We start from the raw sequence: 57671 nt of genomic DNA, 5'->3' as shown, positions 1-57671 counted from the left end.
CACGGGTTGCTCAAGGTGGCTGAACTTAATGTTTAGTGCCCGCCGATAGCGTTCCAGAATGGCGGCTTCCTGTGCCGGATGTGTCCATAACCCCTGATTACCCTGGGTGAGCGAGCAGACATTCCAACTGAGCGGAGCATCCAGATAGAGGCCGGAGGCTTGGCGGTCTTCCGGCAGATAAACCAACCCGGTTGCCAGACGATTGACGGTTTTCATCAATGTGATATCAATCCCTTCCAGCCTGACGTGGCCACCGCTGGCGGGTCGTAAACCATAGAGTGTTTCAGCGAGTTCTGTTCTGCCCGCACCAACCACCCCCGCTAATCCCAGGATTTCACCGGCATGCACCTCAAAAGAGATATGGGCAAAACCTTCACCACTCAGATCGGCAACTTCTATCACCGGTTGATTGGACTGAGCACGCGCTTGAGAGCGGCGGTTACCGGGCAGTTCCAGCCATAGCTTCTGGGTATCAGATAATTCGCTGTTTTTGGCCTGTGGCTTAATGGCCTGAATAATCGTATCGATGGAGAAATCAGTGGTAGCGCCACTTAGAGCGATGCCACCATCGCGCATGACACTGACCCAATCTGCCAGTTGACGAATTTCAGGTAATTTGTGGGAGATAAATACCACTCCGACACCTTGCTGCAATAACATTTTGATTTGGCTAAATAGACGATTGGTTTCCGCCGGTGTTAGTGACGCTGTTGGCTCATCAAGGATCAAAATACGTGAGTCACGCATCAAGCCGCGCATAATTTCTACTAGCTGTTGATCTGCTACATCCAGTGAACCGGCGCTGACTGACAGATCCAAATGGCAACCCAGGTTTTTGAGTAATTGCGCCATCTTCTTCTTATCTGCCTGATGTTTGGGCAAACGAAACAGAATATTTTCTTGTACCGACAGATTGGCAAATAACATCGGTTCTTGGGGGACCAAATAGATACCGAGTTGATGTGCTTTTGCTGGGGTGAGATTAAGGCAGGGTTGCCCATTGATCTCGATGGTACCGCTGTCTGGTGGCAGCACGCCGGCGATGATCTTCATCAACGTCGATTTCCCCGCGCCATTTCCTCCCAACAGGGCATGTACCTGTCCTGGTTGCAGAGTAAAGTCGATACTCTTCAATACCACTACGCCGGAAAACTGCTTGCTGATACCACGAACCTGGAGCAGCGGTGGCGGATTGGTGTGCGGCATCAGTGGCTCCTGTTTATGAACAAAAATATTTTAAATTTAAAAGTGTTCAAAAAAGATAGCTGCATAATCCCATTTATGGCGTAATCAAGATCACATTCCGTGAATAAAAAAATTTAAATTAAAATGTGTTCAAATGTATTGCCTAAGCTGTTAGCGTAGTTCTCAACTGAGATTTATACCCGTCATCTTTCAAGTTGTAGGTGTGTTGGCTGTGCTCAATCGCCCGAATTACTTACTTATGTAAGCTCATCGGGATTATGAACCTCATCAGAGGCTCACCCTACGGGCCAGCGCAAGCGCTGTTCAAAATGGTTTACAACCAATTTGTCTTTCGCTTGCCGCCTTCCTGCATTTTGAAATCTCTTGGGTATAGCATTTATCAGACCGTGGATTTTTGATCGATGATGAATCAATGAAGAATGAGAAAGCGGCAATAGGGATCACGGCTAATGATGAGAGAAAAATCAGTAACAAAAGAAAAACCCATGTCGTCTAACGATGAATACAAATATCCGGGTAATAGCATGAGTGAAGAGGAACTGCTCGCTCGCATTGCGTGGTTTTATTATCACGATGGCTTAACACAAGGGGATATTGGCGAACTGTTGGGGTTAACCCGACTGAAGGTCTCCAGATTGCTGGAAAAAGGCCGCCAGTCTGGGGTTATTCGGGTACAGATTAATTCGCGCTATGAGGGTTGTCTGGAACTGGAAAACACCTTGCAACAGCATTTCGGCCTCAAGCATATCCGCATTCTGCCTTCTCTGGCTGATCTCAGTATCAGTAGCCGGTTGGGGATTGGCGCTGCACATTTATTGATGGCATTGATACAACCACAACAACTACTGGCAGTCGGCTTTGGTGAAACCACCATGTGTGCCTTACAGCATTTAAGCGGTTTTATCGCTTCGCAGCAGGTCAGACTGGTGACGCTTTCCGGTGGGGTTGGCTCTTATATGACCGGTATTGGCCAGTTGGATGCCGCTTGTCAGGTCAGCATTATTCCTGCGCCGTTGCGTGCTTCCAGTGCCACAGTGGCGGAGACATTCCGTCAGGAAAACAGTGTGCGCGATGTGATGCTAGCCGCCCGAGCAGCTGATGTTGCCGTCGTGGGTATCGGTTCGGTCAATCAGCAAAAAGAGGCCACCATTTTACGCTCCGGCTATATCGGTGAAGGTGAACAACTGATGTTCAGTCGCAAGGGGGCGGTCGGCGATATCCTTGGCTACTTTATGCAAGCCGATGGCGCATTGGTGCCGGATATGCAGATTCACCAGGAGCTGATTGGCGTCTCACTGACAGATCTGACCAACATCCCGACAGTGATTGGTGTCGCCGGTGGCATTGAAAAATCAGAAGCGATTGTGGCTGCATTGCGCGGAAAATACGTGAATGCATTAGTGACGGATGAGCTAACAGCAAGATCAATCATCAAATTGATTTGATTGGCTATTTTACTTGCCAGCTTAGGCTTGCGCAGGGGTTCAAGAATTACGCCAATAGTTTTGATTATTCTTTTGAGAAAAAAGCAGTAGAGGACAGGTTTATTCATAAATTCATATAAAACAGAGGATAGCGTAATGAGTCAATTCTCTACGACCACATCGGCTGAATACCTGATGGCGCTGGATGCCGGCACCGGCAGTGTCCGGGCTGTCATATTTGATCTTAATGGTAATCAGATAGCGGCCGGACAGGCTGAGTGGCTACATTTGCCAGTACCTGATGTCCCAGGGTCGATGGAGTTTGATTTAGCGACTAACTGGAAGTTGGCCTGCCAGTGCATCCGCCAAGCATTGCATCAGGCTAAGCTACCGGCGAGTGCTATTCGCGCCGTGGCTGCCTGCTCAATGCGCGAAGGCATTGTGCTTTATGATCGCAGTGGCAAACCTATTTGGGCGTGTGCCAATGTGGATGCCCGTGCCAGCCGTGAAGTCAGTGAGCTTAAAGAGCTGCATAATGATGGGTTTGAATTCGAGGTTTATCAATGTTCAGGCCAAACTCTGGCACTAAGTGCTATGCCTCGGTTACTGTGGCTGGCGCATTACCGCCCGGATATCTATCGCAAGGCGGGTACATTAACCATGATAAGCGACTGGCTAGCCAATATGCTCAGTGGTGAGCTGGCGGTTGATCCTTCGAATGCAGGAACCACCGGCATGCTGGATTTAGTCACCCGTAACTGGCAACCGAGCTTGCTGGAGATGGCTGGACTACGTGCCGATATTTTATCGCCGGTCAAAGAAACTGGAACACTGCTAGGCCATGTCACAGCACAAGCCGCAGAAGAGAGTGGTCTGCTGGCGGGAACGCCAGTGGTGATGGGCGGTGGTGATGTACAATTAGGTTGTTTGGGGTTGGGGGTCGTTCAACCGGGTCAGACCGCAGTATTGGGCGGCACCTTCTGGCAGCAGGTGGTTAATTTGCCTAAGCCGATTACCGATCCGGATATGAATACGCGTATTAACCCTCATGTTATTCCCGGTATGGTACAGGCTGAATCCATCAGTTTCTTTACCGGCCTGACCATGCGCTGGTTCCGTGATGCATTTTGCGCCGAAGAGAAATTACTGGCTCAGCGGCTGGGTATCGATACCTACAGTTTATTGGAGGATATGGCCGCCCGCGTACCGGCAGGGGCATACGGCATCATGCCGATTTTCTCCGATGTAATGCGCTTCAAATCCTGGTATCACGCCGCACCTTCCTTTATTAACCTTTCACTTGATCCAGAAAAATGCAACAAAGCTACCCTGTTCCGTGCTCTGGAAGAGAATGCCGCGATAGTCTCGGCCTGTAACTTAGCGCAAATTGCTGAGTTCTCCGGCGTCAAAGCAGCCTCAGTGGTATTTGCAGGCGGAGGTTCAAAAGGGAAACTGTGGAGCCAGATTTTGGCCGATGTGACCGGGGTTCCTGTACGAGTACCCGTTGTCAAAGAAGCCACGGCTCTCGGTTGTGCTATCGCCGCGGGTGTGGGGGTCGGGCTGTATGACGCGCTAGATAAAACCGGTGAGCGGCTAGTGCGCTGGGAGCGAGAATACACCCCGAACACCGAGCATCAGGCACTGTATCAAGCCGCAAAAGTAAACTGGCAAGCAGTGTATACCGATCAGTTGTCGCTGGTGGACAGTGGGTTGACGACTTCCCTATGGAAAGCTCCTGGCCTCTAAAATTGGCTATCTTACTTGCCAGCTTGAGTTTCGGGGCAGTGCTCGCCGCCGTCACGTACTGCGTGTACGCTCCGTTGGCTGTGCGGCTTTCCGCACTCAATCTGCCTGCACCGATAACGCCAATTTCCTCTGATAATTATCTTACTTGCCAGCTTGAGCTTCGGGGCAGTGCTCGCCGCCGTCACGTACTGCGTGTACGCTCCGTTGGCTGCGCGGCTTTCCGCACTCAATCTGCCTGCGCCGATAACGCCAATTTCCTCTGATAATTATCTTACTTGCCAGCTTGAGTTTCGGGGCAGAATGATCATTACAATCATTCGTGGCTTTATAGAGTTAAGTAAGAAAGATATTGGCATGCTATACCCTAAATAATTCGAGTTGCAGGAAAGCGGCAACTGAGTAAATCCCCAGGAGCTTACTCAAGTAAGTGACTGGGGTGAGCGAGGGCAGCCAAAGCACATGAAGCTTGAAGTATGACGGATATAAAAGAATTGCCATGCAGCAAACACTTGGATAGCATTATTGCCCCCCTTCGTTGCCGATGATGGCGCATCCTATGATGAATACATCAAATAAGACAGAATCACCTGCCGGGCAACCTTCTGCTGCTGTTGCTACCGCCCAACAGCGAGCATTTAACCTGCCAGATACACTGCGGGACAAAAGTAACGTTCAGCGCATTTTAGTGATTAAATTACGCCATTTCGGCGATGTTTTACTCACAACGCCACTACTGAGTACCTTACAAGCCAACTACCCACAAGCAAAAATCGACGTGCTGCTGTATGGCGGAACGCAAGATATGCTGCGGGAGAACAAAACGGTCAATCATGCATTTATTGTTGACCGTGGCCTCAAGCATGCGGGTCTAAAGGCCCAAATCAGTGGCGAAAAAGCGCTGTTTAATGCATTGAAAGAACACCATTATGATCTGATTCTCAATTTATCCGATCAATGGCGAGCCGCAGCGTATTGTCGTTTATTAAAACCTGGCTTCAGTATTGGTTTTCATTATCCCAAACGCGATACCTGGCTATGGCGCTATTGTCATTCTACATTGGTTGATATCCCCAATGCGGCCAAAAGGCATACCGTACTCAATAATCTGGATATTCTCGCGCCACTACAACTAACTGATATTATTACTGATGTTACCATGTCTTATGGTGTGCACGATGTTGAACGGGTACAGAAATTGTGCCAACAACGCCATATCAATGACTATATATTGATCCAACCTTCTGCTCGCTGGAAGTTCAAAACATGGGCCAGTGAATCATTTAGCCAACTGGTAAATCATCTCACTGAGCAAGGTGAAACCATTCTACTTACCGGCGGCAAAGATCAGGCTGAATTGGATTATATTGCTGAGATCATTGCCGGATGCACACAACCCGAGAAGGTGGTTAATTTGTCTGGCCTGCTGGCGCTACCGGAACTGGCAGTATTTATCGATAACGCTAAGCTCTTTATTGGCGTAGATTCCGTGGCAATGCATATGGCCGCAGCCTTACAAACACCCGCAGTGGTTCTCTTTGGCCCCAGTAATCTTAACCAATGGCATCCGTGGCAGGCTCCACACACGCTGTTATGGGCCGGGCATTACCGCACGTTGCCACACCCTAATGAGATAGATACTGACACTACCGATCGGTATTTGAACGCTATTCCGGTGAGCGAAGTTATCAGTGCTGTTGATGCGTGGCGTGCTCAAAGCCGTTAACGGGGGCGCATCAGTAACCTTATTTTCCGCTAACCAGCTTAAGCTGAGAGAATTATGACAATCCCATCGACTTCTTCACCGGCCGCTTTCACGGTCAACCGCCGTAGTGAAATGCTGGGGGGTATTGCAGCATTGCTGCTAGGTATCTCTTTACCGACATCCAACCCACTGATCAATATCTCACTGGTTTTAATCCTGATCTGTTTGATAATTAATCGCAACACATTGCAATTCAAACCATTACTGACGAATCCGTTGGTTTACCTGCCTGCTGCGATGTTTGCATTGTTGGCATTGTCACTACTGTTTCATCACAACAGTTATGGCCCGGATATGGTGGGTAAAGATAAGAAATTTCTTTATGTATTACCGTTAGCCCTGTTTTTTATCAACCAACCACGGTTGATAAAATTGTTTGGAATCGGCTTCTTAGCGGCTAACGCGGTGGCATTAGCCGGAACACTGGCCGTTGGGGTGTTGCACATTCCCATTGGCAATGTAGATCCAACCAATCCGACTATCTTTAAACTGCAAATTACCCAAAACTTCTTTATGGCTTTGGCCGCCATGTTGTGGCTGGCGCTGGCCTTTAAAAATCAGGGCTGGAAACGCTGGGGGTATGGCTTGCTGGTGGCAGCGGCGAGCTACAGTATTCTGTTCTTGGTATTGGGGCGAACCGGTTATGTGGCATTAGTTGTTGGGCTAGGGATATGGCTATTCTTCTCTCTGGGGCGCCGCCAACGCTGGCTATTGGTAGTGTTAGGGGCGATAGCCTTTGCTGCACTACTACTGATACCCAATAAAGCGACCGACCGTATCGTGCAGGGTGTCGATGAGATAAAAGTCTGTATGGCCGCGTCTGCGGATGATGTAAATGATGCTTGTCGTAGTTCGATGGGGCAACGTTCGGCCTTTGCCATTGAAGCGGTGCGGCTAATTAAAGAGTCACCTATTCTGGGGCACGGTGCTGGCGGCTTCTATTATGAGAACCCAGAGATCAATTACAAAATCAATAATCCACACAACCAATATCTGTTGGAAACGATCCAATCAGGCTTTGTTGGCTTAATTATCTTTTTGGCATGGATTGTTTGTTGTTATCGCGTTATTTGGCAACAAATACCGGTTTTACGCAATGTACTACTGGCTGTATTGACCAGTTATATGGCGTGTAATTTCTTTAATTCATTCCTGCTGGACTCATCTGAAGGCCATCTATTTATGATCTTCGTAGCAATTTTGGCGGGCTATTCAGTGACAGAGACGCAGCATGTATCGGATAAGCAATTGACATAACAGTTACACATTTCTGCTAATTTGACGTGCTATAAAACGGCTCCTAATGGGGGCCGTTTTTGTTGATTCCGTCATGATGATGCATGCTTTGAAGCTAAAAAGTGAATTTTAACGGAAAGGCTGACATCTCTATTTGAAATAGGAGGTCTTTAATAAAATGTACATATTACACACTAAATATACGTATTTTATTTACGCTTTCTTATACATTGTAGGAATAATAAGAGGAAAAATTGGCTTTTCCTACGTGATTTCATCATTATAACCCTATAAATGGTAAGATATTTCGACATTAAATATCAATGTTCCTAATGAAATTATGGGAAAGATGAATATATTCGCTATCTAAAGCACTTTTTTACTGGTGATTGATTCTGTGTTTTTTGATTTTTTAAAATTAAAGCACTGGTTTTATGTGATTTATTGGCGTTATCAAGTGACGATTTTCACTTGACTAGATGTAAAAATCGAATATTTAATGTTCACAATAAATCTAAATGAAATCTAAATGAAATCTAAATGAAATCTAAATGAAATCTAAATGAAATCTAAATGAAATCTAAATGAAATCTAAATGAAATCTAAATGAAATCTAAATAATTATTGTAATAATGCGATTTTTATTGATTTTATCTCTAATAGTAACTACGCAATAATGATTTAAAAAACTATTACATCCGTTTTATAAAAATTAAAACGGAGTATATAAATGTGGCTGTCATCTGATTGTCTGCGTCTGATTGATGGCGGATATAGGGGAGTAAATGTGAGCTAATAGAGAATTTTAATAAGACATTGCCTATTTTAACAATGGAATGAATTATTTTTAACTTATTGAAATTTAAGGATATTTAAATTATATTTTTAATGGTTAATCTATAAGCTTAGTTCATAGAACGAGAGTCCGCAAGATGGCAGGGACTCTCGTTCATATGTCTATTATTAAATTAATGCGGGTACTGGAATCATCTTAAATGATCCGTCTAATAAAAACAGATTTATATGCTAATAGAATAGGTGGATTGCAGTGAATTAAACTGAAATGTCATTTTCTGAATATACAAAATGATGACTTTGAACACTGTTACAAAATTCTGATGTATGTGATAATTTTATCAAGAATTTACATATTGTAAGATTTGGTCTACTTTCTCGGCATTATGCAATAGTTTTAAAGGAAGCTATGATAACTATGTATTTATATTGATAAGTGGGTCTGGGTGAATCTGTTTGTAGGATAAGCAGAATTTACATTTAACTTAATTTATCCAATGTCATTGAGAGCATCATGGCCAATTCAACAACGAATAAATTATCTTTACCGGCCCTTACCTCTTTGGTGGTCGGTTCAATGATCGGGGCCGGTATATTTTCATTGCCGGCAACATTTGGACGAGCAACCGGTGGGTTTGGCGCACTTATCGCCTGGTGTATAGCGGGGGGTGGGATGCTAATGCTGGCTTTTGTTTTTCAAACATTAGCGCAGCGTAAACCTAATCTCGATTCTGGTGTATTCATTTACGCAAAAGAGGGCTTCGGGGATTATCTTGGTTTTGCTTCTGCATTAGGTTTCTGGGCCGGTACCTGTATTGGTAACGTCTCTTATTTTGTTCTTATCAAATCAACGTTAGGGGCATTCTTCCCTATATTTGGTGATGGTAATACTATTCCGGCGGTGTTAATTGCCTCCGTTATCTTGTGGGGATTCCATATCCTGATATTGCGCGGCGTTAAAGAAGCTGCAGCAATTAATACCATCGCCACCTTCGCAAAAATAATTCCAATCTTCATTTTCGTCATCGTACTGATTTTTGCCTTTAAAGGTGATGTTTTTGCGCTGAACTTCTGGGGTACGCCAGATGTGATTAAAGGTGCTGATTTATCCCATCTGAATGACTATGGCTATGTTGGTCATGCGGCGGCGGCAATCACCACGTCAGTTGAACCTGAGTCTCTATTCTCTCAGGTACGTAGCACCATGCTGGTCACAGTATTTGTATTCTTGGGTATCGAAGGTGCGAGTGTTTATTCACGTTATGCCAAAGAACGTAGCCATGTTGGTATCGCGACCGTTCTGGGCTTTATTGGTGTGCTGTGCCTGCTGGTATTGATCACCATGTTGTCTTACGGCGTGTTACTGCGCCCTGATTTGGCGGCATTACGCCAGCCATCAATGGCTGGGGTGTTAGAGGCGATAGTCGGCCGCTGGGGTGCAATATTTATCAGTGTGGGTCTGATTATCTCCGTGTTGGGTGCTTATTTATCATGGTCACTACTGGCAGCGGAAGTGCTGTTTTCGGCGGCTAAGAGTAACAGCATGCCAAAAATCTTCGCGACTGAAAACAGCAATGCTGTGCCTTCAGCAGCGGTTTGGCTGACCAACATCTTTATACAGATATTCTTAATTCTCACCTTGTTTACTGATTATGCTTTTCAACTGGCGCTGGAATTAACCAGTTCATTAACTCTGATCCCTTATCTGTTAGTAGGGGCTTATGGCCTGAAATTGGCATGGACCGGTGAGACTTACGAAACGAATAACCGTGGTCATAGAAAAGATTTGATTTTTGCCATCATTGCGACTTTCTACTCTGCTCTGATGATTTACGCCGGCGGCCTGAAATACGTGCTGTTGTCGGCCATTATTTACGGGCCGGGCACTATTTTGTATCTGATTGCCAAACGTGAACAGCATCAAAAAGCCTTTAATTCCTATGAAAGAATACTGTTTATTGTTCTGATTGTTGCTGCGGTGGCTGCGATTTATAGCATTGCTACCGGGATTATCACCATATAATTTATTGGAGTTCTTATGTCAGATAAAGCTAAGAAAACTCACGCTAAACCTAAGTTTGGTGTTCACTCTGAAGTCGGCAAGTTACATAAAGTAATGGTGTGCGCCCCAGGACGTGCCCATAACCGCCTGACGCCAAGTAATTGTGATGAATTATTATTTGATGATGTCCTGTGGGTAGAGAGAGCCAAGCGCGACCATTTTGATTTTATGACCAAAATGCGTGAACGCGGTGTTGATGTGGTTGAGATGCATAATCTGCTGGCTGAAACGGTCGCCATTCCAGCGGCGAAAAAGTGGATTTTGGATCAGCAAATTGTGCCGAATGAAGTGTCATTGGGCATTTTGCAAGAAACCCGCAGCTATCTGGAAAGCCTGGAGCCGCGCGTGCTGGCTGAAGTGCTGATTGGCGGCTTGTCCACCACCGAACTGCATAAAGACGGTAAATGTGACAAAGAAGAGTTGAAGCTGATCCGCGAAGCGGTTGGTATTACTGAATACTTGTTACCACCGTTGCCCAATACACTGTATACCCGCGATACCACTTGCTGGATCTATGGCGGTGTGACACTAAACCCACTGTATTGGCCGGCGCGTCATGAAGAAACCATCCTCACCACGGCTATCTATAAATTCCACCCGGACTTTGGTGACGCCAATGTGAAAGTGTGGTGGGGTGACCCGACGCAGCACCACGGCACTGCGACGCTGGAAGGCGGTGATGTGATGCCAATCGGTAATAAAACCGTGTTAATCGGCATGAGTGAGCGAACTTCGCATCAGGCAATCACGCAGTTGGCGCAATCGCTGTTTAAAAATAGCGAAGGGCAGGTGGAGCGCGTCATGATCGCGGCCATGCCTAAATTGCGTGCCGCTATGCATCTGGATACCGTGTTCACCTTCTGCGACCGTGATGTAGTGACGTTATATCCGGCGATTGTTAATCAGATCCAAACCTTCTCACTGCGCCCTGATAATGGCCCGACCGGCATTAAGTTAAGTCGTGATAAAGGCACCTTTGTTGAAGCAGTTGCTGGCGCGCTTAACCTGAAAAAACTGCGTGTGGTTGAGACCGAAGGTAATGATTACGATACAGAACGTCAACAATGGGACAGTGGTAATAACATGGTTGCTCTTTCACCAGGTGTGGTGCTGGCCTATGACCGTAATACCAAAACCAATACCCAGTTGCGTAAAGAAGGGGTCGAAGTGATTGAGATAGTCGGCAGTGAATTAGGCCGTGGGCGTGGGGGCGGTCACTGTATGACGTGTCCAATCATCCGGGATGCCGTCGACTACTAATCCCCTTCGGCCTTGAAGCCACAGGGGTGTTAGCTGCGCGCACTTACCCGAATCACTTACTTATGTAAGCTCATCGGGATTCGTTTGCTGGCTGCCTACCTGTGGCTCCAATGACTTTGGGGATGTCCTTCGGCCTTGAAGCCACAGGGGTATTAGCTGCGCGCACTTACCCGAATCACTTACTTATGTAAGCTCATCGGGATTCGTTTGCTGGCTGCCTACCTGTGGCTCCAATGACTTTGGGGATGTCCTTCGGCCTTGAAGCCACAGGGGTGTTAGCTGCGCGCACTTACCCGAATCACTTACTTATGTAAGCTCATCGGGATTCGCTCAATTGCCGCCTTCTTGCAACTCGAATTATATAGGGTATAGCGCAGTTGCTCTTAAAAAATAGCTGATAGTGAGTAGCAGAGTAGTGCTATTTCGCTATTGGCTATCTCTGTTTTAGCAGCCAGAGATTTGTATTTGGCAAGAAAGCACGACATTACGTTTTTAAAGCCGAGAAATGATGAACTAAGATGAAAAGGGTGATCAAGTGAAATACGTGTATTTAGTGTGCTTTTTGCTGATAGTGACCCTGATGACGCTTTTTGTATTTCAAAACAGCGGGCTAGTGAACTTATCTTTACTTTCCATTCAAATAACACTACCCATTTCGGTGCTAATTGTGCTGATCTATTTTCTAGGGATGTTTACCGGGGGATTATTAATCACACTAATAAGAGCGCTGGTGCGCCGTCTGTCACAAAAAAGTGAAGCCCAAAACAGATAAAGAAGTGTGAATAATTAATCTGCAATAATTATTAAAATCTGACTCAACGAGATCTTATAGTGAAGATAAAAACAGTAATCACTCTGCTATTAACGTTTCTTCTCGCTGCTTGCGACAGAACTCCCCCTGAAGTCGCAGAAAGTGTGCGCCCGGTAAAAATATTTACCGTTGAAGACAGTGGGCAAAATGGCACTCGCTATTTTCCAGCGCGATTACAAGCTGGCGATGAAACTCAGCTCTCCTTTAAGCGAAGTGGGCAATTGCAACAGTTGCTGGTGCGTGAAGGTGAGCAGGTGAAAAAAGGCCAAGTCATTGCCAGACTGAATGATACGGATTTGAACCTACGAGTCAGGGATCGTCAGTCTACCTTTAATCTGGCTCGCGATCAGTTTAACCGTTTCAATACCTTGCAAGGGCAAAGGGCGGTATCTCGTGCTGAGTTGGATGTACGTCGTGCTGAGATGGAATCGGCGCGTGCGGCCTTGGAAATTGCACAAAAAGAACTTAGTGATGCAACTATTACCGCACCTTTTGATGGCATTATTGCCAATGTGAATGTGCGTAACCATCAGGTCATGGCCCCAGGTCAGGCGGTTGCCACATTAAGTGCATTGGATACGTTAGATGTGGTGTTCAGTGTGCCGGAGCGCCTGTTTACTACGCTGGATATCAGCAATCGTAACTACAAACCAACGGTATTACTTAATCATATGCCGGGGCGCGAATTTATTGCTGAGTATAAAGAACACACCACCTCAACCACCTCTGCTTCACAGACTTTCCAGGTGACACTGACGATGAAGCGCCCGGCTGATATGCCATTGCTTTCAGGTATCAGTGGCCGGGTAAGAATCAACTCTGGCAATCTGTCTGGCACTGATCATCCGACGATTATCGTACCAGTGGAAGCCGTGTTTAACCCAGACACTGCCCAATTGAATGATGCAAGAGTCTGGGTTATCAAGAATGATGATGGTCAGATGCATGTTGAAGAGCGCAAAGTTCAGGTAGCTCAATTGACCGCCAACGGTATTCAAATCACCTCCGGTCTGGCTGATGGCGAGCAGATTGTCTCCGCAGGTACCGGTGAGCTTCGCCCAAATCAGGTTGTCCGGGCTTGGGTCCGTGAGCGGGGTCTCTGATGAAGCTGACTGACAATTTTATCAATAATAATACCCGTATCTGGCTAACGATTCTGTTGCTGGGTATTGGTGGCATTATTGCCTATCTCAATATAGGCAGGCTGGAAGACCCAGCCTTCACCATCAAAACGGCGGTAGTTGTCACCCGTTATGATGGTGCATCAGCACAGCAGGTAGAAGAGGAAGTCACACTCCCATTGGAGAATGCCATTCAGGAACTCTCTTATGTTGACGACGTCACTTCTATTTCCAGTGCCGGTTTATCACAAATAACTATCAATATTCGCGCACAATATGGCGCGAATGAGTTACCGCAAATCTGGGATGAACTGCGGCGTAAAATCAACGATAACAGTGTGCGTTTGCCACCGGGAGCCAGTGCGCCGATGGTCAATGACGACTTTGGCGATGTTTATGGCTTCTTCTTCTCACTCACGGGAGAGGGGTACAGTAACCAGGATTTACGTAATTTTGCCGAGCAACTGCGACGTGAACTGGTACTGGTACCCGGGGTAGGTAAAGTGGGTATTGTGGGTATTCTGCCTGAAGAAGTTCAGGTGGAGATTTCTCGTGCCCAGATGACCGCCGCAGGTATCACGCCACAGCAGTTATCCGATTTACTGAGCCGCCAGAATGTGGTGTCCGATGCGGGCCAGTTGCAGGTGGGCAGTGAGTCTATTCGTTTGCATCCAACCGGTGAATTCCAAAGTGTACAAGAACTGGGGAATTTACTGGTAAGTCAGCCCGGCAGCCCGAAAAGCGTGTATTTGCGTGATATCGCTACTGTCTCTCAAGGTTTTGGCCATTCACCGACCAATATTTATCGTGCCAACGGTAAACCTGCATTGGCACTGGGGATTTCGTTTGCCCCGAATGTCAACGTGGTAAACGTAGGTAATGCGATTAAAGCCCGGCTGGCGCAGCTTGACGGTGAACGCCCGTTAGGTATGCATATCAACGTGTTCTATGATCAGTCCCATGAAGTTGAAGGGGCGGTTAACGGTTTTATCCTTAACTTCCTGTTGGCACTGTTGATTGTTGTGGTCACTTTGCTGATTTTCATGGGGGTGCGCAGCGGTATAGTGATTGCTATCTCGTTGGCACTTAACGTACTGGGTACGTTGCTCATTATGTGGCTATTTAATATCGAGCTACAGCGAGTGTCGTTAGGGGCGCTGATTATCGCGCTAAGTATGTTGGTGGATAACGCCATTGTGGTGGTGGAAGGTATCGTTGTTGGTCGCCAGCGAGGCGAAAGCATCTTTACCGCTATTAGCAATGTGGTGAAGCGCTCAATGATGCCGTTGTTAGGCGCGACTATCATTGCCATTCTGGCCTTTGCACCTATCGGCCTGTCCAATGATGCAACGGGTGAATACTGTAAATCGTTATTCCAGGTGTTGTTGATCTCGCTGATGTTAAGTTGGTTCACGGCACTGACGCTAACACCGGTCTTTGCTAAGTGGGCATTCCAAAACCAGAAACCGGCGAAAGTGGATGCCGATAAGCCGGCCAGACAACCTTATGATGGGTGGTTATTCCGCTATTATCGGGTGATATTGAATAAATTACTGCAACATCGCAGTATCACTTTGGTGCTGCTGGCGGCCATGTTAGTGGCATCGGTGGTGGGTTTTGGTCATGTTCGCCAGAGCTTCTTCCCGCCCTCTAATACGCCAATCTTCTTCGTTGATATCTGGCTGCCGAATGGTACTGATATCAATTACACCGAAGGGATAGCGAACAAGGTTGAGCAGTATATCAAGCAGCAAAAAGGGGTTGAGGACACCATGGTGACGATTGGTCAGGGCGCAATGCGCTTTATGCTGACCTACAATGCTCAACGTCGTTATCCTAACTATGCGCAGGTGATGGTTCGTACCGAGGACCTCAGCCAAATACCGGGTTTGATTGATGAAATCGAATCCTATATGCATGACGAATACCCGCAGGTTGATGCGCAGATAAAACGCATCATGTTTGGGCCGTCCAACAACAGTTCCATTGAAGCACGCTTTGTTGGCCCGGATCCTGAAGTGTTACGAACCCTGGCCGCGCAAGCGGAAAAAGCGATCATTGCTGATCCGATGGCAGATGGTGCACGGCATGACTGGCAGGATCGTAGCAAAATGATCCGGCCACAATTCTCCGACTATCTGGGGCGCGAACTGGGGGTAGATAAACGCGAAGTTGATGGCACATTGCGCATGAGCTTTGGTGGCCTGCCGGTAGGATTATACCGTGATGGCACTCGCTTAATGCCGATTGTACTGCGCACACCGGATGCAGAACGGCTTAATGCAGAACGGCTGAATGATGTGATGGTATGGAGTCAGGCGCGCCTGGCCTTTATCCCGATCGATAACGTTGTCACCAGTTTTGAAACCGAGTGGGAAGATCCGCTCATTATGCGCCTGGATCGCAAGCGGACGCTGACGGTACAAACGGATCCGACCCAACAAGGCGGTGAGACCTCTGCTGAACTGTTGCGGCGTATCAAACCGGGTGTGGAAGCCATTCAGTTACCGCGCGGATACGAACTGGAGTGGGGCGGTGACTATGAAAGTACCAAGGAAGCACAACGGGGTATTTTCACCAGTTTGCCGATCGCGTTCCTGATTATGTTCATCGTAACGGTATTGATGTTCAGCTCGGTGCGCAATGCTATAGCGATCTGGCTGACGGTGCCACTGGCATTAATTGGTGTCACGGTAGGCTTCCTGTTGACGGGGATTCCATTCGGTTTTATGGCTTTGTTGGGGCTGTTAAGTCTGAGTGGTATGTTGATACGTAACGGCATTGTGTTGGTGGAAGAGATAGGCTTACAGCGACAGGAAAAACCACTGCGCGAAGCTATTATTGATGCCTCTACCGCCCGTTTACGGCCTATTATGTTGACGGCATTTACCACGGTTCTGGGGCTGGCTCCGCTGCTCAGTGATGCTTTCTTCCAGAGTATGGCGGTGGTCATCATGTTTGGTCTGGGCTTTGCAACGGTGCTGACATTGCTGGTGTTACCAGTGATTTACAGTTGTATGAATCCAGAACCTAAAGAGAAAGTGAGTGACGAACCCGTCAGTGAATAACGGTTAGTGTGGCGTTAGCACTACCGAGAATGACTAAAGCTGCCCCTTTTATTGGGGTGGCTTTTTTTATGGCTGGTGCCTATCGCGGGTAAACCTATTTCTATTTTACCTTCTTACACTGTTTGGCGGCTTCTGTGCGCCACTTCTCTTCCTGTCCCTGTGTTACGGCATTATCGTTCCAATATGAAACCATGCTGAGATAACGGAGTTTCATAATGGAACGTTTTAACTGTTGGTTCTCAGCCTGTTTTTTGCGCTTATAGTGGATGCAGTTTCATCAAATTGACCCTAAAAATTATTTATTCTTACATTATCTCTTACGCTACAGGAGCAAGATATGCTGAAAGTCATTCAATCTCCGTCCAAATATATTCAAGGTGCCAATGCATTACAGTCCATTGGTGAATTTGCTAAGTTATTGGCTAATAACTATTTTATCATTGCTGATGATTTCGTCATGAAGCTGACTGCTGATACCGTCGGCTCCAGCCTGCAAGCCAGTGAGCTGGAACATCATTTCAGCCGCTTTAATGGCGAATGTTCCCGTCACGAAATTGAGCGGTTGACGGTTGAGCTGAAAAAGCACGGCTGTAATGGAGTGGTTGGTATCGGTGGCGGGAAAACCCTCGATACGGCTAAAGCGATTGCTCACTATCAGCATATCCCTGTCGTTGTGGTGCCTACTATTGCCTCTACCGATGCCCCGACCAGCGCCTTATCCGTTATTTATACCGAACAGGGCAAGTTCGCTGAATATATGATTTACCCGAAAAACCCTGACATCGTACTGATGGATTCCACCATTATTGCCAAAGCACCAGTACGTTTGCTGGTCGCTGGTATGGGCGATGCGCTGTCTACTTATTTTGAAGCACAAGCCTGTTTTGATGCTAAAGCTATCAGTATGGCTGGTGGTGCATCGACATTAGCGGCAGTTACACTGGCTCGCTTGTGTTACGAAACCCTGCTGGCGGAGGGCTATAAAGCCAAACTGGCGGTAGAGGCGGGTGTTGTGACCGAAGCGGTTGAACGTATTATCGAAGCCAATACCTATCTGAGCGGTATTGGTTTTGAAAGTAGTGGTCTGGCGGCCGCTCACGCCATTCATAACGGTTTCACCGTATTAGATGAGTGCCACCACTTGTATCACGGTGAGAAAGTGGCCTTTGGTACCCTGACGCAGCTCGTATTACAGAACAGCAGCATGGAAGAGATCGAGACAGTGCTCTCATTCTGCCAGCAACTGGGTTTACCAATCACATTGGCTGAGATGGGCGTTTCTCAGGATATTGAACGCAAGATCCATGATGTCGCCAAGGCCAGCTGTGCTGAGGGAGAAACCATCCACAACATGCCGTTCAAGGTCACACCTGACAGTGTCTATGCTGCAATTATGGTAGCTGACCGCTTGGGTCAGGCTTTCCTCAACTAATCTGTGCGGCAAATACGTTCTGAGTTGAAAATCGACCGAGTCTGCCGGTGTTTCTCATCATCGGCAGCTCTGTTCTCCAGCCATTCCCGTTCGCGGAGCATAAAATGAAAAAATTAATTAACAGCGTTGAGAGTGTGTTACAGGAGCAAATTCAGGGGCTGGTTGCGGCGCATCCTGAGCTAACATTACATCAAGAGCCCCTTTTCATCACCCGTGCAGATGCGCCAGTGAGTGGCAAAGTTGCATTGATGTCCGGTGGTGGCAGTGGTCACGAACCGATGCATTGTGGCTTTATTGGCGAAGGCATGTTGGATGGCGCCTGCCCGGGTGAGATTTTTACCTCGCCGACCCCCGATCAAATGTATGAATGCGGCCAAGCCATTGATGGTGGGCCAGGTGTGCTGATGCTAATTAAGAATTACACTGGCGACATTCTAAACTTTGAAACTGCAGCCGAGCTGTTGCATGCCGGTGGCACCGCTGTTGCTACCTTAGTGATAGACGATGATGTGGCGGTCAAAGATAGCCTGTATACCGCCGGGCGGCGTGGGGTGGCGAACACGGTCATTATAGAAAAATTACTCGGTGCTGCTGCGGCACGTGGTGATTCATTAGATGAATGCGCACTACTGGGGCAGAAAATTAATAATCAGGGGCATTCTATTGGCATCGCGCTTGGTGCTTGTACTGTACCCGCTGCCGGTAAGCCGTCATTTATTTTGGCTGAAAATGAGATGGAATTTGGTGTGGGTATCCATGGCGAACCGGGTATTGAGCGTCGGCCATTTACTTCACTGAATAACACGGTAGACGCCATGTTCCAGACCTTGATTGATCACGGCAGCTATCAGCGCACATTACGCCACTGGGATCGACAAGCCGGTGACTGGAACGAGACGCGCCAGAGTAAGCAACCCTTAGCCAAAGGCGATCGGGTCATTGTTCTGGTCAATAACCTTGGCGCGACCCCCTTATCGGAACTTTATGGTGTCTGGCACCGTCTGGCGGAGTGCTGTACACAATTCGGTTTGACCATCGAGCGTAAATTGATTGGTTCTTATTGTACGTCATTGGATATGCAGGGTATGTCCATCACCGTGCTGAAAGTTGATGATGAACTCCTGTCATTGTGGGATGCCCCAGTAAGTACCCCCGCGCTGCGCTGGGGTTGCTGATATCTCCTTGGTACTTGAAGCCGCAGGGATGCGCGACTTTCACCAACCCGAATCACTGAGTTTAATTCAGCACAAGTGCTGAAAATAATCTTACAAAACAATGCGCCAGGAGAAGAACATGGGACTCACCAAACAACAAATTGTCAGTTGGTTACAGTTATGTGCTGAAGTTTTCAGCGAGCAGCGAGATTTTTTGACGCAGTTGGATACTGAAATCGGCGACGGCGACCATGGCCTGAACATGAATCGCGGCTTTAATAAAGTGGTCGAAAAGTTACCGACCTTTGCCGATAAAGACATTGGTTTTATCCTGAAAAATACCGGTATGACACTGCTTTCAAGTGTTGGCGGCGCCAGCGGCCCGCTGTTTGGCACGTTTTTTATTCGCGCAGCACAAAGCACGAATGCTAAGCAGAGCCTCGATCTGACGGCGGTTTGTCAGATGTTTAAAGATGGAGTGGAAGGGGTAGTGATGCGCGGTAAAGCGGAACCGGGCGATAAAACGATGTGTGATGTTTGGTGGGCGGTAGTGGCGCAACTCGAACAGGCAAATCAGCAGGGAGCCACGGTGGTAGATGCATTGCAGCAGGCCGTTGAACGTGCCCAGCAAGCATTGGCCGGCACTATTACTATGCAGGCCCGCAAAGGCCGTGCCAGCTATCTGGGCGAACGGAGTATTGGTCATCAGGACCCAGGGGCAACATCAGCCATGCTGATGATGCAGGCGTTATGGCAGGTTGCCAGTCATTAATCAGGCTGGACTGACACGTTTATCAGGAGGAAAGATGGTCAATCTCGTTGTAGTTTCTCATAGCGCGCTGCTGGCTCAGGGTGTGGCCGAACTGGCACAGCAAATGACACAAGGGAGCTGCCAGTTAGCGGTTGCTGCCGGTGTAGACGACCTGGATCATCCTATTGGCACGGATGCCATTAAAGTGATGGAAGCCATTGAGTCGGTTTACACCCCATCTGGGGTACTGGTTTTGATGGATTTAGGCAGTGCCTTACTCAGCGCAGAAACGGCACTGGAGCTATTAGACCCCGATATGGCGCAACATGTGCAACTCTGTGCCGCACCACTGGTGGAAGGGACTCTCGCTGCTGTCGTCGCTGCATCATCAGGCGCTTCACTTGCCGACGTCCGTGCTGAAGCAATGGGGGCGTTGATAGCGAAAGCCACTCAGCTAGGGGAAGAAGCCGTGGTACCTGCCAGTAATGCGGTGGCTAAGGCGACAGCGGATGCTCAGAGTGTCAGTTGGGTGGTGCGCAATCCTAACGGGTTACATGTGCGACCGGCGGCTAAATTGGTCGAAGCATTGGCTCCGTTCGCGGCAGATTTACTGCTGGAAAAAAATGGTCAGTGTGTGAATCCACGCAGCCTGAACCAGCTCGCAATATTGCAAGTTCGTAAAGGTGATACCATTCGTTTGCTGGCCAGTGGTGAGCAAGCAGGCGAGGCGCTAGATGCTTTTATGCAATTGGCGCGGCAACATTTTGGCGAATTCGTCACCACCACCAGTGAGGGGGAATTTACTGGCGTCATGGTGCCTCGTGGCGCGATTAGTGCACCATTGTTGCAATGGTTACCCGCCATTCCGGTTTTTTTACCTCAAACAATCAATGCTGAACAGGTAGTTAAAGAGCAGCGGCGTTTACAACAGGCGTTGGCGCAAACTGTGGCTGATTTGCAGCAGTTGGCACAACAGGCAGAACAGCAGATTAGCCCTGAAGCAGCGGCTATTTTTAACGCTCATGTGATGCTGATTGATGATGAGGAACTGCATCAGGCGATGGATGCGCGCGTAGAGCGTCAGTTAGTTTGTGCAGAATCGGCATTGCAGGATGAATTGATGACAATGGTGGAAGATTATCTGGCTCTGGATGATGAGTATCTACGCGTTCGGGAATTAGATATCCGCGATATACTTAACCGCACATTGGGCCATTTGACCGGGCTACCACCAGTTTCTCTTTCAGTTAGTGGTGAAATTATATTATTAGCCGAGGAATTATTGCCTTCACAAATGGTTGGGCTGAACCACCGGCAGGTAAAAGGCATCTGTTTAAGCAAGGGGCATATCATGTCTCATAGCGCTATTCTGGCTAAAGAGTTGGATATTCCAATGTTAGTCGGTGCCATGGGTTGCCTGGAAGCCAGCCGTAATGGGCAAAATGCAATATTAGATACCGCAATCGGGGCACTGAAACTGCAATAAAAAATCACCGCCAAAATGCTTAACTGAACATTGTAGCTCTGCATCAGTCCAGAGCTGCAATTTGCGGAATCAGATATCTCAGTGGAGACAAAATCTGGTTTCGCCAGTTATAGCGCTCTTCTATTAATGTAGCTCCGGCTTGTCTGATTTTATCTATTTCGCCGTCGGTTAATTGGCAAATCTGGCGTATTATTTCCGCTAAACTTGCTGCGTTCCCGGGGATGTGAAGGAACCCATCGATCCCATGTTCAACTTGCTCACTCAAACCGCCGGAGTCGGCAACAATTAACAATGCTCCCTGCTGTCTGGCCAGCCAACGTGATTCCATCGGAATCAATCCATTAGGTTCATTCTCAGCAGAAAGAACGCAAACCCGCGTATTACGCCATTGAATAAGACATGCCATTAGTTCGCGATCAAAAGAATTGATCAGAGAGGCAGAGATATCGAGTCGGCTCGCTAAGGCAGATAACTCCGGCAAAATCGGGTCACTCATAATAACGGGATGAATATCATTACCCAGATAACAGGCTGCTCTGAGCAACAGATCATGGCGTTTGTAATGAACCCCTCTGCCTAAAGTGATAGCTAATGAGTGATCCAGCGATATTCCGTGTGATGAGAGTGTGTCACTGATTTCCTGATCACTGCGTATTCGAAACCAGGGGTCATTGATATTTATTCCTGCAGGTGTCGGTATAAATGATTGTGGGTCAGCACCGTATTGTGCCACTAAGTGCATTGCCAGGAAGTTGCTGATATTACCGAGCTTGATATTAGAATCAATCTTGGCCCAGTGAACAGCCAATGATTCAGCCATAATACGTTCAGGATTCGGTAATGGCATTTCATGATTAAATGCCGTGCCATGGGAAATATAGATAATTTTTAGATTACGTTTCTCAATAGCCGCATGCAAACGAGCAATTAGCGGCGTGAACGAAAACGGCAATTCATGACAAAAGGCCAGAGTGATATCGTAATGGCTACTGAGATCAATAATTTTTGCCGCCCCTGCAGCAGAGGAGATTTGCCAGTTCTGTAAGTTACCAAGAAAAGCATCACCGTAGGGCCATGAACAATCAACGCCTTTCCCCAATGTCATGTCTGGTACAGTTGAAAAGGTCCCCCCCATATTATGAATTTGGTTAATAAAATAACCATAATTACTGGTGTCAAAAAAATAATTATATTTACTGGAGGCAATTTCAATAAAATGAGGTTCTAAGCTGATATTATTATCAGCCAGTAATTTAATTACCTCCGGTAATGCCATAATTTGCCCTCTGATATAAGAACCTACTCCGCCGACAAAAAGTTGTACGCCTTCGGTTATTAAATGGATAATGCCAATTTTTAGGCTGTTATTATCACCAATAGATGATTTATCTTCATGCATAGAAACCTCATATTTTTAACATACAGATATGATTTACAGTTGTATTAATACAAAGAGATTAATGACGTGTTTTTCTTGTATATCATGTAATTGTTGATGAACAGGAAATCTAGCCCACAGTTTAAGAATAAATTGACGGCATCCTTAGGGGTTTCCACTATTGGCATTCCTTTGGTGTTCAAAGAGGTATTCAGTAATATAGGCACGCCAGTCTCGGCAAAAAAATAATTTATCAAGGTATGGAATTTTTTATTCATCTCCTTTTTGACAGTTTGCACGCGGGCACTACCGTCTACATGGACAATCGAAGGTAGTGCTGCTCGATATTTTTCTTTGACATAGGCAATAAATAGCATGTGATCACTATCATGGTTCAAGTCGAAATAGTCATTCGCTTTTTCATGCAAAACGGCAGGAGCAAAGGGGCGAAAATCCTCGCGATATTTAACGTTAGTATTAATATGATCTTTCATTCGAGGGTTACGGGGGTCCGCTAAGATACTTCTGTTTCCTAAAGCGCGAGGGCCAAATTCAGACTCCCCTTGGAACCAGGCAATAACATTACCTGCCACGATGGATTTTGCGGCAATAGCTTCAATATCATCATAGTAAGTATATTCAATTTTATCGGCATGCTTTTCAAGCTCTGCCATAACACTAATATCATCATATTTTTTGCCAAAGTATGTTGAGCCAGAGTGTTTTACTCGCTCTTTCTTCAGCACTTCCAACCAGCCATAATAGCAACAACCAATTGATAGCCCGTTATCTCCCGCCGCAGGTTGGATATAGAGACGCTCAAACTCACTATTAGTAATGAGCTTTTCATTTGCGGTGGCATTTAATGCAACCCCTCCGGCATAAGCAAAGTTTTTCATAGGATAAAGTTGGTAGTAATGGCTGAACAGATAAAACAGTGCTTCCTCGAGTTTGGTTTGCGCCCAATATGCTAAATCGGCGTAATATTGGAAGTTGTCACGAAAATGAGTAGGACCAGAGTTTAACAGAGGGTCTATTTTTGCCCACCAGTCACTACGCAACACCACTTTGCCGGAATCGAAGTAGAACGGTATCCAATCGATTACATTCGGCCTTCCGTAAGGGGCTAATCCCATCAACTTACCTGCGCAATCCAGCTCGCCAAAAATATACAGCGCTATCCCTTCATAAAACTCACCAATAGAATTTTCTATTTCCCAGCTCGAAACAGGATAGTCTTTGCGATTCTTTCGATTAACCCACCTGGAGAAGTCTTTGAAGATAGGCTTGATTTTACTATCTTGATAAACGTAGTAGCTGCATGTTTCCCAGTAACGGTAACGATTGTTAACGTGGATACTATTCGCACCTTTGATATCCTCAACAATGTCATTACAACTGTCTAAGCTACCTCCATGGCCATCAATAACCACAATACCCATATCATCAAAAGGTGATGTTCCTATGGCACTGTAGGCATGTGCCAAGTGATGAGAAAGTGTGATGATCGGCACCATGGGGGGTAAAACCCTATTTTTCCGCTGTTCTAATGATTGGCTAAATAATGGATTATAAGAGTTTTGTTCTACTATCAATGAGAGGTCCTTATATTCAATACCCGCAGCATCTAAACAATATTGAATAGTTGAATTATCATTAAATCCATCATGTTTTACTCGGGATATTCTTTCCTTCTCAATCGAGAATATAATTTTGCCATCTTTCATTAGACATGTTGAGCCATCATGCGATAGAGCAGTACCGAGAATATAAATTGGATTACACATAAAAGTAATATCCTTATTAATTTAGCCTTCTGTTAATTAAGAATGTAAGCAAGTCGACGTGATAGTGCGAGTGTTGTTAACGATGGATTAGCCGCACCTGGTCGTGGGAATGTACTTGGGCCAACAGCATATAGATTTTTGATATGATCAAATTCATGATTTTCATTCAATATTTCTCCCAGTGGCAGAGTACTACTTTCATGGTTTTCCGTTCCAAGTGGGCTTATCCATGTGACGGGTTTGTTGGCATGGACTACCCTCGATGGGGAATGAAATTCATGATAGACATCCCCCATGGTTCTGGCATGGACAGTAAAACCGCCTTCAAAAACTAATGGGGAAAAGGGGATTGATATATTTTCACAAATTCCATGCCAGAATATATTTAGTTCATCCCGCTGTTTTTGTATCAATACATTATCATCATTATTTAAACCACTATAAATTGATAAAGGCATGTTCTCATCATTTCTATTTATGAAAATATATCCGTGATCGGAGGGGATCTGTTCGCCCATTGTCCATACTTCTAATTCAATGCCAAAATCTGATTGGGTGATAGTGAAAAATAAATTAAATCTTTCTCCTGCGGAACTATGGCAAAAGAATATAGTGTCAGATTTATATTCAATTAACTCTCTCAGCATATCGGATAGTTTATAATACTCAAATGTCACATTAAACCCCTGAACAATGTGATCGACGAGTCCAGTTATTTTTTCCTCAATTAAATGTCCCGAATCATAAAGTACTTGCGCTGCCAAACGTGTATTCTCAATGGTACCTAAGGCGAGAACACATTTATCAGCGAAGATGGTATGTACCTTATTAGAGCCAATATGTCTCAACTTAGCGCCAATACAGTGACCATTTTTAACGATGAGTGACATAACTTCATACCCAGGAATTATTTTCGGGTTAGATCTTAATTGGTTATCTTCTTTCCAATAGGAAAGTGGTGAATAAGATTCCCAGCCACCTGATGAATTAATATTACGAATAACCTGAGGTGTTATTTTAAACTCAAAACCAGAAAGCTGAAGAGAGTAATCTATATCGTGATTCTTATCTGCCCATGCGAGCATTTCAGACTGCACCTGTGTGTAAAGTGATGGTCCACCTAACCAACTTTCAGTAAGATCATGGGCAATATTTGAAGGCCAGAATTTAAGTGTCTCAGCCTCTATTGGTAAAATAACACCATGCCAATAAAGGGATCTACCGCCGACTCTACGACGTAGACAAGTTCCTTTAGCAAAATGAGGTTCATTTAAAGAATGCCATGAACGGTAGGAGTATTTATCAGATCCTTCATTTTTCCAATATTCATTGGCTCGTTCATATTCACCTCCTGCATTTATATGGTTGTAATCATCTGCTGGACCAGCTTCTATAACGACGATGTCTTTTATTCCTCTACAATTTAAATGCTTAGCTAACTCTAAACCCGACATTCCAGCGCCGAGTATTAAAATTTTTATTTTGGGTGGTATTTCATTTTTATTTTTGCGTATGTTTATATCTATAATATTCATTATATATTCCTTTGAAGTGAGTTTTTCTTGAAAGTAATAATCTCTATTTATAATAACTTATGCATAAATTTACTCCACGGTTCTCTAGGGAATTTTGATTGAACAAATTTTTTATTATTAGCTAATAGCGTTTTAATCTCGTCAGCCCCGGCAGCATGTAACTGCATCCATTCAAATAACTGTTGTGCAGCATCCCTGGGGTGTTCTGGGATTACTTTAATGTGATGGTACTCAGTGCCATAAAACTCAGTGAAGGCCGTATACTGTGTTACTGCGCAGGGAATACCTGCAATAGCAGCAAGTGCTGGACCTAAACCGACACTTTCCACGTTCTCTACATTAGGTGTAAATAAAACTGCGCCGGATAACGTATGGCAAATGATAAGTAAGTCAATTTCATCTAAATGCCATTTGTTGTCTTTATCTTTATATGTTTTTATCGGTACTTCATCTAAAAATATAATACTATTGTCTAGGTTGTATTTTTTTACCTGCTCTTTTAAATCATGAGCATACTCAGGATCTTCATTCATGTTCCCGAATATCAACAGTTTCGGCGTGGGTAGTTTTTTTTCTTTATAAATATCAAGTAGCTTATTAAAAACACTTATTGATATTTCGATACCCTTGACTCTAAATACTCTAACGGGAACTATAACAATAGATGAACCTATAGCTATATTATATTGGTTTAAAAAATCAATGTGAATATTGCTAAAAGCAGACACATCGATTGACGGTAATATATTAGGAATGACATCAGGTACCAATTCTGTTGGATAGTCTCTACTTTCCTTCGCCAAGGCTTCAGACGCAACTATCCATTTAGTATAGGTATTATCTTGTGGTATGGGTGTCAATATATTGGGTTTTTCAGGATATAGTCTTTCTTCATGTTCATAAATGGCATAACTACCAAATAGGTCATGATCCCAAAAAATAATACCGCCGTTATCTTTTTTAGCCCAATACCTTCTCGCTGCGTTGTGCAGTGCCAGGCTAACAGGAACGGCATCCGAAAGGGTAATATTTAAGCAAAACACCCAATCGACCTTATTATCTTCAAACCAACTTAGGAAATAATCCTCATAAATTTTAGCAATAGAATTAATATCTTGATTGATCTGTTTAATTTCTTCTCCTGTTAATGATTTATATCTTGCCACCCTCTTTCTGATATGAGTAAAACAGTGCCCATGATCGCTATCATAAGAGTATTTTTGATGGATAGAACTTATTCTCATCCATGTTGGATATTGTGATTCTGTACTACCATGAGGGAAAAAATTTTTTTTGTCCGGCCGCCAAGAAAATCCTAAATCGGCGGGTATTTCATTTATAATATCATTGTTTTTTATAGCTATTTCTGCAACATTTCTAAAAATAGTGAGTAGACCACTCGTTGGGAGTCCATCCCCTGATATGATAGCCCACTTTGTTTTTTTCATTATCTATCTCCTGAGGTTAACTGTTTAATTAGTGTATTTGATAGTGTATTAATTAATAAGAATGCCAGTACGCAACTAACCAATATCATAATCAATGCAGTTCTTAATGATGTCATGTCGGCTAACATCCCTATTAACGGTGGAAATATAAGTAGGCCAACTCTTGATATCCAAGTTGCGAATGCGATTCCACTCGTCGAGTTTATATTGGGTATTTGGCCAATAAATGAAATTGTTAATGGGAATACCACTGACATCCCTAATCCGATTAGTGAAAAACCTAATATTGAAACAATTGGTGAATGAATGGTTATCACAATTAAGATTCCCAATGCTGCCATTAGAATTCCGTATCTTAATACTGGGATATTACCCAATTTATTGGTCAGGTAATCACCAAATCCTCGCCCTATAACCATTGATACCTGACATGCTAAATAAGGTAAACCTGAAATTACAGATGGAGCTTGATAGTAATCATTCATATAGATAGCACCCCAAACACTTGCTGTTTCCTCTATGCCGCAAGTGAATGTTAGCAAGATTAACGCAATGATATACAGTTGAGTACCTGTGGCGCCCATACTTTTTTTAATATTTTCACGAAGGGAAAGTTCATCAAATGAATCCCCCTTTCGGAAAAATATCATATAATTAATTAATATTATTAGATTCATAAGCAATACGGAAAAACTAAATTGTCCCATAGAAAGTCCGAATCCAATTGCTGATATGGCGATGCCCCCCCCCATTATTGTGCCGATACTTTCTGCACCATGAAATCTATTAATCAAGCTTCGGCCATATAATCTTTGTATGTTAAGTGCCTGCACATTCATACAGGTATCTGCCCAAGCATCGAAAACCCCAAACAGGAAGAGCAGCAGTGTTATTTCATACCATGATGATGCAAATGGTATTATTGATATGATAATTATAAAAAATAAAAATTTTATAATTGTCGCCCAATATAATCCAATGGTGTTAATAAAATTCTTGGACAATAACCCCATAATAATTGCTCCTGCTGGGATTGCAGATATCATTATTCCAACCATATAATGACTTAGATGAAACTTTTCTTTTATGTCTGGAATCCAGGGTACGATACTCGCGTAGGCTATTCCGTGGATGAAAAACAGTAATGATAGTGTAATATTTTGTTTTGTTTTTATTTGATTAATTTTCATTAAATTAATTTCACATGAGTTTATTGTTGCTGCATATAGTTTAAATCGAATCCTAATATATTTCTGTAACCTGTTTTTATTAATGGGTCTTTTAATTTTATAGGGGTCACTTTGTGCCAAATGGTTGAATTTCTATCGATATGAAACAAACCTTCACCACAGTTCAATGTTTGTGATTTAATAAACTCTTCTCTCTCTGTACAGTAGAGTTTACTCGTTCCTCCGTCAATGTTGTATTTATCAATAATTAATGCTGATACAATATAGTCACATCCATCCTGATGTAAGCCTTCTGGTGAATTGCAGACCGAATTCATTGTATTATCAATAATTAAAGACATCTGATGACAGGTAACTTCAACTGTTTCTATTTTTTGCCCATGCTCACATTCGCACAGCATTTCGACGAAACTCCTTATGAGCTTTTTTAATATAAGTGAATGACTTATTGCCGGGTCCATTGGCGGGAATTGACGTTTTAATTGCCTTAAATCTGAGGGATAGTCAGCATGTTGAGTAAAGTTAGTTAATTCTGGGCAGGCAATATTACTGACTTCCCATTGATTATTAATGTGTTTAACAATAAATCGGCTAATGCTTCTTTTTCTAAAGGGTTTATAGGAGTAAAAAAAATGTCTATCTATATCAGATAAACGCAATATGAGTTTTTGAATGTTTGGTGGTGGACATCTATCATCCAGATAACGTTGAGCCTCCTGAAAGATGATGATTTTATCGTTATAAAATTTTCTGGCCAAGAATTTTAATTGAGATAGTTTTATATCATTAGTATCCCACGCTAATGATTTAAATGACAAGGTATTTTTAACGTGATTTATATCCATCCCAAGCTCATTGATATTAAACTGAATGATTTTATATTTAATCCCCATAATGAAAATATCCTAGTAAGTTAATTTGTTATTGATAAATTACATTGATGAAAATAAGCCATATAAACGCACATGTATTAGTGGGCCTGTTTTTATTGATGACTTGCTATTTTTTATTGTTTCTTTCTTTTTTATATATCAAAGATCCCTTTTCGGCAAGTTTTTATCAATATCTATCATTGTATCTATATTTAGCTAATAATATGTTTTTGATTAAATATTGTTTTTATTGGTGGTTGCTTTATATGAATTAGTAACGCGAGTGAATAAAATGCAGTTGTTACTGATAGGCTTGCTAGATGAGTTGAAAATTATCCATACTTTCAATATAGGGTGGTTTTTTATGATTTAACTATAAATGTCAAAAATGTGATCTGCGTAAATAGAACATCGTTCCATTTTTAGTGTTATGCCGTTTTACCATAGTGTAACTGGCTTTTCTTAATCGATAATAACCTAAAACCATTTTAATCTGGCGAGCATTAATAACTAAGGATCATGTAATGCCAATTAATTTTCTGGGTAAAACGCTATTGTTAGGATTGATGTCAATTGCTGTATTGGGGAAAGTCAGTGCTGCCCAGTATAATGCTGTGGTTTCTACTGCGCCTCAGGATAATGAGTTTCCCTCGATTAATACTGCGTTAAAATCAGCACCAGCGGATAATTCGCTGTTTGTGATTTTCCTGAAAAATGGCATTTATAACGAAAGGCTAGAGGTCAATCGTAATAACGTTACTTTGAAAGGGGAAGACCGTGATGGTACGGTGATCAGTGCCAATACGGCAGCGGGTATGCTTAACCCGCAAGGAGAGAAATGGGGAACATCTGGTAGTAGTACGGTACTGGTTAATGCGGCAAATTTTACGGCTGAAGAACTTACTATTCGTAATGATTTTGATTTCCCAGCCAATAAAAAGAAAGCTGACAGCGATCCGACGAAGTTAAAAGACACTCAAGCTGTGGCATTATTATTAGCTGAAAACAGTGATAAGGCGCGCTTTAAGTAAGTAAAACTCGAAGGTTATCAGGATACGCTGTACAGCAAAACGGGCAGTCGTAGCTATTTTACTGATTGCGAAATCAGTGGTCATGTCGATTTTATTTTTGGCTCAGGTATTACGGTATTTGACCGATGTAATATTATTGCCCGCGATCGTCGTGATATTGAGCCACCCTATGGCTATATTACTGCCCCCAGTACATTAAACACATCACCTTATGGTTTGATTTTTCTCAATAGTCGTTTGACCAAAGAACCCGGTGTTCCAGCCAAAAGTTTCGCTTTAGGGCGTCCGTGGCATCCGACCACTGCCTTTGATGATGGCCGTTATGCTGATCCTGCGGCCATTGGCCAGACGGTATTTATAAATACGACGATGGATGACCACATTTACGGTTGGGATAAAATGTCTGGTAAAGATAAGCAAGGCGAGAAAATCTGGTTCTATCCACAAGATTCACGTTTCTTTGAAGCAAACAGTCAAGGGCCGGGCGCAGAGATTAATGCACAGCGGCGTCAACTCTCTGCTGAGCAGCTAAAAGCATTTACTTTGCCGATGATTTTCCCTGACTGGGCGGTGCATTGAGATTATGACTCGCCACCCTTAAATTGGCTGATATCCAGCCGATGAAGTTTTACTTTTCGCCATAAGGTTGTGCGGCCTATCCCTAATAAGGTCGCCATTTCATTTAGCTGACCTTGGCACACCAGTGCCGCACGAATAATGGCCTGTCTTTCTAATTCTTGTAGTGATAAGACAGGCTGAGGTTGCGGCATCTCCGGTTCTAATAACAGCCTTTCCCCCAGTAGATGCTCTGGCAAATCATTGAGGTTAATGCGGTTATTGCGGCAAGCCATGGCGGCCCGCTCCACCACACTTTTCAGTTCCTGATCATTCCCGGGCCATGGGTATTGGCATAACTGACGGATAACACTCTCATCTGGCTGGTATTGGCAGTGGAAATGTTGCCCAATGCTTGCCAATGTATGCTGTACCAGTGGGGGGATATCCTGTTGACGCTGACGCAGTGGTGGAATATGTAATTCGAAAGATTGTAGGGTATAAAATAGCTGGCGGCGAAAACGCCCTTGTTTAACCAATAAGGGCAAATCTGCCCCGGTGGCGGTAATAATCCGGACATCGACTGGGATCACCCGATTAGAGTTGACCCGCATTACCATGCCAGTTTTGACGATTTGCAGCAGAGCTGACTGCATTTCCGGCGACAGATATTCAACTTGTTCCAGATATAAGGTGCCACCGTTAGCCAGTTCAAATTTGCTGGGTTGGCCAGATTCCCCTTCACTGGCATCACTACCAAGAAATTCTCGCGCCATGAAATTTTGTGGCAATGCCTGACAATTTAAGACGATATAAGGGCCATCGGCGCGATTGCTGGCATTATGGATTGCTTGCCCCAACTGCTGTTTACCGACCCCTTCTTCCCCGTGCAGTAAAATCGGATGCCGACCTTTGGCAGCCTGCTTGCCATAACGCACCAGGCGGCGCATTTCTAGTGAAGCAACCGGCATATCATCAAAAGTACAATTAGCCCCCCCTAATTGGTTGTGCACCATTTGCCGCAGTAATTCTTGTGGATGGAGTAATGCAATAAAGCCGCAGCGGTTACCATCTGGGATGGGTTTGAGGGTTAAGAGAGCCGGAATAAATTGCTGCTGATTCTCAAAGGTCACCTCGACGTGGCTGAGGGGATTACGGTGTAAAATGGCGTGGGTCAGTAAGGAGGGTAAGGTCAGCAAATCTGTGACCGGCTTGCCGAGGCTACTGGTTTCATCTAGTTGTAAAATAGCCGCAGCACGACGATTGAGATACAGCAGGCAACCGCGTTGGTCCCATGCCATGACACCATCGTCCACACCATCGAGTAGGGCATTGAGTTCATTCAGATGACGGTTAGTTTCTGCTAATAAGCTATCTGCGTGGAGATAATTGCCAATTTCGCGGGCGATAGCCAATGTCAGAGGCAAATCACTTGCCGCATGTTCGGTGAGCAGGCTACCTAAAACAATGACCGCCCGTTGGCGGCCACTGTTGTCATACACCGGAGTAGCGCAAAAGCGCCACGGATGCAGCGCCTGTTTAAAATGCTGCTGGCCACTGACTTGTATCGGGTTGCCTTCAGCAATTGCCAGCGCCGGGGCATTGGTACCCATTAGCCCTTCTGCCCAATAACTGCCGCAATCAATCCCTAATGCCTGTAGCTGACTTATCGTTTGTGGATGCCCGCATTTCCATAGAGTACAGCCACTTTCATCCAGAATCAGCAGCACACAAGGGCGTGATTCCATATATTCGTAAGCATCTTCCAATGCCGCCTGACCTAATACCAGCAAGTCATTTTTGCGCTGACAAATTGACTGGAACGTCGCACCCACGGCCCGGTGAGGTACTCGCCATTGGTGGGCTTGCATCAATTTTTGGCAGCGCCGCCAGGAGTCGGCTAATGCAGGGGTGGTCACCGGTTCAGTGTTGCTCATTAAGCGCCTTAGAACCCGGATGGCGCCAATGGATCTGCCCTGGCAGAATCAGTTGATTTTGCGCCAGTGCCGATTCAGCAATCAAGCTGGTGATCATCTCAAAGCTGTGGCGTGCCAGCCCTTGGCAATCTTGTGCGATGGTATCTATTTTCAACGGCAGGCAATCAAACAGATAGTGATCGTCAAAACTGCATAAATGAATCTCACTGTCCATTAATTGATGCTGATTGAGATAGCGCAGTACACCTTCCAACAGCCCGCAGGCGGCAGTAAACACCGCTTTAGGTGGGCGGCCTAATTGTGCACAGAGTTGGGCAATCATTTCATAACCGGAACTGGGCAGGTAATGGCCATTTAGGACCCACTCGGGGCGGCAGGTCACCCCTGCCTGTTGCAGACCCTGCTGAAAGCCAGCCAGCCGATCGCGAGTAGGGGAGATGCGTGGCTGACCACCAAGAAAATAAAACTCATCAGGATGTTGGCGGGCAACGTTTTCAACCAGTATGGCGGTGGAGGCTACCGAGTCAGTGATAACCAGCGGCAAATCTGATTCACCAATTAATCGATCCATCTGCACCACTGGCAGGCGGGCATTGATCTTTTGATATTCGCTGTCATTGAGCTGGCTGGAGGCGACAATCAGGCCATCGACCTGACGTTGAACCAGGCTATTGACCGCCATCATCTCCTGGCCGGGATTCTCATCGGTGCAGGCAATCAGTAGCTGTAATCCAGCTTCGCGACACAGCATCTCCAGCTCACGTGAAATCAGGGCAAAACCGTGATTGGTCATCTCCGGGACCACCAATCCTATGGTGTGGCTGCGGGTTGAGCGTAGAGAACGGGCGTGGAAGCTCGGTTGATAGTTATGTTCTTTGGCCAAGGCAATAATACGATCCCGCGTTTCATCGGAAACACGATACTCCTTGCTACGCCCATTGAGCACCAAACTGGTGGTCGATTTCGACACACCAGCCAGTTTGGCAATATCGTTAATGGTAATTCGTTTATGATTTTTCACAGGTTATTGTTTTTCACTGAGTGAATCTGTCGCCTTGAAAGATAGTTCATTCTAACATGGGCGAAGACAACAACCAGTGTTGCAGACACAGTTCAGCATTTCCGTTAAAGATTGCTATCGGGTCTTCAGTCGGGAAGTAGCATGTAGTCATTACCGCCTCTCCCTGATTGATAAATATCTCTATGCTGCAACTATCGCAGAGCAGTTGTAACTGCTGCAATTGACCGCGCCAATAACGGAACTCTTGCAGCCCGGTACGCAGATTGCGGCGGCTTAGTGTGATACGTTCACCATCCCATATCAGCATCATTTCATCGCCTAATTCGAGGATAAATGGCGCACTAACCTCGACTATCATTTCAGCACTGCGGATGGAGAGTGCCGGTGCCTGTTGAGCACGACCTTGCCACTGACGATGTTCACGGCGCAATGCCTGCAATTCACGCGCGGGTCGTTGAATGACTTTGCCGTCAACCAGACTCAGCTCTCGTGGGCAGGTCATGGTATGGATCCAACCATGGGCTACGGTGGGTTGATACAACTCATCTTCATCCGGGATGCCCATCCAGGCGAATAACAGGCGGCGGCCATCTGCGGCCAGCGTGGTTTGTGGCGCGTAGAATTCGAAGCCGAGATCCAGTTCATGGAAATCCTGATGGTTGAATGCTGCCTTGGTATAATCCAATTGGCCCAGTAAATAGCCAGCCTGGAAGGTATTACGATAACGCTCTGCTTCAGCAGCGATGCCCTGCGGGCAGAAAATCAGCACCTCCTGATCCGCTAACCTGAACATGTCAGGGCATTCCCACATATAGCCAAACGGGCCTAATCCGCCCAGACCAGAACCGGCAATTTCACCCAGATTATGCCATTTACGTAAATCATCGGAGCGTAATAGCAGCACTTTCCCTTGCAGTTGCTTATCTTGCGCGCCTAAAACCATGTACCACTGACCGTCGTGCTGCCAGACTTTCGGGTCGCGAACATGGCCGGTATAGCCCGCAGGTAATGGGAGCACTGGTCCTAATTTGTCGTATTCCCCTCGCTCATTCTCCTGTGCCAGACATTGGAATGCGGTGCGCGAGCCATCAGGATATTTCACATTACCGGTGTAAATCAGCGTGATTCGGTCATCAGCAATAACGGCAGAACCTGAGTAGCAGCCGTGGCTTTCATATTCTTCACTGGGCACCAATGCGACAGGCTGATGTTCCCAATGAACCAGATCGACACTACGCCAATGGCCCCAGTATTTACTGCCGTGGCGGCAATCTAACGGGTTCCATTGATAGAACAAATGATAATAGCCAGCATGATAAATAAACCCGTTGGGATCATTCAGCAGCCCGACACTGGGGGCCAGGTGCCAGCCTGGCCGATGAGGGTCACGCGATGCGCGGATTTGACCACGCATCACTGCCAGCGTAAGTTGTTTTAGCAAACTGACTTCTTGCATTATTCGCTGTCCGTTTTGTACTTAAGCAGTAGAGAGATAATAAATGCAGCGCCAAATGCAATAACCAATCCAATCAGATAATTAACAATTGAATTGCCTTGTACGATAGCGATGCCCGGGATACCGGTTAAGCCCACCGCAGTCATATTGACATGATTCGCGACGACCCAAGCGCCTCCTAATGCACCACCTGCCAGTGCAGCAAGGAAGGGTTTGATAAAGCGCAGATTAATTCCGAAAATTGCCGCTTCGGTAATACCCAGCATGGCAGAAAATGCCGATGGGATGGCGATGGCTTTAATTTTAGCATCGCGGGTTTTAAAGTAGACTGCCAGGCAGGCTCCGCCTTGCGCCACGTTTGCCATTGACCAGATAGGTAACAAGAAATTGACCCCGATATTCGGATTACCCAATAGCCCGGCCTCGATGGAGTGGAAGCTATGATGGATGCCGGTTATCACTATCACGGAATAAAGCCCGCCGAACAGTAACCCGGCCAGCCAGCCAGCATGGGTTATCAGTGTGCTAAGTACCAGCGAGATCCCATCACCCAATACTCGCCCGGCAGGGCCGATAAATAACAGCGCGACAAAACCGGTAATGATTACGGTCAAAAACGGTGTGAGGATCAGGTCCAGCGCATCAGGTATCACTTTGCGCAGGCGTTTTTCCAACATACTCATAAACCACACTGCCAGTAGCACCGGGAATACTGTGCCCTGATAGCCAATCATCGCCACCTCCATACCGAAGAAATTCATAGTATGGAAACCGCCCGCCACCCCCCAGGCATTGGTTAGCGCTGGGTGCGTCAAAATGCCGCCCAGTGTTGCCCCCAGATACGGGTTACCGCCAAACTCTTTGGCCGCGGTGAAACCAATCAAGATAGGCAGAATGATAAAGGCAGCGGAGCTGAACATATCCAGCATGATAAACAGCGCGCTGTCAGCATCGGCCCAGCCATAGGTTTTTACCATGCCGAGCAAGCCCATTAACAGGCCGGACGCCACGATTGCCGGAATGATCGGGACAAAAATATTGGATAGCAGGCGGGCAATGCGCTGGAACGGATTGAGTTTACGCGCCGCCACAGCGGCAGCTTCAGATTTACTGGCTTCGTTTACACCCGCTACCTTGATAAATTCGGCATAAACTTTATTGACCAACCCGGTACCGAAAATCACCTGTAACTGCCCGGCATTGCTGAAGCAGCCCTTAACGCCATCGAGTTTTTCTACCGCTGATTTTTGCACTAAAGAATCATCTGCCAGAACCAAGCGCAGGCGAGTGGCGCAGTGTGCAGCACTGACGATATTCTCTTTACCACCAAGCAATGGGAGCAGAGCCGTTACGGTCTCATTGATATTCATGATATCCCTCGCAAATTTATTTTTATTCCTGCATGCCGAGGATCGTCACGGCAGCAGGCGGTATTCGTCGTGATTACCGCGGTGCGTAATAGTTAGAACCAGGTTTCCATTTGGATACCAAAGTTCCATTGTCCGCCGGCAGCAAAACCATCTTTACCGAAGGAATCATCCTTGGCGTAGTTATCCAGATCTTGGCTCCAATCCATATAGGTGGCGAACACCCGAATTTCTGGCCGGCTGAAGAAGTTGCTGATATCACCGGCTTTAAAGGTTGGGGCGAAGGTCAATTTATAGAAACCGCCACTGACTTTGTGATAATCCTTATAGCCCTGCGGATCCAGATTCATGTACTGATAACTACCTTCATAAGCTAATGCAAAGTTCTCGGTGATTTCCTGAATCAGGCGGGTGTTGAATGTTATCCACTTATAGCTATCGCCCGAGACATAACGATCCTTACTTTGTTGCGCCAATATTGCTGGGGCTAGACTCCAGTTTTTACTTAATGCGGTGGTGCCGTAAGTCGCCAAACGCCAGGTATCTGCGCTGCTGGTTAAGTTGCCATCGGACCCGATAGATTTTACTTCAGCCCCTAAACCATGGCCGTACAGCAGCGCGGTTTTTGACGTACCATCACGTAGCCCATAGAAGCTGTCACCGTGATAGGCCAACATGCTGTGAATACCTTTATCTGTGGCATTAGTATTAACGGCTTCACCGCTATTTTGGCGCGCCTCATTATCTTTGGCGCGCAACCCGCTCACCATCCACTGGAAGGGGCCGCTATAGTTATTGGCAGTGAAAATATAGCTTTGGATATCGCTATTAACATTCTCGATCTCACCATAATTACGGCCATATAACGAGAAGTTACTCTTCAGGTTATCGGTCCATTTGATGTCATAAATACCGCCACCGGTACCGGCAAGGAATACCACGTCGGAATCCAGCCAGTGAATATCGAAGTTATCGCGATCGAAACGTTTACCGGCCCACAATGTACTGTCTTTAAAAATACCGTTAAAGGTTGGCAGGGTGCCAAGTTCGACAAATGCCTGGCGCACATTGAGGTCACTGCTGTCGGCTGTCCAGTCGTTATAGCTGCGCTGACCATCAGCCAGCATCACTTTATAGCGGGTGGTGGCACCGTTATCCAGCTTCTGCTTTTTCTCCAAATTGACTTCAACATAAGTTTCTGTCTCATTACCCAAGCGGCCAACTGCCCCTCCGGTACTGCCGGCTGGCGTAACATACGGGCCACCTTGGGTGCCGGTGCCAGAGTCGTTCATTAGCAGGCCGGAACGGGCATAACCATGAAACTCAAAACCGTTGCCATCCTGTGTTTTGCTTTCCAGTTTATCTGTGCGCTTAGCCACCTGAACGGTCTTTTCTTCTGCCTGACGCGTTCGAGTTTCCAGCTTTTGTGCCTGTTTTTCGGCAATTTCGGCGCGTGTTTCTGCATTTTTTGCCCGCTGTTCCGCTTGTTGTAATCGTTGCTCCAACGCATTGAGGCGGGCTTCAATATCCATGTTTGAGGAAGACGAGGGTGAGGCTGCAGAGGTGGTTGTCGCTGCACAAGAAAGGATAAGTCCTATTGATACAGCAAGATAGCTTGGTTTTATCATCATTTTATATCACTCGGTATGTGATTGATTGTATTTATGCTAAACAGCTAAACCGGTTTTTCATGGCTAACATAAGGGGGATCCTTTGGGATTAGCAAAACATTTTGCTAACCCGATTCAGCTATTGTGATCCAGACTGCAAAGTGCATGACTTTTTGAGACGAATAAGGCGATGAGCAGGAAGAGGGCGCGCGCGATAATGCATGTAGCAGGCGCTAACATGCTGGGTGTTTAGCAAAAAGAGTGACAGGTAGGAGAAGGGACGGATGCCTGCCTGTCAAAGGCGACATCCTAAATGGTTTATGCGGAAGAGGATTTATGCAGTTAGTGGTCGGGTTGAAGAAAATGCCGCAACTGTTGAGCATTAGGTAACGCAGTCATTGCTCCTTTAGCGCTGGTGGCTAAAGCACCACAGGCTTGCGCCTGATCGATGGCGGCGGTGAGATCTGCACCTAAATGCCAATTTGGTAGCCGTGCCAATGCTGTCAGCAACCCAGCGACAAAGGCATCACCCGCGCCAGTCGTGTCTATTGGGGTGATTTTCCTACTCGGGTATTTTTGCAGACGATGGCGGTTATGCACCCAAACGCCATTGGCACCCAGTGTTACCAGTAGCAATTTGCAGCAATAGTCGGCCATCAACTGTTCCATTGCGCCAGCAATATCCTGATCTGGGCAGATAAAGTTCAGTTCTTCCAACGACAGTTTCACTACATCGGCCAATAACAGCGCCTGTTGCAGACAGGGGAGCAACGCTTGTGGTTCGCGCCAGATATCGGCACGGATATTGGGATCAAAGCTGACCCAACCACCGTCGGCTTTCATACGGCGCATCGCCTCAAAGGCGGCACTACGGCTCGGCTCTTGGCTTAAGGCAATAGAGCACAAATGCAGCCACTGATTGTTTTTAAATTCAGGTAAATCATCTGGTTGTAAGAATAGATCGGCACTCGGTGTCACCATAAATGTAAAAGTGCGTTCGCCATGCTCATCTAAATCCACCACAACTGTAGAGGTATGGTGCAGCGGATCCTGTGTCATCGCGTGGGTATCGACGTTTTCCTGTTGTAATATCTGCTGCATAAAACGACCAAAACTGTCTTGCCCAACCCGGCCAATAAAGGCACTTTTACCGCCCAATCGGGCGATGCCGACCGCCACATTGGCAGGTGCGCCACCTGGACACTTAAGGTAATTATTTGAATTTTCAGGAACTAAATCAATTACAGCATCACCTAAAACCCAAATGGTATTTTCCATGATAAACCCCTGTTTTCTTCAATCCTATTTGCTGCTAAAAGTAGAAGAATCGGTTTAGCAAAGCAACAAAATAATCCGTTATAGTAAAAAACAGTGATAAGCCCCAGACCCTGATTCGCAATACTCTTCCTGCATGGCTTTTCTTTCTATAAATGATAATCATTATTGTACATGTATTGTGATATACGAATATGGGCCAGATTACCCTGAGACATTGAGCAACATTGCCTGGATGATGGATGGGTATTTGAACTGGGGGTAATAGCGCAATTTACAGTTTTAAACGCTAATTATGTTCAACTGTGCGGAAGGATGATTCGCTTAAATAGATGTTATCTGCCAGCAGATGAGCTAGTGATTTATTTTTTTTAGATGCAATGACAAGGTTTAATAACATAATGAAAGTGAAATATAATATTGCAGTATTAAACTCAACCATTATCGATGAAAATAATAATTGAGTTTGTACCGCGTCATTTAATCAAGGTGACGATTCAACGTTTGATAATTTCTCTCCGGCAAAGGCAACTTTATTCCGGCCATCTTTTTTGGCCCGGTAAAGTGCTTCATCCGCGGCTTTAAGCGAGGAGGCCAGATCATAGGCTTGCAGAGGAGAAATACCTGCGCTCAATGTCACGGTTGTAGAAACTTTATGGTTAAAAACATGTGGAATATCAAGTCCTAAAACCCGTTGGCGCACGCGCTCAGCCAGCTGGCTTGCATACTCTTCACTCACATGAGTCAGTAACACTAAAAACTCTTCGCCGCCGTAGCGCACCACGATATCCCGTGAACGAACAGCATCACGGATAGCCGCCGCAACACGTACCAGTGCTTGATCCCCCATCGTGTGACCATAGTTATCGTTATAAGCTTTAAAATGGTCGATATCGAGCAACAATACGTAATGATTGCCGGGAGACTGAGCCAGTAGTGTTTCAAGTTTATTCTCCAGACCCCGGCGATTATACAAACTGGTTAAGGGATCTATCATGCTTAAATCACTGAATTTTTCCCTTTCATTATAAAGGCGTGCGACAAGTTTTCGGGTAAAGTCATCACTACGACGTAGCATCAAATGATGTAAGGAGAAACCAATCAGTGGCAGCATGATGGTGAATACAATACGGAAAATATTTTGAAAATCGTCGAGTAAAATAACGGTTAATGCTGCTGGTGCACTGTGTAGACAAAAAGCAAGGAAATTATCAGACAGGGCTATGGTGCTGATAAAGAAAATCGTAAACAGGCTGAGTAGTAAGTAGTTATTTTCATTATTACCCAAATATTCGTATTTAAGAATGATTTGCCAGGCCCAAAGCACGCCCATGATTATTGAAAATAAATTCAGTTTATTGGCATAATTCTTCGAAATAAAAATCAGATAAGTTGCTGCGCTCAGGCTGATAACCGTGATCAGTACTATCGGTAATGTCACTGCTGGCGTTTCAGGTGACGGTAATATCATACTAAAAATAGAAGACGACGCATTAAGAAATAAAAAAAGCAGTAAAGAGAGCCGATGCTTACTTTTCAGAAGCTGATCGTAGGAATGGCTATTCATATTCAATTCACTCTGCATAATGTCGTGCTGTCAGTAGACAAATAAACAATATCCTCATGAAGCCCTATTATTTAGGCATCACGATAAATAGTTTTTCTTAGTAATTATTTTTGTTTGAAGCGCTTTAGTATCGTTTTAGGAATTTTCTTAACCAAAATTACCATTTTTGTTTCAGCCTGTCATCATGATGTTTCTTAACTTGATGTTGTCGCTGTCTGTCCGCTGCTAACAACTTCATAGTGCAGACTACGATAGAGTGATATATGATATTAGTTATCATTATCAATTGGGGCCGTTGTTATGATTACAGCCAGATTAGCCGCTTATCGCTGGTGTGGGATCAGTGGGTTATTGAGCCGTGGTATGTCTAGTGGTTGGGGGATATTGCTGCCTTTTGCTTTACTGCCGGTTTTGGGATGGGCTGATATCACCGTCGGTCAGTTACGTATCCTGATTGTGCTCGCCATGCTAGCCACGGTTAGCATGTTGTATCACGCGCGGTTACGGCATTTCTTATTGCTGCCATCATGTCTGGCGCTGTTGGGTGGCCTGATGGCGGTGTTAATGCACAGTGGGATGCATTGAACCCAATAGCATTGGCTGAATTTTCTGTATTACAGGTATTTACGTGTATTTTAGGAAGGGGTCTTGCCAGAAGAGAGGTATTACTGTGCTTTTGAAATCATTGTGGTGCGAAGGGAGGGACTTGAACCCTCACGTCCGTAAGAACACTAACACCTGAAGCTAGCGCGTCTACCAATTCCGCCACCATCGCCCAAATGATTTCTTACTGCTATATCCGTCATACTTCAAACTACATGTGCGTTGGCTGCCTTTGTTCACCCCAGTCACTTACTGGTGTAAGCTCTTGGGAGTTCACTCGTTTGCCGCCTTTCTGCAATTCGAATTATTTTGGGTATATCTTAAAAAAGTAAAGCTTAGGATTTATATCACCAGCTTGGTGCGAAGGGAGGGACTTGAACCCTCACGTCCGTAAGAACACTAACACCTGAAGCTAGCGCGTCTACCAATTCCGCCACCATCGCATGTGCTGTGCAATATAAATCTCCCCTCGTACTTGAAGCCACAGGCTATTAAACCTCAATCACTTACCGGAGTAAGCCTATCTGGGTTTGTTTGCTGCCTGCAATACCAATTACTTTGGGGATATACTACGAATCGCCAAGAAAAGTATGTTTGGTGCGAAGGGAGGGACTTGAACCCTCACGTCCGTAAGAACACTAACACCTGAAGCTAGCGCGTCTACCAATTCCGCCACCATCGCGTACCGGAACATCACTTTTATAAAGCAACTACGGAGGCGAATTCTAGAGATTTTCGCGTTCAGGTCAATACTTATTTCCCCTAAGCGGGACGTTTGCTGTAAAAAGCATCATATGTTGAGCAATTGATTTGATTACAGAAGTATTTTTAGTTTTTAACGCCCGCTTGGTTGTGTTGGTGATAACTGTGGATAATCGGAAAACAGTTCAATCAGCCAGTCAATCAGCACTCTTACTCTAGGGGCAAGAAAACGCCCCGCAGGGAACATAATAAACAGCGGCATGGCCGGTGGTGGACAGTGGGGCAACACCTCAATCAGTTCGCCTTGGGTTAATTGGCTCTGAATACCTGGCGTGGGAGCTTGAATCAATCCTAGGCCTGCGACACCGGCTGCGATATAAGCATCGGCACCATTGACACTCAAGATACCAGGTAATGTGCGGCTTTCAACTTTCCCCTGATAAACAAATTCTAATGGGTAATCACGGCCATCTATCTGTGAGAAATACCCCACCGCTTGATGGCCGGTCAGGTCGTCGAGGGACTGTGGAACACCATATCTGGCGAGATAAGCTGGTGACGCACAGGTTATCTGTGGTTGCTGACCAATATTACGTGCTGCTAATTGTTCATCATGGGGCAGCCATGCACGCAAAACACAATCGACACCTTCACGCATCAGGTCAATGGTACTGTCATTCGCGCCGAGAATCAGCGTGATATGGGGATAACGCTGATAAAAGTCATTTAGTGCGGGGATAACCACATTGCGGGCTAGCGAATGTGGCATATCAATGCGTACTTTTCCTTCCGGTTGCAGCCGCTGATGGCTGAACAGCGAGTCAGCCTCTTCAAACGCCGACAGTAATTGCAAGCAACGCTGGTAATACAGTGTGCCTTCCGCGGTGATATTCACTTGCCGGGTGGTGCGCACCAATAAACGCACGCCTAAGCGCTGCTCTAACCGTTTTAAGGTATGGCTGACCGTTGCACGGGGCAATTGTAGTTTCTCCGCCGCGCGACTGAAGCTACCTAATTCAACAATACGGACAAATATCCGCATAGCTTGTATTTGGTCCATGATTGCACTCGTCCATTGTTGGTGTTTTTTGAACAGTAATGAGCAATCTGCATTATTTATCTTTCCTCGCTAAACAACCACACTTTCTTCCGACATCATTAACGGGGAATATCACAATGCAACAACGTCAATTAGGTTCGAATGGCCCGCTAGTCTCAGCGCTGGGGCTTGGCTGCATGGGGATGAGTGACTTTTACTCCACCAATCAGGACGTGAATGAATCCATTGCGACGTTACATCGCGCGCTGGAGTTGGGGGTGACTTTACTCGATACCGCTGACATGTATGGCCCGTTTACCAATGAGGAGTTGGTTGGACGCGCCATTAAAGGCAAACGTGATCAGGTCTTTCTGGCCACTAAATTTGGTATTGTACGTGATCCGACTGACCCGACAGTGCGGGGCGTCAGTAGCCAGCCTGATTATATTCGTAAGTCTGTTGACGGTAGCCTGAAGCGGTTGGGTGTTGATGTTATTGACCTTTATTACCAGCATCGTGGCGACCCGAGTGTACCGGTTGAAGATGTGATTGGCACTCTGGCTGATTTGGTCACTGCCGGTAAAATACGTCATATCGGTTTGAGTGAAGTCTCAGCGGCAACATTAGAGAAGGCCCATCAGGTGCATCCAATTACCGCAGTACAGAGTGAATACTCACTCTGGACACGAGATGTGGAATCCTCTGTATTGGCGACCTGCGAACGGTTAGGTGTGGGTTTTGTGGCTTATAGCCCTCTGGGGCGCGGTTTTTTGACCGGAGCGTTACGCCGCCCGGAAGATCTGGCTGCTGATGATTTTCGCCGTCATAACCCGCGTTTTCAGGGGGATAATTTTGCCATGAATCTGGTATTAGCCGATGCGGTGGTGGAAATGGCGCGCGCGAAAGGGGTTAAACCCTCTCAACTGGCGCTGGCCTGGGTATTGGCGCAGGGGAAATATATTGTCCCAATCCCTGGGACCAAACGGCGTGCTTATCTGGAAGAGAATCTGGCGGCACTCGATCTGGCACTCAGCCCGCAAGAGCTGGCAGCACTGGATGCAGTATTCCCGTTCCATGCCGCAGCGGGTGAACGCTACGGCGCGGAAGGGATGGCCCATCTTAACGCCTAGTTTTAACGTTTTTTCTTGGAGTCTCGTGGCGCACGCCCGACAGTTGCCTGATACACCTTAAAACGGCCATTCTGGGCCAGCACTTCATGGCTGCCAAATGCCGCATCCAGCAGTGCAGGGTAAGGCAGGAAGGAGTTCGCCACTATCCGCAATTTACCACCGACATGCAGGTGAGCTGTTGCGCCGCGGATCAACAATTCCGCCGCAGTCAGGCTGGTTTGAATACCATCATGGAACGGTGGATTCGAAATAATCATCTCGAAGCGGCCTTTAATGTCGGAATAGACATTGCTGGCAATCACCTGCGCGTCGATGTTATTCGCCGCTAATGTTGCTCGGCTGGCTTCAATAGCGGCCGCAGAGACATCACTCAGGGTCCATTTGATTTTAGGTGATTGCTGCGCCAATACAGAGGCCAGCACACCTGCACCACAGCCGACATCCAGCACATTGCCTTTAAATGGCTCACTGAACGTAGACAGTAACAGATGGCTGCCGGAGTCCAGCGAGTCACGGCTGAATACGCCAGGCAATGTTTTAACTGTCACATCGCCCACCTGGTAACTTTCCCACCAGACATCGGCATCAAATTCCGGCTGTTTATCCAACCGGCCATGGTACAGACCGCAACGGCGGGCGCTGTCGATTTTAGTCAACTGCGCAAATTCAGATAACATTTCTTCTGCACTGCGCACGCCACTACGGTTCTCACCCACCACAAAAATATCGGTGCCGACAGGCAATAACGAAAGGAGATTAGCCAATTGGAACTGGGCTTCCTGTTTGCTTTTCGGCCAGTAATAAACCAGCGTATCGCAGTTAGCCACCATGTCGGCAGTTGCCAAAAGACCGAATTGCACATTCTCTTCCAGCGTATTGCTCAGTAATTGCCAGTGGTGATATTGATTGGTATGAACCCGTACCCCGGCTGCATCAAACTGCGCTGGCAGCGCATCTTGTAAATCACCGGCAAACAACACATGGCGGGCTATAAATTCATCACTATGGCGCAGTATCACTTCACTGGCTGGGGTTAATGCTGACATCAGTCTTTGGCTCCTTAATAATATGATCGGGGATTATAGAGGTTTGTTGGCGCATGTTCGATGGGTTTGCTAGCATAGCGTCGAAATACGGGTCGCTCTGACAGGAAATGGCATGGCATCAAGACGAGACTTGCTGTTACAACAGCTAGGCATTACGCAGTGGACATTGCGCCGCCCGGCCGTCTTGCAGGGTGAAATCGCAGTTCGTTTACCCGAAGATACCCGACTGCTGATTGTGGCACACCTGCTTCCTGAATATGATGATCCCCTGTTGTGTGATGTGTTGCACAGCTTGGGTCTCACGCCGCGTCAGGCTTATGCACTGACGCCGGACAGGGTTGCAATGTTGCCGGAAGATACGCAGTGCAACAGTTGGCGATTGGGCATCAGTGAACCGCTTGCGGTCGCTGGCGCGCAGTTACACAGCCCGGCATTGGCCGGACTTTATCAAGACGCGAGCGCTAAGCGCGCACTTTGGCAGCAGATTTGTCACCATGAAGCAGATTTCTATCCTGACGCCAGCCGATCTGGCCACAGCGTACAAAATTGAGCAAGCCAGCCACGCTTTCCCGTGGACGGAAAAAACCCTGGTCAGTAACCAAGGGGAGCGCTATCTCAATTTTAAGTTGAGTGTCAGTCAACAAATGGTCGGTTTCGCCATTACCCAAATGGTGTTGGATGAAGCGACGCTGTTTAATATCGCCATCGATCCGCACTATCAGCGACAGGGGTATGGCCGTTTACTGCTTGAACATCTGATTGAGCAGTTGGCAACACGTGATATCGTCACTCTCTGGCTTGAGGTGCGGGCTTCAAACGCACGGGCTATCGCCCTCTATGAGAGCTTAGGCTTTAACGAGGTTTCTGTGCGGCGCAACTATTACCCAAGTGCCGATGGGCGTGAAGATGCCATTATGATGGCGCTGCCGATGGGATAGCCCCGTTTTGCCGATTGTCAGTCGTGAATAATGACTGTTTGTCTTGAATAACGACTGTTTGTCTTGAATAAATTGTCTATCTCGCATAAATCAGAGAAAATACCGCGCTATAGCCACTTATACCCGACGTGATAGGAGTTGCCGCTAAGCCTGCTGCAATTTCCAATAAGCAGGGTATAGCGCCACAATCAATGCCTCGCTTTGCCTGACCCGCATATCAATAGGATATGAGGCCCAGAGCAGGGCGGCTTAAAAGTAGAAATCTCAAATTATGTCTCCAAGTGAATACGCACTGGAAGTCGCGAAAAGACGTACTTTCGCGATCATTTCCCACCCCGATGCCGGTAAAACCACCATTACCGAAAAAGTGTTGTTGTTCGGACACGCAATTCAGACCGCCGGTACGGTAAAAGGCCGTGGCTCAAGCCATCATGCCAAATCAGACTGGATGGAAATGGAAAAGCAACGCGGGATCTCCATCACCACCTCGGTGATGCAATTTCCGTATGGCGGTTGTCTGGTTAACTTACTCGATACCCCGGGGCATGAAGACTTCTCCGAGGACACTTACCGTACTCTGACCGCCGTGGACTGCTGTCTGATGGTGATTGACGCGGCAAAAGGGGTTGAAGATCGAACCCGTAAGCTGATGGAAGTAACTCGTCTGCGTGATACACCAATCCTCACTTTTATGAACAAATTGGACCGCGATATTCGTGATCCGATGGAAGTGCTGGATGAAGTGGAACGTGAGCTGAAAATTGCTTGTTCACCAATCACCTGGCCGATTGGTTGCGGTAAGTTGTTTAAAGGGGTTTACCACCTTTATAAAGATGAAACGTATCTCTATCAGACGGGTAAAGGCCACACCATTCAGGAAGTGCGCATCGTCAAAGGGCTGAATAACCCAGACTTGGATGCAGCGGTAGGTGAGGACTTGGCTAAACAGTTCCGTCAGGAGCTGGAGCTGGTACAGGGGGCTTCTCATGAATTCGAGCATGATGCTTTCTTGTCTGGTGACTTAACGCCGGTGTTCTTCGGTACCGCTTTGGGTAACTTCGGCGTCGATCATATGTTGGATGGCTTGGTTGAATGGGCTCCGGCCCCGATGCCACGTAAAACCGATACCCGTGAAGTGGTTGCTGCTGAACCCAAATTTACCGGTTTTGTTTTCAAAATTCAGGCAAATATGGATCCGAAACACCGTGACCGTGTTGCCTTTATGCGGGTGGTTTCTGGCCGTTTTGAGAAAGGGATGAAACTGCGTCAGGTGCGAACCAAGAAAGACGTAGTAATTTCAGACGCACTGACCTTTATGGCTGGTGACCGTTCTCATGTAGAAGAAGCTTTTGCTGGCGATATCATTGGCTTGCATAACCACGGTACCATTCAAATTGGCGATACCTTCACCCAGGGTGAAGATATGAAGTTCACCGGCATACCGAACTTTGCCCCTGAATTGTTCCGCCGCATTCGCCTGCGTGATCCATTGAAACAGAAGCAGTTGCTAAAAGGTCTGGTTCAGTTGTCAGAAGAGGGTGCGGTGCAAGTGTTCCGCCCGTTGACCAACAACGATTTGATTGTTGGCGCAGTCGGTGTTCTACAGTTTGAAGTGGTCTCTTCACGACTGAAAAGTGAATACAACGTGGAAGCGGTGTATGAATCAGTTAACGTCTCTACTGCCCGTTGGGTTGAATGTGATGACGTGAAGAAGTTCGAAGAGTTTAAACGTAAGAATGAGGTTAATCTGGCATTAGATGGTGGTGATAACTTGAGCTATATCGCCCCAACGATGGTAAATCTTAATATTACGCAAGAACGTTACCCGGAAGTGAATTTCCGTAAAACTCGCGAACATTAATCACCCGCCAAGCCGCACTCTATCGGGGTACAGGGTACCCCGATTCATTAATTGTCTTCACTATTTCCTCCTTAGGATAACTCCTACTTAATCATAAAAATCCGGCTTTAGGGCGATTCCGACTGTATTTATTCTGAGATGCTCTATCTTTATAGGTACACGCAGGATTGACGTGCATCAATTTTAGGTCAAATAACCTGTAGTAATCGTAAAGTATTCATCAACTGGTCACCTCTCTGGGTGGCGTAAAATCCGTAAGTTTGGGTGTTATAACAAGTTAAGTTTCATAACCCTTTACGGTTTATAACGACAAAGGAAGAAATCGATGACAAATACAAAATTTGCCCGTTCAATGATGGCTATTGTCTTAGGTACTGCACTTATGAGTGGTAGCGTGTTCGCTGAAGACACCATGCTCAATAAGACAAACAACGTAGTAGACAGCACCGGCGCGAAACTCGATAGCTCCATGAAGAAAGTCGATAACTACATGGGTGACAGCGCTGCAACAGCTAAAGTGAAAAGCGCTCTGTTGGAAGAGAAATCTCTTAAAAGCACTGATATCTCTGTTGAAACCAACCATGGTGTGGTCACTCTGACTGGTTTTGTGACTTCTCAGGCTGAAGCTGAAACTGCCGTTGAAATTGCCGGAAACGTTGAAGGCGTTAAATCTGTCAGCGATAAGCTGCATGTGAAAGACCAGAAATCACAATCAGTCAGTGAATATGCTGGCGATGCTGCAACAACCAGTTCAATCAAAGCCAAATTGCTGGCTGATGACATCGTACCCTCACGTAAAGTGAAAGTAGAAACCACCGAAGGTGTGGTGCAGTTATCAGGTAGTGTTGAGAATAAAGCTCAGTCCGAACGTGCTGAAAGTATTGCTAAAGCCGTTGATGGCGTGAAAAGCGTTAAAAATGATCTGAGCATCAAACCTTAATTATTATCGGCTGATGGGTATTTCGTGGGGAAATAAAATAATCCACGGGATACCCGTTAATAAGTTTGTCAGCCAAATAACTCATCCACAAATCCAAATAATACGACTTCTGTCAAATACGCTACTGTTAAAGAGTGATTTTTGAACGCGAGTTTACATACCCTAAATAATTCGAGTTGCAGGAAGGCGGCAAGCGAGTGAGTACCGATGAGCTTACATTGGTAAGTGATTCGGGTGATTGAGTGCAGCTAACACTCCTGCGGCTTGAAGTATGACGGGTAGAAAGCCATTTTTTAAAACGGGAAGGAGAGGCTTATGTTTCGCTGGGGCATTATATTTTTGATTATTGCTTTAATCGCTGCGGCATTAGGTTTTGGTGGGCTAGCTGGTACGGCAGCCTGGGCCGCAAAAGTCGTCTTCGTAGTGGGTATTGTCCTATTCCTCATCAGTCTGTTTACAGGCCGTAAGCGCCTTTAGTCAGGCGAGAGGGTTACAGCAAAGGGTAAGACGGGGTATCCTCGGCACCTGTTGTAACGAATTAAGGATAGATGGTGGGATACAGAATACCTATCACGCTCGGTAATATTGAGCCACTCGCCTATAAACCATACCAACCCGGAAAAATGGCGTTGGTTTGTGAGGGAGGCGGGCAGCGGGGAATTTTTACAGCCGGTGTGCTGGATGAATTTCAACGCGCCCGCTTTAACCCTTTTGATCTGATGATTGGCACCTCTGCCGGTGCACAAAATCTATCTGCCTTTATCTGCGGTCAACCCGGTTACGCTCGCCGCGTCATAACCCGCTACACCACCACCGCTAATTTCTTTAACCCATTACGTTTTGTGCGTGGTGGCCACTTAATTGATCTCGACTGGTTGGTGGATATCACATCCCAGCAGTTGCCTCTGGCCATGGATCATGCTGAAGAGCATTTACGCAATGGCCGTGAATTCTTAATGTGTGCCTGCCGTAGTGATGATTTTGAACCCACCTATATTTCCCCCACTCGAGAAAGCTGGCTGCCGACCATTAAAGCGTCCAGTGCTATCCCTGGTTTATACCGTCAGGGGGTAGATTTGGGGGGGATCAGTTATCAGGATGGTGGCATCAGTGATGCCATCCCGGTGGAGGAAGCCTACCGCCGTGGCGCTGATACTATTGTGGTGATTCGGACTGTACCGTCGCAGGCCTATTACACGCCGCAATGGATGAAGCGGATGGAACATTGGCTGAGTGAAAGCAGTTTGCAACAACTGGTGCGGATTATGCAGCAACATGAGCAGAGCTATCACCGTATTCAGCAATTTATTGAAAAGCCGCCCGGTGACCTGCGTATTTTCGAAATTTTTCCGCCTAAGCCACTTGCCAGTAATGCACTGGGGAGCCGGGTCGCGGCACTAAATCGTGATTATCATTTAGGCCGCCGTTGTGGTCGCTATTTTTTGGCTACCGTCGGGCACTGGCTATTACCGCAAGATCAACGGGATCAGGCTGGAATCAATGGGGAGAAAACCTCGATTTCACTTTCACGTCGTATCATTCAGCCACAAGATATTAATCAACCAGATGATATGGCAGAGCTAATTGATACTGATGACTCTTCATTTGATATTACTCAAACGCCGGATATCATTACACCAGCGGATTCAGTGACCGCCACTCACTATGGCCTACCGGCTCAGATGAGTGTGAGTGACAATGGGTTGATTATTCCGACGAATACCAATAGAAAGCCCTTGCCAGTAGAGATAATTTTGCCTGCCAGTGTGGCAAAAAACAAAGGTGATACCGTCTAATGGTAGAAGTGAGTGAGCAGATAGTGAATCTTAGCGATAAAGCTTATTTTATCGATACCCACTGTCACTTTGATTTCCCTCCATTCAGTGGTGCTGAAGCGGCCAGTTTAGTCACTGCGGCTCAGGCGAATGTCAGGCAATTGATTGTTCCTGCGGTGGGTGCTGCTTATTTTCCCCGTATTTTAGCCTTGGCTGCGAACTATCCACCCCTTTTTGCCGCACTCGGCATGCATCCACTTTATATCGCTCAACATCAAGAGGCCGATTTGGCGACACTGGTATCCTATCTGGCGAACAAAACTCACAAGCTGGTGGCCGTGGGGGAAATTGGCCTGGATCTTTATATGGATGAGCCGCAGTTACCACGCCAGTTGGCGCTATTGCAGGCCCAACTTAAGCTGGCTAAACAGCATGATCTCCCCGTTATTCTGCATTCTCGCCGTTCCCATGACCAATTAGCCTCGGTGCTGCGTAAAACGGCGTTGCCGCGCACCGGTGTTGTACATGGTTTCGCCGGTAGCCTGGCGCAGGCGCAGGCATTTATTCGCTTGGGTTATTATATTGGTGTGGGTGGGACCATTACTTATGTGCGGGCACAGAAAACCCGGAGTGTCATGGCCGCATTGCCTCTTTCCGCATTACTGCTGGAAACCGACGCGCCAGATATGCCGTTAGCCGGTTTTCAGGGGCAGCCAAACCGGCCCGAGCGGGCTGCTGATGTGTTCAGCGTGTTGTGTCAGCTACGCTCTGAAGCGCCACAACAGATTGCCAGCCAGTTGTTAGCGAATAGTCAACGTTTGTTCCGATTACCGCCCGCCGATAGCTGCCCACTTTAAATCACCTCCGGGAATATACAAACCATACTAATAATTTGTGTGATCTCTTTATTTTCGCTTTTTAATGTGACCATCGTCACGCTTACGTTGATTCGGTTGCTTTTAGTTGTGTTTATTTGTGACAGAGATTATTTGATAGCGCCTTCATGTCGGTATAATCCCCCGAAAATTATTTCAATTTAATTAATGATTTCACTATTAGGGATAGCGACATGCTAATGAGTCTGGTTGGAATGGCAGTACTGATATTAATAGCCGTACTTCTTTCAAGTAATTATAGGGCGATTAATATCCGCACTGTTGTTGGTGCATTTATTATCCAGATCGCTATTGGTGCGCTGGTATTATATGTGCCCATCGGGCGCCGCATTCTGGGCGGTATGTCAGAAGGAGTCGCTAACGTTATCGCCTACGGTAATGAGGGGATTTCATTTATTTTTGGCGGTTTGGTTTCTGACAAAATGTTTGAAGTTTTTGGTGGTGGCGGCTTTGTATTCGCCCTGCGAGTATTACCAGTAATTGTATTCTTCTCATCATTGATTGCCGTTCTGTATTACCTTGGCATCATGCAAATCGTTATTAAGGTATTGGGCGGCGGTTTACAAAAGTTGCTGGGCACTTCACGTACTGAATCCCTTTCCGCCACAGCTAATATCTTTGTTGGCCAAACTGAAGCGCCGTTAGTGGTGCGCCCTTATATTGCCACCATGACCCAATCTGAACTGTTTGCGGTAATGTGCGGCGGTTTAGCTTCCGTTGCCGGTTCAGTATTGGCCGGTTATGCGCAAATGGGGGTACCATTGGAATATCTGATTGCTGCTTCCTTTATGGCAGCGCCGGGTGGGTTACTGTTTGCTAAACTGATGGTGCCGGAAACTGAAAAAACGCACGATAACGTTGATGCTATAACCTTGATTGCTGAAGATGAACGACCGGCTAACGTTATTGATGCAGCGGCATCTGGCGCGGCTTCCGGCATGCAACTGGCATTGAATGTAGGGGCAATGCTGCTGGCCTTTATCGCCTTGATTGCTCTGCTCAATGGTATTCTGGGTGGGATTGGTGGCTGGTTTGATTATCCACAACTTTCGCTAGAGTTGATTCTGGGTTGGGTATTCTCGCCGATTGCTTACTTGATAGGCATCCCATGGAGTGAAGCGATGGTGGCTGGTTCATTTATCGGCCAGAAGATTATCGTTAACGAATTCGTAGCATTTATGAATTTCGGTCAGTATCTCCAGGCAGAAGAGTTAGTCAAAGCCGCGGGTTTACAGGTTCTTTCCGAGCACACTAAGGCTATTATTTCCTTCGCGCTGTGTGGTTTTGCCAACTTGTCATCTGTTGCCATCTTATTGGGTGGCTTGGGTAGCATGGCCCCAAACCGCCGTCACGATATCGCGCGTTTCGGCCTGAAAGCGGTAGCAGCAGGCACATTGTCGAATCTGATGAGTGCGACGATCGCCGGTTTCTTCCTGGCATTATAATTAGGCTAGCTTGACTTGCCATTTTGGGATTGGGCAGTGCTCGGGACCTGTCACCTACTTCGTGTACGCTCCAGTCCCTGCGCGCTGTCCGCACCCAAACTGTCTGCGCCGCTGACGCTTAATTTTTTATGGTTCAGGCCTACAATACTGCGTATTCCTGCCCATAGGCTATTCTTGAAGCGAGTGAGCGTATCGTGGTCAGAAAGCTATAAATTAGGTTATTTTGTGACTTTAATCACATATAATTCCGTCTCGTTACAAGTTACTATTGATTAGTGTGAATTTGAACACACCTAAGCTGCCGATAACGTGTTCAAATAGTGTTATTGGCTTTCGGAATGAAAGCCTAAAGTGTGTATGGAGTCTCATTGCATCAGTGATGTAAGCAATGACCAAGTAGTTAGTGCGGTGAGATGGATCTCAATTGCCACCCATAGGGGCTATCTTCAAGGAACCAAGTCCGCTCGCCAACGTATTGAGCTTAGAACCTTCTCATTAGGGCTATGTTATTTGCCTGACTGCAACAATTACGCCTACTGAGAGGGACTTTTAATCACCAAAGATGCCGGTACGGTCTCTTTGTCCGCTCATAAATAGATGCTCAGTTCTGGCAAGGTGCTGGGGCTGAAATAGTGTTGGAGAGTTTTATGACCGATTTAACCGCCTGCGCGAATCTTAACGATTATGCCAAACGCGCACTGAGTTTGATGGATTTAACTACCCTGAATGACGACGATACCGATGATAAGGTTATCGCGCTGTGTCATCAGGCAAAAAGCCCTGCCGGTAACACGGCGGCAATCTGTATTTATCCCCGCTTTATTCCTATTGCGCGTAAAACGTTGCGCGAGCAGGGTACCCCTGAAATCCGTATTGCGACAGTGACCAACTTCCCACATGGCAATGATGATATTGCTATTGCACTGGCCGAAACCCGTGCCGCCATTGCCTATGGTGCTGATGAAGTGGATGTGGTTTTCCCTTACCGCGCCTTAATGGCGGGTAATGATAAGGTCGGCTTCGAATTAGTAAAAGAGTGCAAAGAAGCCTGCGCTGCCGCGAATGTATTACTGAAAGTAATCATAGAGACCGGTGAGTTAAAGCAAGAGCACTTGATCCGTCAAGCCTCTGAAATTGCTATTAAAGCTGGCGCGGATTTCATCAAAACCTCCACCGGTAAAGTGCCGGTCAATGCCACATTGGAAAGTGCGGGTATTATGATGAGCACTATCCGTGATTTAGGTGTGGGTAAAACCGTCGGCTTTAAGCCAGCGGGCGGAGTACGTACTGCCGAAGATGCCGCGCAATTCCTGCAACTGGCCGATCAATTGATGGGTGAGGGTTGGGCCGACGCCCGCCACTTCCGCTTTGGCGCATCCAGTCTGTTAGCCAGCTTATTAACCACGCTGGGCCATCAGAGTGATAGCAAAAGTAGCGGTTACTAATCATTATCGCAATCATTGAGTTTAGCCGATGCGCTGCGGGCGACTAGCCTGCCGTGCGGCTTTTATCCTTATTTAGGTCAGGGGGATGCTGTGTTTCTGGCACAAGAAATTATCCGTAAAAAACGCGACGGTCAGCCACTGAGCGAAGAAGAGATTCGTTTCTTTATCAATGGGATCCGCGACAATGTGGTTTCCGAAGGGCAGATTGCTGCTTTGGCGATGACCATCTATTTCCATGACATGAGCATGCCGGAGCGCGTGGCACTTACTATGGCAATGCGTGATTCTGGCACGGTGCTCAACTGGCAGAGCCTTAATCTAAACGGCCCCATCGTGGATAAACACTCTACCGGTGGCGTGGGTGATGTGACATCACTGATGCTCGGCCCGATGGTCGCAGCCTGTGGTGGCTATGTGCCGATGATTTCTGGCCGTGGCTTGGGCCATACCGGCGGAACCTTGGACAAACTGGAAGCTATACCCGGTTTTGATATTTTCCCCGATGATAATGCGTTCCGTAAAATCATTCAGGACGTCGGTGTCGCCATCATTGGTCAAACCAGCTCATTAGCACCGGCAGATAAACGTTTCTACGCTACCCGTGATATCACCGCCACTGTAGATTCCATTCCACTGATTACCGCTTCTATTTTGGCGAAGAAACTGGCTGAGGGGCTGGATGCGTTGGTGATGGATGTGAAGGTGGGTTCTGGTGCTTTTATGCCGACATATCAACTATCTGCCGATTTAGCACAGGCCATTGTCAGTGTGGCTAACGGCGCGGGTTGTAAAACGACGGCACTATTGACTGATATGAATCAGGTGTTGGCTTCCAGCGCCGGTAATGCGGTTGAAGTGCGCGAAGCGGTGCGCTTCCTGACGGGTGAATATCGTAATCCACGCTTGTTAGAAGTGACGATGGCGCTGTGCGTTGAGATGCTGTTATCAGGTGGTTTGGCGCAAGATGATGCTGACGCCAGATCCAAGTTACAGGCGGTGCTGGATAACGGTAAAGCAGCAGAACTCTTTGGTCGCATGGTGGCGGCGCAAAAAGGCCCAAGTGATTTCGTTGAGCGCTATGACAGCTACCTGCCGGTAGCCACGCTGAGCAAACCGGTCTTTGCTGAACGAGCCGGCATTGTTACCGCGATGGATACCCGTGCGCTGGGTATGGCGGTGGTTTCCCTCGGCGGTGGTCGTCGGCGGGCAACTGATCCTATTGATTACAGTGTTGGTATCACTGAAATGGCACGTCTGGGGACTGGTGTTGATGGCCAGCAGCCATTAGCGGTGATTCATGCCAATAACGAAGACGACTGGCAGCAGGCAGCAGACGCACTACGTGCGGCGATCACCTTGGGTGACAAAGCGCCGGAAGAAACACCGGTTATCTATCGCCGTATTACTGAATAAACGCCATACTTTTGTTATTGACGCTATTTGCTTTCGACGGCAAATGTTAGCAAAAACAGATTAATTACATGGGGGAGCAAATGAACGTAGCTGCCCCAGAGCGTGAACCCACGCAGGAGAAAATAATGAAACGTACATTTATTATGGTATTGGACTCATTTGGTATTGGTGCCAGCGCCGATGCTAACAAATTTGGTGACCAAGGGGCCGATACACTGGGCCACATTGCTGAGGTCTGCGCCCGTGGTGAAGCTAACGTTGGTCGTAGTGGCCCATTGACGCTGCCAAACTTGAGTCGTTTAGGGTTGGGTAAAGCTGCCGAAGAGTCCACCGGTAAATTCCCAGTTGGGCTGGATAAGAATGCAGACATCATTGGTGCCTATGGTTATGCCAGTGAGTTATCCTCCGGTAAAGATACACCGTCAGGCCACTGGGAGATTGCGGGGGTGCCGGTGCTGTTTGACTGGGGTTACTTCAGTGATGTCGAAAACAGTTTCCCACAGGAACTGTTGGATAAACTGGTAAAACGGGCCAACCTGCCGGGTTATCTGGGTAACTGTCACTCAAGTGGGACCGTTATCCTTGACCAATTGGGTGAAGAGCATATGAAAACCGGCAAACCGATTTTCTATACCTCGGCGGACTCGGTGTTCCAGATTGCCTGCCACGAAGAAACTTTTGGCCTGGATCGCTTGTATGAGCTGTGTGAAATTGCCCGCGAAGAACTGACCGAAGGTGGCTACAATATTGGCCGTGTGATTGCGCGTCCGTTTATTGGTGACAAGCCGGGTAACTTCCAACGCACCGGTAACCGCCATGATCTGGCCGTTGAACCGCCAGCACCAACCATGTTGAAAAAACTGGTGGATGAGAAAGGGGGAGAAGTGGTTTCTATCGGTAAAATTGCCGATATCTATGCGCATGTGGGTATCACTCAGAAAGTGAAAGCCACCGGTCTGGATGCGCTATTTGATGCCACGATAGAAGAAATGAAGAAAGCCGGTGATAACACTATCGTGTTCACTAACTTTGTGGATTTTGACTCTTCTTACGGTCACCGTCGCGACGTTGCTGGTTATGCTGCTGCATTGGAAC

Annotated in this window: 42 protein-coding genes, 3 tRNA genes and 1 pseudogene (2 of these 46 running past the window's edge); 27 read left to right on the top strand and 19 right to left on the bottom strand. The window is 46.4% G+C overall.

Annotation, left to right across the window (positions count from 1 at the left end):
* Positions 1–1206, bottom strand: partial view of an autoinducer 2 ABC transporter ATP-binding protein LsrA gene (gene lsrA, locus V1955_RS19215; RefSeq protein ID WP_083160757.1) — the 5' portion only. Its footprint begins 354 nt before the window's first position; 1206 of the gene's 1560 nt are visible here — the first part of the coding sequence; it begins with the start codon at positions 1204–1206; the stop codon falls past the left edge of the window.
* Between the two features lie 452 nt (positions 1207–1658).
* Here lsrA and lsrR point away from each other — a divergent pair, with 452 nt between their 5' ends.
* From lsrR to dhaM, 13 genes are all read left to right on the top strand, one after another.
* On the top strand, positions 1659–2651 hold the full coding sequence (lsrR, locus tag V1955_RS19210) for a transcriptional regulator LsrR (RefSeq protein ID WP_083163898.1): 993 nt from the start codon (positions 1659–1661) through the stop codon (positions 2649–2651).
* Positions 2652–2786: 135 nt separating this feature from the next.
* Positions 2787–4376, top strand: a complete 1590-nt coding sequence (gene lsrK, locus V1955_RS19205; protein WP_442821293.1) for an autoinducer-2 kinase — start codon at positions 2787–2789, stop codon at positions 4374–4376.
* A 556-nt stretch (positions 4377–4932) separates the two neighbouring features.
* Positions 4933–6099 carry a putative lipopolysaccharide heptosyltransferase III gene (rfaQ, locus tag V1955_RS19200; RefSeq protein ID WP_442821292.1) on the top strand — a complete coding sequence of 389 codons (1167 nt, stop codon included), beginning with the start codon at positions 4933–4935 and terminating at the stop codon, positions 6097–6099.
* A gap of 54 nt (positions 6100–6153) precedes the next feature.
* On the top strand, positions 6154–7395 hold the full coding sequence (gene waaL-ps / locus V1955_RS19195; protein ID WP_372568628.1) for an O-antigen polysaccharide ligase WaaL-ps: 1242 nt from the start codon (positions 6154–6156) through the stop codon (positions 7393–7395).
* Positions 7396–8683: 1288 nt separating this feature from the next.
* On the top strand, positions 8684–10192 hold the full coding sequence (locus tag V1955_RS19190; protein WP_083160751.1) for an amino acid permease: 1509 nt from the start codon (positions 8684–8686) through the stop codon (positions 10190–10192).
* A gap of 15 nt (positions 10193–10207) precedes the next feature.
* Positions 10208–11491 (top strand): arginine deiminase, encoded by a 1284-nt coding sequence (gene arcA / locus V1955_RS19185; protein WP_372568629.1) that lies wholly within the window; start codon positions 10208–10210, stop codon positions 11489–11491.
* Between the two features lie 535 nt (positions 11492–12026).
* Positions 12027–12263: a LapA family protein gene (locus V1955_RS19180; RefSeq protein ID WP_442821291.1), complete on the top strand. Its 237-nt coding sequence runs from the start codon at positions 12027–12029 to the stop codon at positions 12261–12263.
* A gap of 59 nt (positions 12264–12322) precedes the next feature.
* On the top strand, positions 12323–13405 hold the full coding sequence (locus V1955_RS19175; RefSeq protein ID WP_372568630.1) for an efflux RND transporter periplasmic adaptor subunit: 1083 nt from the start codon (positions 12323–12325) through the stop codon (positions 13403–13405).
* Positions 13405–16491 (top strand): efflux RND transporter permease subunit, encoded by a 3087-nt coding sequence (locus tag V1955_RS19170; RefSeq protein WP_083160743.1) that lies wholly within the window; start codon positions 13405–13407, stop codon positions 16489–16491. The genes V1955_RS19175 and V1955_RS19170 overlap by 1 nt, the downstream gene beginning before the upstream one ends.
* A gap of 337 nt (positions 16492–16828) precedes the next feature.
* On the top strand, positions 16829–17923 hold the full coding sequence (locus V1955_RS19165; RefSeq protein WP_083160741.1) for a glycerol dehydrogenase: 1095 nt from the start codon (positions 16829–16831) through the stop codon (positions 17921–17923).
* A gap of 104 nt (positions 17924–18027) precedes the next feature.
* Positions 18028–19098, top strand: a complete 1071-nt coding sequence (dhaK, locus tag V1955_RS19160) for a dihydroxyacetone kinase subunit DhaK (RefSeq protein ID WP_083160739.1) — start codon at positions 18028–18030, stop codon at positions 19096–19098.
* A gap of 118 nt (positions 19099–19216) precedes the next feature.
* Positions 19217–19849 carry a dihydroxyacetone kinase subunit DhaL gene (gene dhaL, locus V1955_RS19155; protein WP_442821290.1) on the top strand — a complete coding sequence of 211 codons (633 nt, stop codon included), beginning with the start codon at positions 19217–19219 and terminating at the stop codon, positions 19847–19849.
* A 34-nt stretch (positions 19850–19883) separates the two neighbouring features.
* Positions 19884–21314, top strand: a complete 1431-nt coding sequence (gene dhaM / locus V1955_RS19150) for a dihydroxyacetone kinase phosphoryl donor subunit DhaM (RefSeq protein ID WP_442821289.1) — start codon at positions 19884–19886, stop codon at positions 21312–21314.
* A gap of 43 nt (positions 21315–21357) precedes the next feature.
* On the opposite strand, the gene V1955_RS19145 is transcribed toward dhaM, so the two are convergent.
* Genes V1955_RS19145 through V1955_RS19120 form a run of 6 tightly spaced genes read right to left on the bottom strand, consistent with a single transcriptional unit; the run spans position 21358 to position 29545 of the window.
* Entirely contained in the window at positions 21358–22713 is a 1356-nt protein-coding gene (locus tag V1955_RS19145) for a glycosyltransferase family 4 protein (RefSeq protein ID WP_227746565.1), read from the bottom strand.
* A 44-nt stretch (positions 22714–22757) separates the two neighbouring features.
* Complete coding sequence (locus V1955_RS19140) at positions 22758–24479, bottom strand: carbamoyltransferase family protein (protein WP_372568632.1); 1722 nt, start codon at positions 24477–24479, stop codon at positions 22758–22760.
* A gap of 32 nt (positions 24480–24511) precedes the next feature.
* Positions 24512–26014: a GMC family oxidoreductase gene (locus tag V1955_RS19135; RefSeq protein WP_442821288.1), complete on the bottom strand. Its 1503-nt coding sequence runs from the start codon at positions 26012–26014 to the stop codon at positions 24512–24514.
* A 47-nt stretch (positions 26015–26061) separates the two neighbouring features.
* On the bottom strand, positions 26062–27462 hold the full coding sequence (locus V1955_RS19130) for a hypothetical protein (RefSeq protein ID WP_442821287.1): 1401 nt from the start codon (positions 27460–27462) through the stop codon (positions 26062–26064).
* Entirely contained in the window at positions 27462–28652 is a 1191-nt protein-coding gene (locus V1955_RS19125) for an MFS transporter (protein ID WP_442821286.1), read from the bottom strand. Before V1955_RS19125 ends, V1955_RS19130 begins: the two co-directional genes overlap by 1 nt.
* 20 nt (positions 28653–28672) lie before the next feature.
* Positions 28673–29545, bottom strand: a complete 873-nt coding sequence (locus V1955_RS19120; protein WP_372568636.1) for a 2OG-Fe dioxygenase family protein — start codon at positions 29543–29545, stop codon at positions 28673–28675.
* Positions 29546–30048: 503 nt separating this feature from the next.
* Between V1955_RS19120 and V1955_RS19115 the strand changes: the two are divergent.
* Positions 30049–31134, top strand: a pseudogene (locus tag V1955_RS19115) (pectinesterase family protein).
* A gap of 2 nt (positions 31135–31136) precedes the next feature.
* On the opposite strand, the gene dhaR reads toward V1955_RS19115, so the two are convergent.
* The 7 genes from dhaR to V1955_RS19080 form a co-directional block, all read right to left on the bottom strand.
* Entirely contained in the window at positions 31137–33047 is a 1911-nt protein-coding gene (gene dhaR, locus V1955_RS19110) for a dihydroxyacetone kinase operon transcriptional regulator DhaR (RefSeq protein WP_372557931.1), read from the bottom strand.
* Positions 33034–34068 (bottom strand): LacI family DNA-binding transcriptional regulator, encoded by a 1035-nt coding sequence (locus V1955_RS19105; protein ID WP_442821285.1) that lies wholly within the window; start codon positions 34066–34068, stop codon positions 33034–33036. Before V1955_RS19105 ends, dhaR begins: the two co-directional genes overlap by 14 nt.
* A gap of 46 nt (positions 34069–34114) precedes the next feature.
* Positions 34115–35524: a glycoside hydrolase family 32 protein gene (locus V1955_RS19100; RefSeq protein WP_442821284.1), complete on the bottom strand. Its 1410-nt coding sequence runs from the start codon at positions 35522–35524 to the stop codon at positions 34115–34117.
* The gene (locus V1955_RS19095; RefSeq protein ID WP_442821283.1) at positions 35524–36894 is read right to left on the bottom strand and encodes a sucrose-specific PTS transporter subunit IIBC; all 1371 of its coding nucleotides are present in this window, start codon (positions 36892–36894) and stop codon (positions 35524–35526) included. Before V1955_RS19095 ends, V1955_RS19100 begins: the two co-directional genes overlap by 1 nt.
* Positions 36895–36986: 92 nt before the next feature.
* Complete coding sequence (locus V1955_RS19090) at positions 36987–38522, bottom strand: carbohydrate porin (RefSeq protein WP_083160713.1); 1536 nt, start codon at positions 38520–38522, stop codon at positions 36987–36989.
* Positions 38523–38843: 321 nt separating this feature from the next.
* On the bottom strand, positions 38844–39779 hold the full coding sequence (locus V1955_RS19085; RefSeq protein ID WP_083160711.1) for an aminoimidazole riboside kinase: 936 nt from the start codon (positions 39777–39779) through the stop codon (positions 38844–38846).
* Positions 39780–40260: 481 nt separating this feature from the next.
* Positions 40261–41361 (bottom strand): GGDEF domain-containing protein, encoded by a 1101-nt coding sequence (locus tag V1955_RS19080; protein ID WP_083160708.1) that lies wholly within the window; start codon positions 41359–41361, stop codon positions 40261–40263.
* A gap of 282 nt (positions 41362–41643) precedes the next feature.
* On the opposite strand from V1955_RS19080, the gene V1955_RS19075 reads away from it, so the two are divergent.
* Positions 41644–41928 (top strand): DUF1435 domain-containing protein, encoded by a 285-nt coding sequence (locus V1955_RS19075; protein ID WP_193784732.1) that lies wholly within the window; start codon positions 41644–41646, stop codon positions 41926–41928.
* Between the two features lie 103 nt (positions 41929–42031).
* On the opposite strand, the gene V1955_RS19070 is transcribed toward V1955_RS19075, so the two are convergent.
* From V1955_RS19070 to V1955_RS19055, 4 genes are all read right to left on the bottom strand, one after another.
* Positions 42032–42118, bottom strand: a tRNA-Leu gene (locus tag V1955_RS19070).
* 184 nt (positions 42119–42302) lie between these two features.
* A tRNA-Leu gene (locus tag V1955_RS19065) sits at positions 42303–42389 on the bottom strand.
* A 152-nt stretch (positions 42390–42541) separates the two neighbouring features.
* Positions 42542–42628, bottom strand: a tRNA-Leu gene (locus tag V1955_RS19060).
* Positions 42629–42781: 153 nt separating this feature from the next.
* On the bottom strand, positions 42782–43708 hold the full coding sequence (locus V1955_RS19055) for a LysR family transcriptional regulator (RefSeq protein ID WP_442821282.1): 927 nt from the start codon (positions 43706–43708) through the stop codon (positions 42782–42784).
* Between the two features lie 116 nt (positions 43709–43824).
* Between V1955_RS19055 and V1955_RS19050 the strand changes: the two genes are divergently transcribed.
* Positions 43825–44817 (top strand): aldo/keto reductase, encoded by a 993-nt coding sequence (locus V1955_RS19050; protein ID WP_442821281.1) that lies wholly within the window; start codon positions 43825–43827, stop codon positions 44815–44817.
* A gap of 2 nt (positions 44818–44819) precedes the next feature.
* Here the strand turns inward: V1955_RS19050 and rsmC are convergent, their stop codons facing one another.
* Positions 44820–45863 (bottom strand): 16S rRNA (guanine(1207)-N(2))-methyltransferase RsmC, encoded by a 1044-nt coding sequence (rsmC, locus tag V1955_RS19045; protein ID WP_442821280.1) that lies wholly within the window; start codon positions 45861–45863, stop codon positions 44820–44822.
* Between the two features lie 112 nt (positions 45864–45975).
* On the opposite strand from rsmC, the gene V1955_RS19040 reads away from it, so the two are divergent.
* From V1955_RS19040 to deoB, 11 genes are all read left to right on the top strand, one after another.
* Positions 45976–46413 carry a DNA polymerase III subunit psi gene (locus V1955_RS19040; RefSeq protein ID WP_083160700.1) on the top strand — a complete coding sequence of 146 codons (438 nt, stop codon included), beginning with the start codon at positions 45976–45978 and terminating at the stop codon, positions 46411–46413.
* Positions 46358–46801, top strand: a complete 444-nt coding sequence (gene rimI, locus V1955_RS19035) for a ribosomal protein S18-alanine N-acetyltransferase (protein WP_083160698.1) — start codon at positions 46358–46360, stop codon at positions 46799–46801. Before V1955_RS19040 ends, rimI begins: the two co-directional genes overlap by 56 nt.
* Before the next feature lie 271 nt (positions 46802–47072).
* The gene (gene prfC, locus V1955_RS19030; RefSeq protein WP_005191790.1) at positions 47073–48662 is read left to right on the top strand and encodes a peptide chain release factor 3; all 1590 of its coding nucleotides are present in this window, start codon (positions 47073–47075) and stop codon (positions 48660–48662) included.
* 325 nt (positions 48663–48987) lie between these two features.
* The gene (gene osmY / locus V1955_RS19025) at positions 48988–49602 is read left to right on the top strand and encodes a molecular chaperone OsmY (RefSeq protein ID WP_083160696.1); all 615 of its coding nucleotides are present in this window, start codon (positions 48988–48990) and stop codon (positions 49600–49602) included.
* Positions 49603–49917: 315 nt separating this feature from the next.
* Positions 49918–50079 (top strand): DUF1328 domain-containing protein, encoded by a 162-nt coding sequence (locus tag V1955_RS19020; RefSeq protein WP_004876076.1) that lies wholly within the window; start codon positions 49918–49920, stop codon positions 50077–50079.
* Positions 50080–50150: 71 nt separating this feature from the next.
* Positions 50151–51398, top strand: a complete 1248-nt coding sequence (locus V1955_RS19015; protein ID WP_083160694.1) for a patatin-like phospholipase family protein — start codon at positions 50151–50153, stop codon at positions 51396–51398.
* Entirely contained in the window at positions 51398–52234 is an 837-nt protein-coding gene (locus V1955_RS19010; protein WP_372568643.1) for a TatD family hydrolase, read from the top strand. The genes V1955_RS19015 and V1955_RS19010 overlap by 1 nt, the downstream gene beginning before the upstream one ends.
* Before the next feature lie 212 nt (positions 52235–52446).
* Entirely contained in the window at positions 52447–53718 is a 1272-nt protein-coding gene (locus V1955_RS19005) for a NupC/NupG family nucleoside CNT transporter (protein WP_442821279.1), read from the top strand.
* 647 nt (positions 53719–54365) lie between these two features.
* Complete coding sequence (gene deoC / locus V1955_RS19000; RefSeq protein WP_050072495.1) at positions 54366–55163, top strand: deoxyribose-phosphate aldolase; 798 nt, start codon at positions 54366–54368, stop codon at positions 55161–55163.
* A gap of 90 nt (positions 55164–55253) precedes the next feature.
* Complete coding sequence (deoA, locus tag V1955_RS18995; protein ID WP_083160688.1) at positions 55254–56576, top strand: thymidine phosphorylase; 1323 nt, start codon at positions 55254–55256, stop codon at positions 56574–56576.
* Between the two features lie 125 nt (positions 56577–56701).
* Positions 56702–57671 carry the 5' portion of a phosphopentomutase gene (gene deoB / locus V1955_RS18990; RefSeq protein WP_442821278.1) on the top strand. Its footprint extends 254 nt past the window's final position, so only the first 970 of its 1224 coding nucleotides appear in the window; its start codon is at positions 56702–56704; its stop codon lies beyond the right edge, outside the window.

This window comes from Yersinia sp. 2545 StPb PI (assembly GCF_052217125.1).
GTDB lineage: Bacteria > Pseudomonadota > Gammaproteobacteria > Enterobacterales > Enterobacteriaceae > Yersinia > Yersinia enterocolitica_E.
The sequence above is the reverse complement of the archived record's forward strand: the minus strand, read 5'-3'. Positions and strand labels throughout refer to the sequence as shown.

Excerpts from the sequence above, each read along its gene's own strand:
- lsrR (WP_083163898.1), top strand. The coding sequence starts at position 1,659 with ATGAGAGAAAAATCAGTAACAAAAGAAAAACCCATGTCGTCTAACGAT.
- lsrK (WP_442821293.1), top strand. The coding sequence starts at position 2,787 with ATGAGTCAATTCTCTACGACCACATCGGCTGAATACCTGATGGCGCTG.
- rfaQ (WP_442821292.1), top strand. The coding sequence starts at position 4,933 with ATGATGAATACATCAAATAAGACAGAATCACCTGCCGGGCAACCTTCT.
- waaL-ps (WP_372568628.1), top strand. The coding sequence starts at position 6,154 with ATGACAATCCCATCGACTTCTTCACCGGCCGCTTTCACGGTCAACCGC.
- V1955_RS19190 (WP_083160751.1), top strand. The coding sequence starts at position 8,684 with ATGGCCAATTCAACAACGAATAAATTATCTTTACCGGCCCTTACCTCT.
- arcA (WP_372568629.1), top strand. The coding sequence starts at position 10,208 with ATGTCAGATAAAGCTAAGAAAACTCACGCTAAACCTAAGTTTGGTGTT.
- V1955_RS19170 (WP_083160743.1), top strand. The coding sequence starts at position 13,405 with ATGAAGCTGACTGACAATTTTATCAATAATAATACCCGTATCTGGCTA.
- V1955_RS19165 (WP_083160741.1), top strand. The coding sequence starts at position 16,829 with ATGCTGAAAGTCATTCAATCTCCGTCCAAATATATTCAAGGTGCCAAT.
- dhaK (WP_083160739.1), top strand. The coding sequence starts at position 18,028 with ATGAAAAAATTAATTAACAGCGTTGAGAGTGTGTTACAGGAGCAAATT.
- dhaL (WP_442821290.1), top strand. The coding sequence starts at position 19,217 with ATGGGACTCACCAAACAACAAATTGTCAGTTGGTTACAGTTATGTGCT.
- dhaM (WP_442821289.1), top strand. The coding sequence starts at position 19,884 with ATGGTCAATCTCGTTGTAGTTTCTCATAGCGCGCTGCTGGCTCAGGGT.
- V1955_RS19145 (WP_227746565.1), bottom strand. The coding sequence starts at position 22,713 with ATGCATGAAGATAAATCATCTATTGGTGATAATAACAGCCTAAAAATT.
- V1955_RS19140 (WP_372568632.1), bottom strand. The coding sequence starts at position 24,479 with ATGTGTAATCCAATTTATATTCTCGGTACTGCTCTATCGCATGATGGC.
- V1955_RS19135 (WP_442821288.1), bottom strand. The coding sequence starts at position 26,014 with ATGAATATTATAGATATAAACATACGCAAAAATAAAAATGAAATACCA.
- V1955_RS19130 (WP_442821287.1), bottom strand. The coding sequence starts at position 27,462 with ATGAAAAAAACAAAGTGGGCTATCATATCAGGGGATGGACTCCCAACG.
- V1955_RS19125 (WP_442821286.1), bottom strand. The coding sequence starts at position 28,652 with ATGAAAATTAATCAAATAAAAACAAAACAAAATATTACACTATCATTA.
- V1955_RS19120 (WP_372568636.1), bottom strand. The coding sequence starts at position 29,545 with ATGGGGATTAAATATAAAATCATTCAGTTTAATATCAATGAGCTTGGG.
- dhaR (WP_372557931.1), bottom strand. The coding sequence starts at position 33,047 with ATGAGCAACACTGAACCGGTGACCACCCCTGCATTAGCCGACTCCTGG.
- V1955_RS19100 (WP_442821284.1), bottom strand. The coding sequence starts at position 35,524 with ATGCAAGAAGTCAGTTTGCTAAAACAACTTACGCTGGCAGTGATGCGT.
- V1955_RS19095 (WP_442821283.1), bottom strand. The coding sequence starts at position 36,894 with ATGAATATCAATGAGACCGTAACGGCTCTGCTCCCATTGCTTGGTGGT.
- V1955_RS19090 (WP_083160713.1), bottom strand. The coding sequence starts at position 38,522 with ATGATGATAAAACCAAGCTATCTTGCTGTATCAATAGGACTTATCCTT.
- V1955_RS19085 (WP_083160711.1), bottom strand. The coding sequence starts at position 39,779 with ATGGAAAATACCATTTGGGTTTTAGGTGATGCTGTAATTGATTTAGTT.
- V1955_RS19080 (WP_083160708.1), bottom strand. The coding sequence starts at position 41,361 with ATGCAGAGTGAATTGAATATGAATAGCCATTCCTACGATCAGCTTCTG.
- V1955_RS19075 (WP_193784732.1), top strand. The coding sequence starts at position 41,644 with ATGATTACAGCCAGATTAGCCGCTTATCGCTGGTGTGGGATCAGTGGG.
- V1955_RS19055 (WP_442821282.1), bottom strand. The coding sequence starts at position 43,708 with ATGGACCAAATACAAGCTATGCGGATATTTGTCCGTATTGTTGAATTA.
- V1955_RS19050 (WP_442821281.1), top strand. The coding sequence starts at position 43,825 with ATGCAACAACGTCAATTAGGTTCGAATGGCCCGCTAGTCTCAGCGCTG.
- rsmC (WP_442821280.1), bottom strand. The coding sequence starts at position 45,863 with ATGTCAGCATTAACCCCAGCCAGTGAAGTGATACTGCGCCATAGTGAT.
- V1955_RS19040 (WP_083160700.1), top strand. The coding sequence starts at position 45,976 with ATGGCATCAAGACGAGACTTGCTGTTACAACAGCTAGGCATTACGCAG.
- rimI (WP_083160698.1), top strand. The coding sequence starts at position 46,358 with ATGAAGCAGATTTCTATCCTGACGCCAGCCGATCTGGCCACAGCGTAC.
- prfC (WP_005191790.1), top strand. The coding sequence starts at position 47,073 with ATGTCTCCAAGTGAATACGCACTGGAAGTCGCGAAAAGACGTACTTTC.
- osmY (WP_083160696.1), top strand. The coding sequence starts at position 48,988 with ATGACAAATACAAAATTTGCCCGTTCAATGATGGCTATTGTCTTAGGT.
- V1955_RS19020 (WP_004876076.1), top strand. The coding sequence starts at position 49,918 with ATGTTTCGCTGGGGCATTATATTTTTGATTATTGCTTTAATCGCTGCG.
- V1955_RS19015 (WP_083160694.1), top strand. The coding sequence starts at position 50,151 with ATGGTGGGATACAGAATACCTATCACGCTCGGTAATATTGAGCCACTC.
- V1955_RS19010 (WP_372568643.1), top strand. The coding sequence starts at position 51,398 with ATGGTAGAAGTGAGTGAGCAGATAGTGAATCTTAGCGATAAAGCTTAT.
- V1955_RS19005 (WP_442821279.1), top strand. The coding sequence starts at position 52,447 with ATGCTAATGAGTCTGGTTGGAATGGCAGTACTGATATTAATAGCCGTA.
- deoC (WP_050072495.1), top strand. The coding sequence starts at position 54,366 with ATGACCGATTTAACCGCCTGCGCGAATCTTAACGATTATGCCAAACGC.